Annotated in this window: 45 protein-coding genes and 1 tRNA gene; 21 read left to right on the top strand and 25 right to left on the bottom strand. The window is 63.3% G+C overall.

Annotation, left to right across the window (positions count from 1 at the left end; translation table 11 throughout):
• Positions 1-114 precede the first annotated feature (114 nt).
• Positions 115-891, bottom strand: a complete 777-nt coding sequence (locus CHB88_RS22440) for an enoyl-CoA hydratase (protein WP_089401587.1) — start codon at positions 889-891, stop codon at positions 115-117.
• Positions 892-1,132: 241 nt separating this feature from the next.
• Here CHB88_RS22440 and CHB88_RS22435 point away from each other — a divergent pair, with 241 nt between their 5' ends.
• On the top strand, positions 1,133-1,681 hold the full coding sequence (locus CHB88_RS22435; protein ID WP_089401586.1) for a hemerythrin domain-containing protein: 549 nt from the start codon (positions 1,133-1,135) through the stop codon (positions 1,679-1,681).
• 6 nt (positions 1,682-1,687) lie between these two features.
• Here CHB88_RS22435 and mltA read toward each other — a convergent pair whose 3' ends face one another.
• Positions 1,688-2,887: a murein transglycosylase A gene (mltA, locus tag CHB88_RS22430; protein WP_089401585.1), complete on the bottom strand. Its 1,200-nt coding sequence runs from the start codon at positions 2,885-2,887 to the stop codon at positions 1,688-1,690.
• 9 nt (positions 2,888-2,896) lie between these two features.
• Between mltA and CHB88_RS25300 the strand changes: the two genes are divergently transcribed.
• Positions 2,897-3,073 (top strand): hypothetical protein, encoded by a 177-nt coding sequence (locus CHB88_RS25300; protein WP_176442606.1) that lies wholly within the window; start codon positions 2,897-2,899, stop codon positions 3,071-3,073.
• A 13-nt stretch (positions 3,074-3,086) separates the two neighbouring features.
• Here CHB88_RS25300 and apaG read toward each other — a convergent pair whose 3' ends face one another.
• The gene (apaG, locus tag CHB88_RS22425) at positions 3,087-3,461 is read right to left on the bottom strand and encodes a Co2+/Mg2+ efflux protein ApaG (protein WP_089401584.1); all 375 of its coding nucleotides are present in this window, start codon (positions 3,459-3,461) and stop codon (positions 3,087-3,089) included.
• Positions 3,462-3,599: 138 nt separating this feature from the next.
• Between apaG and rpe the strand changes: the two genes are divergently transcribed.
• From rpe to trpC, 6 genes are all read left to right on the top strand, one after another.
• Positions 3,600-4,265 (top strand): ribulose-phosphate 3-epimerase, encoded by a 666-nt coding sequence (gene rpe, locus CHB88_RS22420; protein ID WP_089401583.1) that lies wholly within the window; start codon positions 3,600-3,602, stop codon positions 4,263-4,265.
• Entirely contained in the window at positions 4,262-4,942 is a 681-nt protein-coding gene (locus CHB88_RS22415; protein WP_089401582.1) for a phosphoglycolate phosphatase, read from the top strand. Before rpe ends, CHB88_RS22415 begins: the two co-directional genes overlap by 4 nt.
• A 201-nt stretch (positions 4,943-5,143) precedes the next feature.
• Complete coding sequence (trpE, locus tag CHB88_RS22410) at positions 5,144-6,640, top strand: anthranilate synthase component I (RefSeq protein ID WP_089401581.1); 1,497 nt, start codon at positions 5,144-5,146, stop codon at positions 6,638-6,640.
• Position 6,641: 1 nt separating this feature from the next.
• Positions 6,642-7,211, top strand: coding sequence for an aminodeoxychorismate/anthranilate synthase component II (locus tag CHB88_RS22405; protein ID WP_089401580.1), 570 nt, complete (start codon positions 6,642-6,644; stop codon positions 7,209-7,211).
• Positions 7,212-7,357: 146 nt separating this feature from the next.
• Complete coding sequence (gene trpD / locus CHB88_RS22400; protein WP_089401593.1) at positions 7,358-8,392, top strand: anthranilate phosphoribosyltransferase; 1,035 nt, start codon at positions 7,358-7,360, stop codon at positions 8,390-8,392.
• Position 8,393: 1 nt separating this feature from the next.
• Positions 8,394-9,194, top strand: a complete 801-nt coding sequence (gene trpC, locus CHB88_RS22395) for an indole-3-glycerol phosphate synthase TrpC (protein WP_089401579.1) — start codon at positions 8,394-8,396, stop codon at positions 9,192-9,194.
• 12 nt (positions 9,195-9,206) lie between these two features.
• On the opposite strand, the gene CHB88_RS22390 is transcribed toward trpC, so the two are convergent.
• From CHB88_RS22390 to CHB88_RS22345, 10 genes are all read right to left on the bottom strand, one after another.
• Complete coding sequence (locus CHB88_RS22390) at positions 9,207-9,686, bottom strand: hypothetical protein (protein ID WP_089401578.1); 480 nt, start codon at positions 9,684-9,686, stop codon at positions 9,207-9,209.
• Between the two features lie 46 nt (positions 9,687-9,732).
• Positions 9,733-9,945, bottom strand: a complete 213-nt coding sequence (locus tag CHB88_RS22385; RefSeq protein WP_089401577.1) for a hypervirulence associated TUDOR domain-containing protein — start codon at positions 9,943-9,945, stop codon at positions 9,733-9,735.
• 206 nt (positions 9,946-10,151) lie between these two features.
• A complete protein-coding gene (locus CHB88_RS22380; RefSeq protein ID WP_089401576.1) occupies positions 10,152-11,942 on the bottom strand; it encodes a M61 family metallopeptidase in 1,791 nt (596 codons plus the stop codon).
• A gap of 1 nt (position 11,943) precedes the next feature.
• Positions 11,944-12,402: a DUF3429 domain-containing protein gene (locus tag CHB88_RS22375; protein ID WP_089401592.1), complete on the bottom strand. Its 459-nt coding sequence runs from the start codon at positions 12,400-12,402 to the stop codon at positions 11,944-11,946.
• 67 nt (positions 12,403-12,469) lie between these two features.
• A complete protein-coding gene (locus CHB88_RS22370) occupies positions 12,470-13,063 on the bottom strand; it encodes a nucleotidyltransferase family protein (RefSeq protein WP_089401575.1) in 594 nt (197 codons plus the stop codon).
• 8 nt (positions 13,064-13,071) lie between these two features.
• Positions 13,072-15,273: a xanthine dehydrogenase family protein molybdopterin-binding subunit gene (locus CHB88_RS22365; RefSeq protein ID WP_089401574.1), complete on the bottom strand. Its 2,202-nt coding sequence runs from the start codon at positions 15,271-15,273 to the stop codon at positions 13,072-13,074.
• 10 nt (positions 15,274-15,283) lie between these two features.
• Positions 15,284-15,742, bottom strand: a complete 459-nt coding sequence (locus CHB88_RS22360) for a (2Fe-2S)-binding protein (protein WP_089401573.1) — start codon at positions 15,740-15,742, stop codon at positions 15,284-15,286.
• A gap of 74 nt (positions 15,743-15,816) precedes the next feature.
• Positions 15,817-16,809, bottom strand: coding sequence for an acrylyl-CoA reductase (NADPH) (gene acuI / locus CHB88_RS22355; protein WP_089401591.1), 993 nt, complete (start codon positions 16,807-16,809; stop codon positions 15,817-15,819).
• A gap of 86 nt (positions 16,810-16,895) precedes the next feature.
• Positions 16,896-17,630: a DsbC family protein gene (locus CHB88_RS22350; protein WP_089401572.1), complete on the bottom strand. Its 735-nt coding sequence runs from the start codon at positions 17,628-17,630 to the stop codon at positions 16,896-16,898.
• Between the two features lie 40 nt (positions 17,631-17,670).
• Positions 17,671-18,912 (bottom strand): UbiH/UbiF family hydroxylase, encoded by a 1,242-nt coding sequence (locus CHB88_RS22345; protein ID WP_245845185.1) that lies wholly within the window; start codon positions 18,910-18,912, stop codon positions 17,671-17,673.
• An 89-nt stretch (positions 18,913-19,001) separates the two neighbouring features.
• Between CHB88_RS22345 and CHB88_RS22340 the strand changes: the two genes are divergently transcribed.
• A tRNA-Phe gene (locus tag CHB88_RS22340) sits at positions 19,002-19,077 on the top strand.
• 350 nt (positions 19,078-19,427) lie between these two features.
• Here the strand turns inward: CHB88_RS22340 and CHB88_RS22335 are convergent.
• Positions 19,428-20,252 (bottom strand): 3-oxoadipate:acetyl-CoA acetyltransferase, encoded by an 825-nt coding sequence (locus CHB88_RS22335; RefSeq protein ID WP_089401570.1) that lies wholly within the window; start codon positions 20,250-20,252, stop codon positions 19,428-19,430.
• A 251-nt stretch (positions 20,253-20,503) separates the two neighbouring features.
• Here CHB88_RS22335 and CHB88_RS22330 point away from each other — a divergent pair, with 251 nt between their 5' ends.
• Both CHB88_RS22330 and CHB88_RS22325 read left to right on the top strand, forming a co-directional pair.
• Positions 20,504-21,280, top strand: a complete 777-nt coding sequence (locus CHB88_RS22330) for a ParA family protein (protein WP_245845183.1) — start codon at positions 20,504-20,506, stop codon at positions 21,278-21,280.
• Positions 21,281-21,614: 334 nt separating this feature from the next.
• On the top strand, positions 21,615-22,328 hold the full coding sequence (locus CHB88_RS22325; RefSeq protein WP_217900217.1) for an SGNH/GDSL hydrolase family protein: 714 nt from the start codon (positions 21,615-21,617) through the stop codon (positions 22,326-22,328).
• On the opposite strand, the gene CHB88_RS22320 is transcribed toward CHB88_RS22325, so the two are convergent.
• Positions 22,322-24,313, bottom strand: coding sequence for an MHYT domain-containing protein (locus CHB88_RS22320; protein ID WP_176442608.1), 1,992 nt, complete (start codon positions 24,311-24,313; stop codon positions 22,322-22,324). The two genes, CHB88_RS22325 and CHB88_RS22320, sit on opposite strands and share 7 nt — an antisense overlap.
• Before the next feature lie 460 nt (positions 24,314-24,773).
• On the opposite strand from CHB88_RS22320, the gene CHB88_RS22315 reads away from it, so the two are divergent.
• On the top strand, positions 24,774-25,907 hold the full coding sequence (locus tag CHB88_RS22315) for a PA0069 family radical SAM protein (RefSeq protein WP_089401567.1): 1,134 nt from the start codon (positions 24,774-24,776) through the stop codon (positions 25,905-25,907).
• A 9-nt stretch (positions 25,908-25,916) separates the two neighbouring features.
• Here CHB88_RS22315 and CHB88_RS22310 read toward each other — a convergent pair whose 3' ends face one another.
• The 4 genes from CHB88_RS22310 to CHB88_RS22295 form a co-directional block, all read right to left on the bottom strand.
• Positions 25,917-26,300: a response regulator gene (locus tag CHB88_RS22310; RefSeq protein WP_089401566.1), complete on the bottom strand. Its 384-nt coding sequence runs from the start codon at positions 26,298-26,300 to the stop codon at positions 25,917-25,919.
• 91 nt (positions 26,301-26,391) lie between these two features.
• Positions 26,392-27,261 (bottom strand): ion transporter, encoded by an 870-nt coding sequence (locus CHB88_RS22305; protein WP_089401565.1) that lies wholly within the window; start codon positions 27,259-27,261, stop codon positions 26,392-26,394.
• A gap of 105 nt (positions 27,262-27,366) precedes the next feature.
• Entirely contained in the window at positions 27,367-27,804 is a 438-nt protein-coding gene (gene mscL, locus CHB88_RS22300; protein ID WP_089401564.1) for a large conductance mechanosensitive channel protein MscL, read from the bottom strand.
• A 96-nt stretch (positions 27,805-27,900) separates the two neighbouring features.
• Positions 27,901-29,382, bottom strand: coding sequence for an iron-containing redox enzyme family protein (locus CHB88_RS22295; protein ID WP_089401563.1), 1,482 nt, complete (start codon positions 29,380-29,382; stop codon positions 27,901-27,903).
• Positions 29,383-29,638: 256 nt separating this feature from the next.
• Between CHB88_RS22295 and CHB88_RS22290 the strand changes: the two genes are divergently transcribed.
• The 5 genes from CHB88_RS22290 (at position 29,639) to CHB88_RS22270 (ending at position 35,746) form a co-directional block, all read left to right on the top strand.
• Positions 29,639-30,367 carry a GntR family transcriptional regulator gene (locus tag CHB88_RS22290; protein WP_245845181.1) on the top strand — a complete coding sequence of 243 codons (729 nt, stop codon included), beginning with the start codon at positions 29,639-29,641 and terminating at the stop codon, positions 30,365-30,367.
• Positions 30,345-31,322, top strand: a complete 978-nt coding sequence (locus CHB88_RS22285) for a Bug family tripartite tricarboxylate transporter substrate binding protein (protein WP_089401561.1) — start codon at positions 30,345-30,347, stop codon at positions 31,320-31,322. The genes CHB88_RS22290 and CHB88_RS22285 overlap by 23 nt, the downstream gene beginning before the upstream one ends.
• Positions 31,323-31,422: 100 nt before the next feature.
• Positions 31,423-32,796 carry an MmgE/PrpD family protein gene (locus tag CHB88_RS22280; protein WP_089401560.1) on the top strand — a complete coding sequence of 458 codons (1,374 nt, stop codon included), beginning with the start codon at positions 31,423-31,425 and terminating at the stop codon, positions 32,794-32,796.
• Between the two features lie 540 nt (positions 32,797-33,336).
• Positions 33,337-34,737 (top strand): two-partner secretion domain-containing protein, encoded by a 1,401-nt coding sequence (locus tag CHB88_RS22275; RefSeq protein ID WP_176442607.1) that lies wholly within the window; start codon positions 33,337-33,339, stop codon positions 34,735-34,737.
• 211 nt (positions 34,738-34,948) lie between these two features.
• Positions 34,949-35,746: an FkbM family methyltransferase gene (locus tag CHB88_RS22270; protein WP_089401558.1), complete on the top strand. Its 798-nt coding sequence runs from the start codon at positions 34,949-34,951 to the stop codon at positions 35,744-35,746.
• A 4-nt stretch (positions 35,747-35,750) separates the two neighbouring features.
• Here CHB88_RS22270 and CHB88_RS22265 read toward each other — a convergent pair whose 3' ends face one another.
• On the bottom strand, positions 35,751-36,017 hold the full coding sequence (locus tag CHB88_RS22265) for a hypothetical protein (RefSeq protein ID WP_089401557.1): 267 nt from the start codon (positions 36,015-36,017) through the stop codon (positions 35,751-35,753).
• 417 nt (positions 36,018-36,434) lie between these two features.
• Between CHB88_RS22265 and CHB88_RS22260 the strand changes: the two genes are divergently transcribed.
• From CHB88_RS22260 to otnI, 3 genes are all read left to right on the top strand, one after another.
• A complete protein-coding gene (locus CHB88_RS22260) occupies positions 36,435-37,616 on the top strand; it encodes a glycosyltransferase (protein WP_089401556.1) in 1,182 nt (393 codons plus the stop codon).
• Positions 37,617-37,775: 159 nt separating this feature from the next.
• The gene (locus CHB88_RS22255; RefSeq protein WP_245845179.1) at positions 37,776-40,007 is read left to right on the top strand and encodes a family 1 glycosylhydrolase; all 2,232 of its coding nucleotides are present in this window, start codon (positions 37,776-37,778) and stop codon (positions 40,005-40,007) included.
• Between the two features lie 100 nt (positions 40,008-40,107).
• Complete coding sequence (gene otnI, locus CHB88_RS22250) at positions 40,108-40,893, top strand: 2-oxo-tetronate isomerase (RefSeq protein ID WP_089401555.1); 786 nt, start codon at positions 40,108-40,110, stop codon at positions 40,891-40,893.
• A gap of 300 nt (positions 40,894-41,193) precedes the next feature.
• On the opposite strand, the gene CHB88_RS22245 is transcribed toward otnI, so the two are convergent.
• Positions 41,194-41,955 (bottom strand): ABC transporter substrate-binding protein, encoded by a 762-nt coding sequence (locus CHB88_RS22245; RefSeq protein ID WP_245845187.1) that lies wholly within the window; start codon positions 41,953-41,955, stop codon positions 41,194-41,196.
• A gap of 185 nt (positions 41,956-42,140) precedes the next feature.
• Between CHB88_RS22245 and CHB88_RS22240 the strand changes: the two genes are divergently transcribed.
• The gene (locus tag CHB88_RS22240) at positions 42,141-43,235 is read left to right on the top strand and encodes a substrate-binding domain-containing protein (RefSeq protein ID WP_089401554.1); all 1,095 of its coding nucleotides are present in this window, start codon (positions 42,141-42,143) and stop codon (positions 43,233-43,235) included.
• Positions 43,236-43,492: 257 nt separating this feature from the next.
• On the opposite strand, the gene CHB88_RS24910 is transcribed toward CHB88_RS22240, so the two are convergent.
• The 4 genes from CHB88_RS24910 to CHB88_RS22230 form a co-directional block, all read right to left on the bottom strand.
• Complete coding sequence (locus tag CHB88_RS24910) at positions 43,493-43,972, bottom strand: hypothetical protein (RefSeq protein WP_143131434.1); 480 nt, start codon at positions 43,970-43,972, stop codon at positions 43,493-43,495.
• A 306-nt stretch (positions 43,973-44,278) separates the two neighbouring features.
• Positions 44,279-45,145 carry a hypothetical protein gene (locus CHB88_RS24905; protein WP_143131433.1) on the bottom strand — a complete coding sequence of 289 codons (867 nt, stop codon included), beginning with the start codon at positions 45,143-45,145 and terminating at the stop codon, positions 44,279-44,281.
• A gap of 2 nt (positions 45,146-45,147) precedes the next feature.
• Positions 45,148-46,860: a lysozyme family protein gene (locus tag CHB88_RS22235; protein ID WP_089401553.1), complete on the bottom strand. Its 1,713-nt coding sequence runs from the start codon at positions 46,858-46,860 to the stop codon at positions 45,148-45,150.
• A partial coding sequence (locus CHB88_RS22230) for a DUF2345 domain-containing protein (RefSeq protein ID WP_143131432.1) occupies positions 46,860-47,993 on the bottom strand: 1,134 nt, incomplete at its 5' end. The genes CHB88_RS22230 and CHB88_RS22235, both read right to left, overlap by 1 nt.

The following is a 47,993-nucleotide window of genomic DNA, read 5'->3' as shown; positions in this document are numbered from 1 at the left end:
GCTTGCCGGCGCTGCGAAGCGTTGTGTTCGTCAGCAGCAGAGAAGCGAGATTATGCGGGGTTTGCTCCTCCCTGTCAACACCTTCGCTGCTTGATCAGCGGTGGCAGGCGGCATTCATTGGTGGTTGAACTTCGGCGGCCGCTTCTCAAGGAAAGCTTTCATGCCTTCTTTTTGATCTTGGGTGCCGAAGGTGCCATGGAACATCCGCCTTTCAAACTGGACGCCATCGCTCAAAGTCGATTCATAGGCACGGTTGATCGATTCCTTGACCATCATGGCGATAGGCAGCGACATCTCGGAAATCGTCTTTGCTGCAGCCATGGCTTCTTCGAGAAGACGCTCCGCTGGCACGATGCGCGAGACTAGCCCCGCCCGTTCGGCTTCGGCGGCATCCATCATCCGGCCGGTGAGGCACATATCCATGGCTTTCGCCTTGGAAACGGCTCGCGGCAAGCGCTGAGTTCCTCCCGCCCCTGGCATGGTGCCTATCTTGATTTCCGGCTGGCCGAATTTCGCAGTATCTGCAGCGATGATGAAGTCGCACATCATCGCGACTTCACAGCCGCCGCCCAGCGCATAGCCTGCGACCGCGGCGATGACCGGCTTGCGCACCTTTCGCAATTGCTCCCAGTTGCGCGTGATGTATTCGCCCTTATAGACATCCATGAAGGTATAGGAGGCCATGGCGCCGATGTCGGCTCCCGCAGCGAAAGCCTTTTCATTGCCGGTCAAGACGATGCACCCGATGCCATCGTCGGTGTCGAGGGTCGCAAGCGCCTGTCCGAGTTCATCCATCAATTGGTCGTTAAGCGCATTCAAGGCTTTCGGCCGGTTAAGACGCACGAGACCGACACGTTCATGAGTTTCGACAATGATGTTCTGATAATCCATGCTGCTCCTCCTGAAAGTTTGGCAATGCGGGCATGGGCGGTGCCGGATTATGCTCGAGCAAGCCTCATGGCTCGACTTGAGCTACCTCAAACAAGCTTTCCCGGAAACGCCTAATCTGAGACTCGATGATGGTACTCGTTTTGGGTACAGCCCGCCGGCTAGTGGGTTCCCATTGGCATGGGGCGCGGGCAATAACAAGAATGAAGTGGGACCACCATCTTCTTCATAGGGAGGCGACATCATGGAACCGGCCAGCGAGCGGAATTTGCATTGGCTGCGCGATCTTCTCACCCAGGCAAGCTTGCAGGCGGAACAGGCAAGCGCAAATACGTGGACCCACATGGCTTTCAACGGCAACGGCAGCGAGGCTGCTTTTCTGACCGATATCTCTTCCGGCACGCCGGCCATGGACCAGTTGCATCATGACGTCTTTCAAGCACTGGATCAGCTGTCGACTGTCCCCGATCAGGAGTTTGCCGCCCGTTTCGGCGCTTTTGTTCACCAGCTTGAGCAAGCTTTCCTGCGCGAGGAGGAGTGGATGGAAGAAGTCGAGCTGCCAAGCCATCGGCCTCACCAGGAGCAGCATGCGCGCGTGCTCGGCGCCCTGCACAATGTCCACATGCGCGTCATGGAGGGCAATCTGGGACTGGGTCGGGAAGTGACTGACCAATTGCTGCCGCTCTGGTTCGCGTTTCACATGTCCACGATGGACACGACGCTGGCCCATGCAATGCAGAGCCGGGCCGCGATCAACAAGGCGCGCTCCAGGCGCGCCCCGACCTTGTCCTGAAGGCGCTTACCGCGCCGCCGTGCTGGATGGCTGCGCCTGTCGGGGCAGCAGCAGCCACATCATGCCGCGCTGCTTCATCCGCCCTGCCTGGTCGCCCGCTTCCTTGCCGAATCCCCAGAAAAAGTCGGCCCGCACGGCGTTGCGGATGGCGCCGCCGGTGTCCTGCGCCAGCACCAGGCGCTGCATCGGGGTGTCCTTGCCAGGATGAGTCGTGGACAAAAATACCGGCACGCCGAGCGGCACGAATTGCGGATCGATGGCGATCGAGCGCTCCGGCGTCAGCGGCACGCCGAGTGCGCCTTTCGGGCCCTTGCGCGGATCCACGATCTTCTCTTCCTTGAAAAACACGTAGCTGGGATTGGCATTCAGCAGTTCCTGCTGCCGCGCCGGATTGGCGAGATACCAGGTGCGGATGGCTTGGGCCGAAGCTTGATCGAGCGTCATCTCGCCCCTGTCCACGAGGTAGCGGCCGATGGACTTGTAAGGATGGCCATTTTGGTCGGCATAGGCGACGCGCACCACTTCCTTGCTGTCGAGCTGCACGCGTCCGGAGCCTTGCACCTGCAGGAAAAATGCTTCGATCGGATCATCCACCCACAGCAGTTCCTTGCCGCCGAGCAGATTGTTCTGGACGATTTCGCCGCGCGTCGCATACGGCACCACCTTGTTGCCGACGACCCGGCCGCGCAGGCGCAGGTTCTTCAGTTCCGGGTAGAGCGATGTCAGATCGACCGTCAGGAGATCCTCGGGCACTCGATAGAGCGGCGTCTGATAGGGGCCGCCGCGCTTGCGCGAGCCGCGCAGCAGCGGCTCGTAGTAGCCGGTCACCAGGCCGGTTTCCGTTCCGTCCGGATTGATGACCTGGAACGGCTGAAGGAAGGTTTCGAAGAACAGGCGCACCGCCTTGGCATTGCCGGCATCGACCGTCGCGGCGATGGCGCAGGGTTCCTTCCACTCGGGCTTCTTCACCAGCACCTCGCATGAAGTGCTGAACGCCGGCCAAGCCTGGCGCAGGTCGTCCCGGCTCCAGCCTGGCAGATCGGAGAAACTTGCCGGCCGCAGCGTTTCCTTCGGCTTTTCAGCCGGTTGCGCCGGCTGAGGCGGCTTTTCGGGCTGAGGCGGCGGCACTGGGGTGGTGGTACAGGCGGCAAGCAGGGATGCGGCGATGAAGGCGGATGCGAGTAGACTGCGGGATGTCGAAAACATGAAGACTGAATGACTATGTGGATATTGTTTCTTGAAGCAGGCGTGGCGTTGTTCCTGCTGGTGTTTATTGTATGGTGGACGATGTTCGCCGGCAAAAAGCCGACTACGCCGCCCGGCAAATCCGCCACACCGCCGGCGCGAAAGGCGGATCAGACGGGCAGCGACGCAGGCGAAACACGGGAATGATGCGCGATGAGACTCAATGCAAGGTGCGCAGCTGGGTGAGAAGGAACTCCGGAATCCTGGCCTGGAACTGCTCCCCGTCTTCGGCGACGCAGAAATAGGTGCCCTGCATCGATCCCTGGGGCGTGGCCAGCGAAGCGCCGCTGGTGTACTCGAACTGCTCGCCCGGGCGCAGCAACGGTTGGTGGCCGACCACGCCCAAGCCCTTCACCTCTTCCACATGATTATTACCGTCGGTGATGATCCAGTGACGAGAGATCAGCTGCGCCGCCACTTGACCGGTGTTCCGGATGGTGACGGCATAGGAAAAGACATAGCGGGACCGCTCCGGCTCGGACTGTTCAGACAGATACTGGGGCTTCACCGACACCGTGAATTCATATGCGGCCATGGGCTTCCTTGTTGTTTGGGCATGACGATCGGTCAGGCGCCCATTGCACACGAAATCCCTTGCGCTGGCAAGGACCGGATTTTTGCGCCGGGGTAGAATAGCGCTTCTTTTTCGCACCGATCCCGCATCACTGTTCCCATGCCTACCTATCGCATCGCTCCCAGCATTCTCTCCGCCGATTTCGCCCGCCTGGGCGAGGAAGTGCGCAACGTCGTGGCCGCCGGCGCCGACATCATCCACTTCGACGTGATGGACAACCATTACGTGCCCAACCTCACCATCGGCCCGCTGGTCTGCGAAGCGATCCGGCCTCATGTGCAGGTGCCGATCGACGTGCATCTGATGGTCAAGCCGGTGGACCGCATCATTCCGGATTTCGCCAAGGCTGGCGCCAACATCATCACCTTTCATCCGGAAGCGTCGGAGCACATCGACCGCAGTTTGCAGCTGATCCGGGACAACGGCTGCAAGGCCGGTCTGGTGTTCAACCCGGCCACGCCGCTGCACTACCTCGACCATGTGATGGACAAGCTGGACATCGTGCTGATCATGTCGGTGAATCCGGGATTCGGCGGACAGAGCTTTATTCCGCAGGCGCTGAAGAAGATCGCCGATGTGCGCCGGCGCATCGACGAGTCCGGCCGCGACATCATGCTGGAGGTGGATGGCGGCATCAAGATCGAGAACATCGCCGAAGCCGCCCGCGCCGGCGCCGACACCTTCGTCGCCGGCTCCGCCATCTTCGGCAAGCCGGATTACAAGGCGGTGATCGACGGCATGCGCCGCGAACTGGCGGCCGCATGAGCGCCTCGCTTTCCGGCATTCGCGCCGCCATCATCGACCTCGACGGCACCCTGCTGCACACAGCGCCCGACTTCCACATTGCCATCAACCGCATGCGTAACGAGCTCGACCTAGCGCCGGTAGGCATCGAGACGATCGAGCGCTTCGTCGGCAAGGGCACCGAGCACCTGGTACGCCAGATCATCGGGCTGGACTACGATCAGCCGACGGTTCAGGAGCGCCTGACCCCGGCGCTGGACTCTTATCACCGTCACTACCACGCCATCAACGGCGACCATGTCACTCTCTATCCGCAAGTGAAGGAAGGCCTGGAAGCGCTGCGCGCCAAGGGCCTGCGCCTGGCCTGCGTCACCAACAAGCCGGTTGGCTTCGCCGTGCCGCTGCTGGAGAAGACCGGCCTTGCCTTCTGGTTCGAGCTGGTTTATGGCGGCGATTCCTTCGCCCGCAAGAAGCCGGACCCGTATCCGCTGCTGCAGGTGTGCAAGGCGTTCGGCCTGGAGCCGCATCAGGTGGTGGCCATCGGCGATTCGACCAACGATGCCGAGGCTGCCCGCGCCGCCGGCTGCCGCAGCCTGACCGTGCCCTACGGCTACAATCACGGGCAGCCTGTACAGGAAATCGATTCCGATGGTATAGTTTCCACGCTGCTTGACGCGGCCCATATCATCTCCGGATAAACATCACTTCTATGTTTCTGACCGAAAAACGTGACGTAACACTGTCGGGCGCCCATGAGGCCTGGCTGTGGCGACGCTGGCAATCCTGGACCAACTGATCCTGATCGCCGCCAATCATCATTGATGATCTGGCAACGTTTTTTGCATATCACCTCCGCCGTTGACTGACTCTGGCTCTACAATGGCGGCCCGGAGAGGAACATGACCGAACTCGAATTCAAATCGCTTGCCACGCAAGGCTACAACCGCATTCCACTGATCGCCGAAGCTTTCGCCGACCTCGAAACTCCGCTGTCGCTCTACCTCAAGCTGGCCCAGTCCCAGAACACCGGCAAGAACACCTTCCTGCTCGAGTCGGTGGTGGGTGGAGAGCGTTTCGGCCGCTACTCCTTCATCGGCCTGCCCGCCTCCACCCTGATGCGCAGCTACGGCCGCCGCATCGAAGTGGTCAAGCATGGCGAAGTGGTCGAATCGCACGAGGGCGATCCGCTCGATTTCATCGCCGAATTCCAGTCCCGCTTCCGGGTAGCGATGCGCCCCGGCATGCCGCGCTTCTGCGGCGGCCTGGCCGGCTACTTCGGCTACGACGCGGTGCGCCACATCGAGAAGCGCCTGGCCGATTCGGCGCCCAAGGATGAACTCGGACTGCCCGACATCCAGCTGCTGGTGACCGAGGAACTGGCCGTCATCGACAACCTGTCCGGCAAGCTGTACCTGATCGTCTACGCCGACCCGACCCAGCCGGAAGCCTATTCCCGAAGCCGCCAGCGATTGAAGGACTTGCGCGCCATGCTGCGCCGCGTGGTCGACGTGCCGGTGACTTCCGCTTCGGTGCGCACCGAATCCTTCCGCGGCTTCGACAAGGCCGATTACCTGAAGGCGGTGGCGAAGGCCAAGGAGTACATCATGGCCGGCGATCTGATGCAGGTACAGGTCGGCCAGCGCATCACCAAGCCCTACGTCGATTCGCCGCTGTCGCTGTACCGCGCGCTGCGATCGCTGAATCCGTCGCCCTATATGTATTTCTATAATTTCGGCGACATGCAGATCGTCGGCGCCTCGCCGGAAATCCTGGTGCGCAACGAGACGCTCGCCGATGGCGACAAGAAGGTCACGATCCGTCCGCTCGCCGGCACCCGGCCGCGCGGCTCCACGCCGGAGCGCGATGCGGAACTGGCCACCGAGCTGCTGTCGGATCCGAAGGAAATCGCCGAGCATGTGATGCTGATCGACCTGGCCCGCAACGACATCGGCCGCATCGCCCAGACCGGCAGCGTCAAGGTCACCGACAAGATGGTGATCGAGAAATACTCTCACGTGCAGCACATCGTCTCCAACGTCGAAGGCCTGCTCAAGCCGGGCATGTCGAACATCGACGTGTTCAAGGCCACCTTCCCCGCCGGCACCCTGTCCGGCGCGCCCAAGGTGCGGGCGATGGAGCTGATCGACGAGCTGGAGCCGACCAAGCGCGGCATCTACGGCGGCGCCTGCGGCTATCTCTCCTTCGGCGGCGAGATGGACCTGGCGATCGCCATCCGCACCGGCGTCATCAAGGACGGCATGCTGCATGTGCAGGCGGCCGCCGGCGTGGTCGCCGATTCCATCCCCGAGATGGAGTGGCTGGAAACCGAGAACAAGGCGCGCGCCGTGCTGCGCGCCGCCGAGCAAGTGCAAGACGGACTGGATGGGGAGCTGTGACATGCTGCTGATGATCGACAACTACGACTCCTTTACCTACAACCTGGTGCAGTATTTCGGTGAACTCGGCGAAGAGGTGCGCACCTTCCGCAACGATGAAATCACGCTGGAGCAGATCAGGGAACTGAACCCGGACCGCATCTGCATTTCACCCGGCCCCTGCTCGCCGCATGAGGCTGGCATCTCGGTGCCGGTGCTGCAGGAATTCGGCGGCAAGCTGCCGATTCTCGGCGTCTGCCTCGGCCACCAGAGCATCGGCGCCGCCTTCGGCGGCAAGGTGGTGCGGGCCAAGCAGGTCATGCACGGCAAGACCTCGACGATCGAGCACACCGGCGAAGGCGTGTTCGAGGGCTTGCCCAGCCCCTACACCATCATCCGCTACCACTCGCTGGCGATCGAGCGTGAATCGCTGCCCGCCTGCCTGGAAGTGACCGCCTGGACCGAGGATGGCGAGATCATGGGCGTGCGCCACAAGACATATGACATCGAAGGCGTGCAGTTTCATCCGGAATCCATCCTGTCGGAACATGGGCATGCGTTGTTGAAGAACTTTTTGGAGCGGGGCAAGTAGGCTCTGCGGTTACACCTCCTTCTTTATCGATTTACCGAAACCCATCCCCGCCCTAACCCTCCCCTTGAAGGGGAGGGAATGTTAGCGGTTGCTTGAAGCGGGCAGCTGTGATGGGACTCACCAATTCTCTCTTCGGGACGAAGAACATGCCCATCACGCCGCAACAAGCCCTCCTGCGCTGCATCGAGCACCGCGAAATCTTTCATGATGAAATGCTGTCCCTGTTCCGCAGGATCATGGGCGGCGAAATGTCGCCGGTGATGATTGCGGCCCTGACCATGGGCCTGCGGGTGAAGAAGGAAACCATTGGCGAGATCGCCGCCGCGGCGCAGGTGATGCGCGAATTCGCGACCAAGGTGCCACTGGCGTCCAGCGACAACCTGCTCGACATCGTCGGCACCGGCGGCGACGGCGCCCATACCTTCAACATTTCCACCGCCTCCATGTTCGTGGCCGCGGCTGCCGGCATCCGCGTGGCCAAGCATGGCGGCCGCAGCGTCTCGTCCTCGTCGGGCAGCGCCGACGTGCTGGAAGCCCTCGGCGCCAACATCATGCTGTCGCCGGAGCAGGTGGCGCAGTCGGTCGAGGAAACCGGCATCGGCTTCATGTTCGCGCCCAACCACCATGCCGCGATGAAGCATGCGGCCCCGGTGCGGCGCGAACTCGGCGTGCGCACCATTTTCAACATCCTTGGCCCGCTGACCAACCCGGCCGGCGCGCCCAACATCCTGATGGGCGTGTTCCATCCCGACCTGGTTGGCATCCAGGTGCGGGTGCTGCAGCGCCTCGGGGCGCAGCATGCGCTGGTGGTCTGGGGGCGCGACAACATGGACGAGGTTTCGCTCGGCGCCGGCACCATGGTGGGCGAACTGGTGAACGGCGAGATCCGCGAATATGAAATCCATCCGGAGGACTTCGGCCTGCAGATGGTCGCCTCGCGCAATCTGAAGGTGGCCGACGCCGAGGAATCCAAGCAGAAAATCTTCGAAGCGCTCGATGACACGCCCGGACCGGTGCGCGACATCGTGGTGCTCAATGCCGGCGCGGCGCTGTATGCCGGCGGCGCCGTCGCATCCATTGCCGACGGCTTGATCAAGGCGGCGGAAACCATCGGCTCCGGCGCGGCGCGGGCCAAGCTGGAGCAGTTCGTGCGCGTCACCCAGCAACTCAGCAAGGCTTGATATGTCCGACATTCTTGAAAAAATCCTGGCGGTGAAGGCCGACGAAGTCGCCGCCGCGAAAAAATACCGCGACCTCAACAGCCTGCGCCGGGAGGTGGAAACCGATGCCGAGCTGCGCCGCTCGCTGCGCGGCTTCGAAGCCAGCCTGCGCGGGAAGATCGCCGCGGGCAAGGCGGGCGTGATCGCCGAAGTGAAGAAAGCATCGCCGTCCAAAGGCCTGCTGCGGGAGAACTTCCAGCCGGCGCAGATCGCCGAAAGCTATGCCGAGCATGGCGCCGCCTGCCTGTCGGTGCTGACCGACGAGAAATTCTTCCAGGGCGCGCCCGACTATCTGAAGCAGGCGCGCGCTGCCTGCCCGCTGCCGGTGCTGCGCAAGGATTTCATGGTGGATTTGTATCAGGTCTACGAAGCGCGTTCCTGGGGCGCCGATTGCATCCTGCTGATCGTGGCGGCACTGGACCATGGGGTGATGGCCGAACTTGAAGCTTGCGCTCTCGAACTCGGCATGAGCGTGCTGGTGGAGGTGCATGACCAGCAAGAGCTGGAAGCGGCGCTCAAGCTGAAGACCGCCCTGCTCGGCATCAACAACCGCAATCTGCGCACCTTCGATACCAGTCTGGACACCACCCTCGGCCTGCTGCCACGCATCGCGCCGGACAAGCTGGTGGTGACCGAATCCGGCATCCGCAACGCCGACGACGTCAAGCGCATGCGTGACGCCGACGTGCATGCCTTCCTGGTGGGGGAAGCCTTCATGCGCGCGCCGGAACCCGGCGTGGAGCTGGCGCGGCTGTTCGGCTGATTTCCTTCTTCGTCAATCGCGGTCGGTCAGCAAGGTGCTGGCCACCAGCCCCAAGGCCAGCGCGCCGTAGATCAGCGCCATCGACTTGCCGGACAGATGGTATTCATAGCCGGGCGTGAAGCGCTTAGGCACGAGATGGTAGTCCGTGACATAGGCGCCGGCGCTCACCAGCGCCGCGCCGAGGGCCGGCGTCATGGCGGACCCGCCCTTCAGCACGCCGCCACGCCGGCCGGCAAACCACTTCTCGTAGATCGCGGCCCACATGATGGCGGCCGCATGATTGAGCAGAAAACCGGAAGCCGTATATTTCATCGAGACATCGTCATGCCGCGCGGCTTCGTCGCCCCACAGGATGTGGCTGGTGGCATTCAGCGGCGCCGCATAGGAGCCGGCTTCGCGCTTGCCGTTCATGGCCGTGGCGAGGGCGGTGGCCATGCCAGCCAGGGTGCCCGTTACCAGCGAGCGCGCCGTCACAGTCTTTCCGAGTTGCATGCTGCTTCCTTTCCTGACGGGCCCGTCGGCCCGCCGTGTCAATCAATCAGTGAAACTTGCGCAGGGCTTCCGGCTTGTGCGCCGCCTGTGCGCCGGTTTCATCGCTTTGCACCAAGTATTGCGGATCATCCTTCGAAGCCACCACATGATGGCCGCGGATCTGCGTCGGCGAGGTCAGCTTTCGCTTCACCGTGCCGGAAATGGTTCCCTGGGACGATTCCCACTGCACCTTGTCACCTCGCTTGAATATCTGCGTCATCGCATTTCCTTTGCGAACATGGGCGGTGTAAAAAGCGGCAGGCTTTTGTAGCAGGTACACTCGGCCCGCTTTTCAACCGCGGAGTTATGGGGAAGAGCGGGAGAATCCGCAAGCTTCATGCCATCGGCTGCAACGTGGCACCGGACCTTGTCGGAAATAAAAAAGCGCGGCCATACCGCGCTTTTGTCCAGGAACCGGACGAGAAATCAGGATAGCCAAAGCGCCCGCTGCCGCGCCGCCGCCACCGGTTTTTCCTCGGCGGTCAGGCTTACCTTGGGTACGTCGCCAGTGCCGAGCTGAGCCTCGAACGCCAGCAGTTCATCGCGGCGGAACACATGCAGCATCACCGCATCGCCCGGCCGGTAGCGCGACAGCAGCGTGTCGAGATTGCTGGTCGTCACCCGCAAGCCATCCACCGCCACCAGAAGATCGCCGCCCGATACGCCGGCACGGTGAGCCGCCCCGCCTTCGTAGACATTGGCCACCTTGCAGTCGCTGCCCTCGCGGCTGGTGCGGATGCCGAGGCTGGGCTTGCCATCCTTGCGGTCGTCTGCATAGTCGATGCCGAGCGGCGCCAGCAGCTTTTGCAGCGGCAGGTCGTCGGTGCCGCGCACATAGCGGTCGAAGAAGCGCTTCAGCTTCACGCCGGCGATCTCGTCGAACAGGGCGTAGACCTCCGCCTCGGTCACGCCGCGGCCTTCGCCCGCGCCTTCGTGGAATTCGCGGCCGTACCGCTGCCACAGGGCGCGCATGATGTCGTCCAACGTACGCTTGCCGCGCGTCTCCTGGCGGATGGTGAGGTCCAGGGCCAGGCCGACCAGCGAACCCTTGGCGTAGTAGCTGACGATGGCATTCGGCGCGTTCTCGTCCTGACGATAGTACTTGGTCCAGGCATCGAAGCTGGACTCGGCCACCGACTGCTTGGTGCGGCCGCTGCCGCGCAGCACGCCGTTAATAGCCTTGGACAGCAGCTTGAGATAGTCCTGTTCGCCGATGAGGCCGCTGCGCACCAGCATCAGGTCATCGTAGTAGCTGGTGAAGCCCTCGAACAGCCACAGCAGCGGCGTGTAGACCTCGTTCTGCAAGTCGTAGGGCGCGAAGGCCGCCGGCTTGATGCGCTTGACGTTCCAGGTATGAAAATACTCGTGGCTGCACAGGCCGAGATAGGTGCGGTACCCCTCGCTCATCTCCTTCACGCCCTGCACCGGCAGATCGGCGCGGGAGCAGATCAGCGCGGTGGAAGCGCGGTGCTCCAATCCGCCGTAGCCGTCGCCCACCGCCAGCGTCATGAACACGTAGCGCTTTATCGGCGCCTTCTTCGTGCGCGGCTCGAACAGGGCGATCTGCGCCTCGCATACCTGCTTCAGGTCTGCGGCGAGGCGCGCCATGTCGAGGTTCGGCACCTGGCCGGTAATGACGATGTCGTGCGGCACGCCGTGGGCGCGGAAAGTGGCCAGCTCGAAATTGCCCATTTCCACCGGATGGTCGATCAGTTCATCGTAATCGTCGGCGACATAGGTGCCGAAACCGTAGCGCTTGGCCTTGAGCTCGCGCAGCGCGGTGGCCACGCGCCAGGAACGGAAGTACTCGCCCTCGGCATTGCGGATGTCGACCACATGCGGCAGCCGCTCCTGCCCTTCCACCCGCAGGAACACGCTGGTGCCGTTGAAGAAGCCATGGGTCTGGTCGAGATGGGCGGCGCGCACCGACAGGTCCCAGGCATAAACTTCGTAATGCAGCTGCAGTGGGCCGTCGCATGGCTCGGCCTGCCAGCTGTGCTTGTCGAGCTTGGTCAAAGCCAGCGGCTTGCCGTCGCCCATGGCCTGGATGCGCACGATGTTGCGGGCGAATTCGCGGATCATGTAGCTGCCTGGAATCCAGGCCGGCAGCAGGAAGCGCTGGCCGGCGGGATCGGGGGATTCGACCGTCAGCGTGATACCGAACAGGTGGGCGGCGGGATCGACCGGCGTGATGGTGTAGTGGATGGCGTTCTTCATCTTATCCTCGGGTGTTGGCGCCGATGACCGACAGCAGCAGGCTGGCGACGACGATGATGGTCAGGCGCAGCCGCAGCGTCAGCATCCAGCCGGGCATGCCGTACAGCGGGAACAGCCGCCTGTCGGCCTGATAGGCGGCGATGAAGCCAGCCATCAGCACGGCGAAGCCGAAGCCGCCGGCCATGGTGGAGAACCAGGCAAGCAGAGACGGTATCACGCTCCAGACCAGCGCCTTGCGGCTTTGTTCCGCCGAAAGATTGTTCGAGGTCAGCGCCAGGCTCCAGTGCAGGCCGCCGAGGAAGGAGAGAATCGCGATGCCATAGGCGAGCTGGCCCTGGATGAAATCGCCGATCCAGCTCTTCTCCACCACCCAGCAGCCGATGGCCAGCAGCACGAAGGGAATGAGTCCGGCATAGCCGAGCTGATGGGCGAGACGCTCGCGGGAGGCGGGGTTCTGCATGGTCGATGTCGCCGGCGCCGCCGGCATGCGCAATGGAAAGACCGCTAGTGTAGCGACATTGCCATGCCTATGGTTGGATCGGCAAGTCGCCCGGCTGGTCGATGTCGCGATGGATGCCGGGGTCATCCACCGCCACTTCCGTCACCGGATGGGCGCGCAGCAGGCGGCGCGCGCCTTCGTCGCCGCCGAGAGAGAGCAGTTCCGGCAAATGCCTGCGGCTGAAGGCCACCGGATTCCCGCGCCTGCCCTCCCGCACGGGCACGGCAATATCCGCACCGGCAACGAGCGCGGCTTGCAGCGCCTGCAGGGTGGAAGACTGAATGAAGGGCATGTCGGCCAGCGCGATGATCCAGCCGTCGGCCGCCTCCCGCCGGCGCAGCGCATGCACCAGCGAGGCCCCCATGCCCTGGCCGGACTCCGCGCAGAGGCTCACCTCGCAGTCTGCCTCGCGCAGGGCGGCGGCCAGCCGCGGCGCATCCGGCCGCACCACCGCCAGCACATTCGGCAGCACGGCGCACAAGGCGTGTGCCGAGGCCACCGCTACCGGCATGCCGCCGGGCAGCGACTGCATCAGCTTGTCCTGCACGCCGGCCGGATCGAAGCGGGTGCCGCGGCCGGCGGCGAGCAAAATGCCTGCGATGCCGCGCTTGCCTTGAGCCATGACTGCGCTCAAGCCGCCGGAAGGTTGAACGGCAGCTCGCGCAGGCGCTTGCCGGTGAGGCGCGCCAGCGCGTTGGCGAAGGCCGGCGCCAGCGGCGGCAGGCCGGGTTCGCCCATGCCGGTCGGCGGCTCGGTGGAGGGCACGATGTGCACCGCGATGCGCGGCATGTCCGGCATGCGGGCGACGACGTAATCGCCGAAGTTCTGCTGCTGCACCACGCCATCCTTCAGCGTGATGGCGGCGCCCGGCAGCGTGGTGCCCAGGCCCATCAGCGCCGCGCCCTGGACCTGCGCTTCCACCGACAAGGGATTGACGGCGAGATTGCAGTGCACGGCAGCGGTGACCGCATGCAGCTTGGGCACCCCCTTGTCGAAGGACGCTTCCACCACATAGGCCACCACCGAATCGAAGGACTCGTGCAGTGCCACGCCGAAGGCCTGGCCGGCCGGCAGCCTGCGCTTGCCATAGCCGGACTTGGCCACCGCCAGGTCCAGCGCGGCCAGATGGCGCGGATGCTTGTCGCCGATCAGCTGGCGGCGGTAGGCGACCGGGTCGGTGTTGGCCAGCTGCGCGAGTTCGTCGATCAGGGTTTCCATGACGAAGGCGGTATGGGTGGAGCCGACGGAGCGCCACCACAGCACCGGCACGTTGGCCTTGGCATTGTGCACCGACAGCTTCAGCGGCAGCGCATAGGGCTCGCCCATGCCTTCGACCATGGTGGCATCGACGCCATTCTTCACCATGACCGGCTCGAACGGCGTGCCGGTGAGGATGGATTGGCCGACGATGGTGTGGTTCCAGGCCAGCACCTTGCCCTGCGCATCCAGGCCGATTTCGGCGCGGTGCACATGGGCCGGGCGGTAGTAGCCGCCGCGGATGTCATCCTCCCGGCTCCATACCAGCTTGATCGGCGCATTGCCGCCGGACGCTTTCCAGGCTTTCGCCACGTTGACCGCTTCCACCAGATAGTCCGAGGTCGGCACCGCGCGCCGGCCGAAACCGCCGCCGGCCATCATGGTGTTGAGCGTGACTTGCTCGGGCTTCAAGCCGGCGGTGGCGGCGATGGCCATCTGGTCCACCGTCTGGAACTGGGTGCCGGCCCAGACCTGGCAGGCATCCGCCTTCAGATCCACCACGCAGTTCAGCGGCTCCATCGGCGCATGCGCCAGATACGGAAAGCTGTACTCCGCCACCAGCTTCTTCGGCGCATCGGCCAGCTTCGACACGTCGGCCTCGCGGGCGACGATGCCGGGCTGCTGCGCCAGTTCGCGGTACCGTGCCATCTGGGCGGCGCTGTCCACCTTTTCCACCTGGCTCGCATCCCAGTCGATGGCAAGCGCATCGCGGCCGAGCTTGGCCGGCCAGTAACCCTCGGCGATGACCGCCACCCCGCTGCCGCCGCGGTCGGTCGGCACTTCCAGCACCGCCAGCACGCCTTTCACCGCACGGGCCTTGCTGGCGTCGAACTTTGCCACGCGGGCGCCGAACACCGGCGGGCGGGCCACCAGCGCCGTCTTCATGCCGGGCAGGCTGACGTCCATGCCGAACTGCTGGCGGCCGCTCGACTTGGCGCGCGCATCCAGGCGCCGCTGCGGCTTGCCGATGTAGCGGAACTGCTTCGCATCCTTCAGGCTGACCTGCTCCGGCAGCGGCTGCTTCATCGCCGCATCGGCCAGCTGGCCATAGGCGGCGCGCTTGCCGTTGGGGCCGATCACCACGCCGCGCTCGGTGCGGCATTGCGCCGGGCTGACCTGCCACTGCTCGGCGGCGGCGGCGATCAGCATGGCGCGGGCCCGTGCGCCGATCTCGCGGTACTGCATGAAGGAGTGCTTGAGCGCGGTGGAGCCGCCGGTCATCTGCATGCCGAACATCGGGTCCTTGTACATCTCGCCCGCCGGCGCCAGCACGCTCTTCATCTGCGACCAGTCGGCATCCAGCTCCTCGGCGATCAGCATGGTCAGGCCGGTGTTGACGCCCTGGCCGAACTCCAGCCGGTTGATGGCGACGGTGATGCTGTTGTCCGGCGCGATGCGCAGGAAGGCATTCGGCGCGTAATTCGTCTTGGCTGCCTGGGCGCGGGCGAGCCGGCCCATGCCGGGCACGAAGAAGCCCAGCACCAGGCCGCCGCCGGCAACGCCGGCCGCCTTCAGGAAGCCCCGGCGCGACAGGCCGGCCATGTTTTCATCCCGCTTCATCGATTCGATTCGCATGCCGTTCTCCTCAAGCCAAGGTCTTGGCCGCATCCTTGATGGCGGCGCGCATGCGCTGGTAAGTGCCGCAGCGGCAGATGTTGCCGGCCATGGCGGCGTCGATGTCGGCGTCGCTCGGATTGCGCTTGACCTTCAGCAGCGCGGTGGCGCTCATCACCTGGCCGCTCTGGCAGTAGCCGCACTGAGGAACGTCGTGCTTGACCCAGGCATCCTGCACCGCCTTGCCGACGCGGTCGTCTTCCATGGCTTCGATGGTGGTGATCTTCTGGCCGACGGCAGCGGAAATCGGCGTGCTGCAGGAGCGGATCGGCTGGCCGTTCAGATGCACGGTGCAGGCGCCGCACAGCGCCGCGCCGCAGCCGAACTTGGTGCCGGTGAGGTTGAGGTTGTCGCGCAGCGCCCAGAGGATGGGCGTTGCGGGATCGGCATCGACCTGCATGTCGCGGCCGTTGACGTTGAGGACGGTCATGGTATTGCTCCCTGAAATAATGAAGGCGCCGTCCGTGAGAACGGCGCCTGCTTGTCGCATGGTTGGCGATGGGCTCAGCGGTTGACGTCGACCACCAGGCGGCCGCGCACCTTGCCGGCCAGGATATCCTGGGCCTTGTGCAGCGCCGCCGCAAGGTCGATTTCACCCGTCATTTTTTCCAGCTTGCCGGTATCCAATTCAGCTGCCAGACGCTGCCAGGCGGCGATGCGGCGCGGTCTGGGCGCCATGACGCTGTCGATGCCGATCAGCTTCACGCCGCGCAGAATGAAGGGCGCCACCGACGTCGGCAGGTCCATGCCCTGGGCCAGGCCGCAGGCAGCCACCGTGCCGAGATAGCGGGTCTGGGCCAGCGCATTGGCCAGGGTATGGGAGCCGACCGAATCCACCACGCCGGCCCAGCGCTCCTTCTGCAAGGGCTTGCCCGGCGCCGACAGCTCGGCCCGGTCGATCACTTCGGCAGCGCCAAGCGACTTGAGGTAATCGGCCTCGTCCAGCTTGCCGGTGGAGGCGATCACGCGATAGCCCAGGCCGGACAGAATCGCCACTGCCACGCTGCCGACGCCGCCGGAAGCGCCGGTGACCAGCACCTCGCCCGCCTCCTTCGCCACGCCCTGCTCCTGGAGCGCCATCACGCACAGCATGGCGGTATAGCCGGCGGTGCCGATGGCCATTGCCGAGCGCGCGCTCATGCCGGCCGGCAGCGGCACCAGCCAATCGCCTTTCAGCTTCGCCTGTTGCGCCAGGCACCCCATGTGGGTCTCGCCCACGCCCCATCCATTGAGGATGAAGGCATCGCCCGGCTTCCACGCCGGGTGGCTGGACGCGATCACCGTGCCGGCGCCGTCGATGCCCGGCACCATCGGCCACTTGCGCACGACCGGCGAACGGCCGGTGATGGCGAGGCCATCCTTGAAATTGACGGTGGAGTAGTCGATGCGAACGGTGACGTCGCCGTCGGCAGGAAGATCGGTTTCGGACAGCTGGGCCAGTTTCGCGTTGGTGCTGCCGTCGTCGTTCTTGTTGAGCAGGATTGCGTTGAACATGATCGTCTCCCGGTATGGAGAGACGATTATAGTTCGGCAATGAAAGCGGCGTTGGGCGCGCCGGCGTGCTGCCGGCGCAGCGAGGGAGCCTACTTGACCGAGCCCAGCTTGGACTCGAGGCCGTTGCGGTCGATGGCGCCGGGTATGCGGGTGCCGTCGGTGAAGAAGATGGTGGGCGTGCCGGTGATCTTGTACTTGCGGCCCAGCTCCAGCACTTTTTCGTTCGGCGTATTGCAGCTGGCGGGCGCGGCCGGCGCGGCCTTGGCGCGCAGCATCCACTCATCCCAGGCCTTGGCCTTGTCGGGCGAACACCAAATGTTCTTCGATTTTTCCGCCGAGTCTTCCGACAGGATGTTGTAGAGGAAGGTGTAGACGGTGATGTTGTCCATCTCGGCCAGGGTCTGGCGGAAGCGCTTGCAGTAGCCGCAGTTCGGGTCCTCGAACACCGCAATCACGCGCTTGCCGTTGCCCTTCACCATCTTGATGGCGGAGTCCAGCGGCAGGTCGGCGAACTTGATCTTGTTGATCTCGTCGATGCGGGCGCGGGTGTAATCCTGCTGGGTCTTGGCGTCGAGGATGCGGCCGACGAAGATGTAGTCGGCCTTGGCGTCGGTATAGACGATGTCGTTGCCGACCCTGACTTCATACAGGCCGCCATACGGCGTCTTGCGGATCGACTCGACCTTCACGCCTTCGCCGAGGCGCTGCTCGACCAGCTTCTTCAGCGCCGCTTCCTGGCTGGCATCGGCATTGGCGGGCGTGGTCGCCTGAGCGGCGCCGGAGAGGAAGAGGGCCGCGAGCGCGGCGCTTAGCAAAGTTTTCATGGGGCGGTCCGGTTGCGGAAAATGAAACTGGGAAGGCGCTTCAGGTCAGCATTCTTCCCAGTGCATGCGAAATCAATTGTCGCTTCACGAAAGGCAGCTTGTCCACCAGATTCAGGCCGACGTTGCGGGCGATGCGCAAGGGTTCGAACGGCGCCGCGAACAGCCGCTCCAGGCCGTCGGTCGCCACCTGCATCAGCAGCACATCCTCGCTGCGGGCGCGGGCATAGCGGCCGAGCACCCGCTCGTCGCCGACGTCGCGATGCGGCTCGCGGCCGGTAATCGCCTGCGTCAGCGCCGCCACGTCGCCGAAGCCGAGATTCATGCCATGGCCGGCGAGCGGATGCACCACGTGGGCCGCGTCGCCAATGAGGGCCACGCGCTGCGCCGTGATCGAACGCGGCCGGATCAGCGCCAGCGGGAACGCCTGCCTCGCTTCGGGCTGCAATGGATGCACGCTGCCGATGTGCGGCGAGCTGAAGGCCGAGACACGCGCCGCCAGCTGCTCCAGCGGCTGAGACATCAATGCCTGGGCCAGCGGTTCCGGCGCCGACCACACCAGCGATACCCGGTCGCCGGGCAACGGCAGCAGCGCGACGATGCCTTCGCCGGAAGTGAACCACTGGAACGCAGCGCCATGATGCGGCCGCTCGCAGCTGAAGTTGGTGACGACGGCGCGCTGGCCGTAGGGACGGTAGTCGAGATCGATGTCGCACTGGCCGCGCACCCAGGAGTGGGCGCCGTCGGCGCCGACCAGCAGCCTTGCGGACAGCAGGTCGCCATTCGCCAGCCGGGCCTCGACGCGGTCCGGATGGAAATCGAGGCGCTCGGCGCGGCCGCTGATGACCTGCAGATTCGGACTGAAGCGCAGCGCGGCGTCGAGCGCCTGATTGAGATTGCGGTCTTCGATGATCCAGGTGAGCGCATCGGCCCGCGCGCCATAGGCGTCGAAGGACAGCTTGCCGGCAGCCTCGCCATCGCCGAACACGCGCATCGCATCCACCGGCGCGATGCGCGACGCATCCAGCGCATCCCATACCTTGAGCGCGGACAGCAGACGCCGCGCGGTCTGGTTCAATGCATAGACGCGCACGTCCCAGGACGGCGCGACCTCCGACGCCGCAATGCCGGCAACGGCCGGCGCGGCCAGCAGCGTGACCCGGATCCCTGCGTTGGACAAGGCCAGCGCCGCCGTCTTGCCGATGGCGCCGCCGCCGATGATGCAGACATCGCTCTCGAGATGCATTTGCCGAATCGCGCCATGCATGGCGCTATGAGTAGTCATGATGCGAACGATTATACCGGCAGGCTCGAAATAAGGCCGGCCGAGGGACTTGCATAATTCCGAGACCCTGCTATACTCTCACGTCTCTTGGCCTGGTAGCTCAGTTGGTAGAGCAGAGGATTGAAAATCCTTGTGTCGGTGGTTCGATTCCGCCCCGGGCCACCAAGAAAAAACGAGGGCTTGCAACAGCGATGTTGCGAGCCCTTTCTACTTTTATAGTCCCGTGTACAGATTGTCCTAGCACGGTCCGGCTCTCATCATTGAGCAGCCATTCTCTGCACTCTTTGATTCTTATTGCTGGCCTGCTTTGCCGACACAAGGCAGATGTGCACCACGCCATCGCTAAGCAATATGGCGACTGCTGGCTCGCCACGGCGATCGATCCGCCATCAGTTCATCAGTCCATTTCAGCGAACACGCCCCTTTCGGCACCCGCCCAACTCATCTGAGCAAGCGACGAGATACCAGCGCGTCGGTTCGGCTTGACGAAGGCCCGATCTTCAAGACCCGCGAGATCAAACCAATCCCAATATCTGCCTTGCCTCTGTAGTCGTCGCCGGCCGGGCATCGTATTTCCCGCAGAGGTCGGCCGCAATCCTGACCAACTCCGCATTGCTTGCTGCCAGCCGCTCGCGGTCGATGCGCACATTGTCTTCCAGTCCGGTGCGTACCGCGTCGCCCTGGCGCTTCAGCACCCATTCGATCACCTCGCTCTGGGTCCGTCCGATGCCCGCGGCGGTCCAGGTGGCATTCGGTGCGACGCGCTTCAGGACCGACAGCATCACATCCAGCAGGTATTCTTCGGCTGGCAGCGCATTCTTGATGCCCATCACGAACTGCACGTGCGGCCTGTCATTGATCAGCCCGACATCCATCAGGCGGCGCATGCCGTACAGATGCGACAGGTCGAAGATCTCGATCTCGGGCAGGATATGATGCTGCTTCATGCTTGCCGCCAGCTGGTCCACCAGCGCCGGCGCATTCTCATAGATGATGGTGGGAAAATTTACCGTGCCCGTGGCAAGCGACGCCATGTCGGGCTGGTGATGCAGCGCTGCGCCGCGCGCAGCCTGATCGCGGCCGCGCCCGCCGGTGGAGAACTGCACGATCATGCCGGGGCAATGCTTCCTGATGCCTTCCAAGACGCCGGCAAACAAGGCCGGGTCCGAGGACGAACTCTCATCCGGATTTCTCACATGCAAATGAACCAGGGTAGCGCCAGCCTCGAAGGCTTCATGGGTGGATTCGATCTGCTCGGCTACCGTTATGGGCACTGCCGGATTATCTTTTTTGCGGGGCACCGAACCGGTGATGGCGACAGCGATAACAACGGGCTTCATGTCATTCTCCAGAAATGTTGTGCAGGATACGGCGCCCCTGATGAAGGCGTCTCCCGGTTAAGGTTAGGACAGAAAAAATCGTCCGATGATCTTCGTTTTCTTTCCAACGCGCGCTTATCACATGCCGCCCCATTGCCGGTAATGCCGTCAAGCGTTGAAACGCCTTCAGAACCGTCCCTGATTCCGAGGCGCCGGCACCTTTCCAACCTGAAAGCGCTGCTACAATGTCGCTTACCTCATGGAGAAGCTACGTGGCCCGCATACGCCTGACCTATACGCCCAAAGGCGGCGTAGGCAAATCGAGTATCACCGTAAATCTCGCCGCCTGTGCCGCTGCCAGCGGCAAGCGAACACTCGTGGTTGACCTCGATGCGCAGGCGAACACCACGCATTACCTGCTTGGCGACGCTGCCAGCGGCGACGGCCCTTCGATTTACAAGTTTTTCGAGCAGCAGGCCAACTACGGCCTGCGCAATCATCAGCCCGGCGATTTCATGCGCGAAACGCCCTTCCCCAGCTTGTGGATCATGGCGGCGCACCCGGAGCTGAACTTCCTGCAAGCCAAGCTGGAGGCGCGGGCGAAAACCGGCAAGCTGCGCGACATGCTGTCGCAGCTGCGCTCCGAGTTCGATGAGATTTATATCGATACCGGTCCTGCATACAATTTCTATTCGATCTCGGGCTTGGTCGCAGCCGACACTTGCCTGATCCCATTCGACTGCGATTCGTTTTCGCTGGATGCGATGCGTTCGCTCATGCTGAACATCGGCGAAATCGCGGAAGACCATAATCCAGCACTGAAGGTGGAGGGCATCGTGATCAACCAGTGGCAGCCGCGCGCCAAGCTGCCGCAACGGATGGTCGATGCATTGAAGGCCGACGGACTACCGGTGCTGGAGGCGAAATTGTCTTCCTCGATTGCGATGCGTGAATCCCACAGTCGGCATATGCCGCTGATTCACATGGATCGTTCCCACAAGCTGAGCCAGGAGTTCCTGGCGTTGTACCAGGAAATTACGCCTGTCTGAGCCCAAGTCAAGCTGGACTACAGCATCAAAGATGACGGAACAATCTCTGACAGCCAGACCCTGAACGGGACCGCCTTCAACGCCTATCGCCAACAAGCGCTACGCAGCGCATGACAAAGGCGCGATTTTTACCTTGAGCGGTAACGTCGCGCATGCCCGGCGTTTTCGCATTCTGGCTTCATGCATGGAAAACCTGAATGGCAGGCGGAGCGCCTGCCCGGAACTTAGCTTCGGGATAGAACCATCAGTCATGGAAATCTGTCAATGCAGTGCTGCCTGATGTGGCGCCCACCGGGGTTGGCTGCAGGCAGAAGCAGGCTGCTGTGATTTTTCCATGGATGCTTACCGCCGACACTTCCTCGCTCAGGCAATGGCCATGCTGGCCATGCCGCGGGCCTTCGCCGCCATGCCCCATCTCATCCTTCTCGGTGATTCGATCTTCGACAACGGCAGCTATACCGGCGGCAAGCCGGATGTGATCGCACAGGTGCGCGAGCGCCTGCCCGGCAGCTGGAAGGCCAGCCTGCTGGCGGTGGATGGCGCCACGACGCGCGGCATTCCGTCGCAGCTGGCGCGCTTGCCGGCCGATGCCAGCCACCTGGTGCTGAGCATCGGCGGCAACGATGCGCTCGGCTCGCAGCAGGTGCTGCGCGCGCCGGCGAAAACGGTGGCGGAGGCGATGATCTTGCTGGGCGACGCGGCGGGCGAGTTCGAGGCGAACTACCGCAAGGCGATCGGCGCCTGCCTGGCGCGCGGCCTGCCGCTCGTCACCTGCACCATCTACAACGGCAACTTCCCCGATCGCCAATACCAGCGCCAGACCGCCGCCGCGCTGGCGGCATTCAACGATGCCATCATCCGGGTGGGCGTGGAGCACGGGCTGACCATGCTCGACCTGCGCCAGATCTGCAGCCGGCCGGAGGACTACGCCAATCCGATCGAGCCGTCCAGCATCGGCGGCGCGAAGATCGCCCAGGCCATCGTGCGGACGGTGACGGAACCGGCGGATGGCCGCCGCGGCGCGCGTCTGCTCGGCGCGGCTCACTGAACCGGATTGGCGGCGCGCGCTTGCGTCGTCAGGCCGGCGACGCAGTCGACCAGATCGGCCGGCTCGAAGGGTTTGGAGAGATAGTGATTGAAGCCCGCCTGGAGCGCCCGCTTCTGATCTTCGGCGCGGCTGAAGGCGGTGAGCGCGACCGCCGGCACGTCGCCGCCGCGGGCCGCGCCGAACGCGCGCACCCGGCGCATGAATTCGAAGCCATCCATGCCGGGCATGCCGATGTCGCTGACGATCACGTCGGGCGGGGCCTGCTCGACAAGGCTCAGCGCCTGGCCGGCGCTGGACGCGCCGATCGTGACGGCGCCGCAATTCTGGAGGATGCGCTCCACCAGATCGCGGGCGTCGTCCTGGTCGTCCACCACCAGCACCCGAATGCCGCTCAGGTTGCCCAGGTCGCGCGCCGCAGGCAGATCCCTGCTTGCCTGGCCCGGATCGGTCTTCTCGGCGCGGACGGCCGCGTCGCTGCCTGCCACCGGCAAGCGCAAGGTGAATGTGGCGCCCTGCCCCGCGCCGCTGCTGCTGGCGCTTACCGCGCCGCCATGCAATTCCGCCAGATGCCGCACGATCGACAAGCCGAGGCCCAGCCCGCCATGCTGGCGCGTGGTGGAGGCGTCGGCCTGGCGGAATCGGTCGAACACATGCGGCAGGAAATCCGGCGCGATGCCGATGCCGCTGTCCGTTACCGTAACCACCGCATCATCACCTTCCACTGTGAGACTGATAGCCACCATGCCGCCTTCCGGCGTGAACTTGACCGCGTTCGACAGCAGATTCCACAGCACCTGCTGCAGGCGGTTCGGGTCGCCGCTCACCGTGCCGGCATTTGGCGCCAGTTCAGCCTGCAGGCGGATGGACTTCGCCATGGCCGCCGGCCGCACTGTTTCCAGCGCCGCGGCGACGCACGCAGCCAGATCCACCCGCTGCATCTCGATGCGGATCTTGCCGGAGAGGATGCGGCTCATGTCGAGCAGATCGTCGATCAGCTGCGCCTGGGCGCGCGCATTGCGCTCGATGGTTTCCAGTCCGCGCGCCAGCGTCGCTTCGTCGCCGCGTTTCATGCGCAGCAGCTGGGTCCAGCCGAGCACCGCGTTGAGCGGCGTGCGCAGCTCGTGCGAGAGCGTCGCCAGGAACTCATCCTTCATGTCGCTCAGGCGCTCCGCCTCGGCGCGGGCTTCGCGCTCGCGCAGCAGCAGTTGCTGGCGTTCTTCGGCGGTGGCGACCGACATCGCCAGGATGCGCGAACGCGCCTCCAGCTTGGCATCGTAGATGGACGCCATCATGGTGACGCCGAGCACGCCGAAGGTGGCGAGGATGACCATGATGGCGAGCCCGTCCAGGCTGAAGCCGGCGCCGGCGGCAAGGCATACGCTGCCGAGCGGAAAGCTGGCGGCGGCCATGCCGGTGTAATGCATGCCGGCGATGGCGATCCCCATGAGGATGGCGGCGCCGGCCCGCGGCTGCCAGACATTGGGCAGATTGCCGCGCAGCCGGAAGGCGATCCACAGAGCGGCGCCGGAAGCCAGCACCGCGATCACCACCGAGGCGGCGAAAAGGCGGCTGTCGTAATGAATGCCAGGATCCATGCGCATGGCGGCCATGCCGGTGTAATGCATGGCGTTGATGCCGAGACCCATCAGCAGGGCGCCGGCGACGAGGCGCTTGCGCGGCAGCTGGGGCTGACTGACCTGCCACAGCGCCATGCCGGACACCAGGATGGGCAGCAGCAGCGAGAGCAGGGTGATGGTGAAGTCGAAGCCGATGGCTATCGGCAGGCGGAAGGCCAGCATGCCGATGAAGTGCATGGCCCAGATGCCGGTGCCCATGGCCAGCGCGCCGCCGGCGATCCAGAGCCGCGCCGCGCGGCCGGCCGAGCGCGTCACCCGCTCCGCCAGGCTGAGGGCGGTGTAGGACGCGAAGATGGCCACCAGGATGGATATCAGGACCAGGGGCATTTCATACCGGCTTGCAAGCATGGGATGGGACTCGGCGATACAGGAACGGCAGATAGACAATGCGGCCGGAGCGTAAATCCGGGGAAATGCCTCCGGACTGAGAAGGCTCATCATTCTCGCCGACCGGGAAGGCCGCGTCGACCGGCATTTTCGACTCTGCGAACGACTGCACCAGGATTTCTCATCACACGGCTTTGCCGATCGCCGGAATTCCGGAGCCACAACCCGGTCATACTGCTTTGCTTCCCGGCCTCTTGCCGATGGAGGGAAACATGATGAAAGAAATGATTCGCGACAAGCTATCCACGCCGGCCGGCTGCCTGCAGTTTTTTTCGGGCGTTGCGATTGCCTTGGGCGGAATCGCGGCCATTGCCCATAGCTTACTGTAGGAGCCAGGCGCCGCGACGGAGCAGATATCCGATAGCGCAGTAAAGAAGAAGCGGCATTCCGATATACTGTGTTTTTGAACAGTATATTCGCCATGCCGCCTGCCCCGCCCCCTGCATACCGTCCCGCTGCGCCGATCAAGGGCCGGGGCGCGCTTTCGAACGAGCGCAGCCGCTTCGAGCAGTGGCGGCGCGAGGCAGAGGTGGAGCAGGCTGTGGAGGACGAAGCCGACCCGCCGTCGCGGCCGGAGACCGTCGTCCGGCTGCATGACGCGCGCAGCATCATCAGCCGCAACCAGTCGCCCGACATCCCCTTCGACGCCTCCCTCAATCCCTACCAAGGCTGCGAGCACGGCTGCATCTATTGCTATGCCCGGCCGAGCCATGCCTATCTCGGCCTGTCGGCCGGGCTGGATTTCGAGACCCGGCTGTTCGCCAAGGAAAACGCGGCGGCGCTGCTGGAGAAGGAATTGTCGCGCAAGGGCTATGTGCCGCAAGTAATCGTGGTGGGCGGCAATACCGACCCCTATCAGCCGATCGAGCGCGACCTGGGCATCACCCGCTCGGTGCTGCAAGTCATGGAGCGCTTCAGCCATCCCCTGTCGATCACCACCAAATCCGGTTTGGTGACGCGCGACATCGACATTCTGGCGCGCATGGCGAAGAAGAGCCTGGTGCGGGTCTTCGTTTCCGTCACCAGCCTGAAGAATGAAATTTCCCGCACCCTGGAACCCCGCGCCAGCGCCCCGGCGCGTCGCCTTGCCGCCATGCGGCGCCTGAGCGAGGCCGGCATCCCGGTGGGCGTGCTGGTGGCGCCGGTGGTTCCGGCCGTCACCGACATGGAGCTGGAAGCCATCCTCGGGAGCGCCGCCGAGGCCGGCGCCGAATCGGCGGCCTACATCCTGCTGCGCCTGCCGCGGGAAGTCGCAGGCTTGTTCCAGGAATGGCTGCAGGCGCACTACCCGCTGCGCGCCGCCCATGTGCAGTCGCTGCTGGCGCAGATGCGCGGCGGGAAGCTTTACGATGCCAGCTTCGGCAGCCGCATGAGCGGCACCGGCGTCTTCGCCGACCTGCTGCGCCAGCGATTCCAGCTCGCCTGCAAGCGGCTCAAGCTGAACAATGAAAGGCTGGGATTGCGGACCGACCTGTTCGCGGTTCCGCCAGAAATCCAGGCCGACACGCGGCGCCGCCGGCCCGGGCCTGGGACGCCGCAGCTGGACCTGTTCTGATCTGCGGGGTCAGGTCCGCGCCTGCTTCACCACCTTGAGCACCGCCGCCCGCAGGGCGGTCAATACCTTGTCGGCGCTGTAGGGCTTGACGATGAAGCCGGCCACGCCGCTGGCCAGCGCCGTCTTCACCATGGCTTCGTCCATGCCGCCGGACAGCACCAGGATCACCGCTTTCGGCTGCTGCGCATGCAGCTCGGCGAGCAGGCCGGCATCGCTGCGGTCGGAGAAGGTGGGATCGACGCAGATGATCTGCGGGTTGAGCGCCGCCGCCAGTGACAGGCAATGGGCGGCGGTATTGGCTTCGCCGACCACCTCGCAGGAAGCGTTCTCCAGCACGGAGGCCAGGGTTTTGCGGGCGGTCAGGCTGCTGTCGGCAATGAGGATTCGAAGCATCGGAAAGGCGGGCGCGGCATCGACGCAGGAAACAGGGAAAACCGCAGGCTAACACGAGTGCGACCGGAAGTAACGCCGGGAAAGCCGCGTTTCACGAACTCAGCGGCGCGCCGCAATCCTTGCAGAAGCGGGCATGGGAATCATGGCCTTCGCTGCGGCAATTGGGACAGGCACGGGCGGGCGCCGCGCGTCCGCGGCGACTCGTCATCTCGGCGGTGACGATGCCGGTGGGCACCGCCAGCGTGCCCCAACCGAGCAGCATCATCAGGGAAGCGATCATGCGGCCGATGTCGGTCTTGGGCGTCATGTCGCCATAGCCGACGGTGGTGAGGGTGACGATGGCCCAGTAGATGGAGCGGGGGATGCTGTCGAAGCCGTTCTCCGGCCCTTCGACTACGTACATCACGGTGCCCATCAGCAGCACCACCATCAGCACGAAGAAGATGAAGACCAGGATCTTGCGCTTGCTGGCATTCAGCGCTTCGCCCAGCATCTGGTACTCCGCCACATACATGGTGAGCTTGAGGATGCGGAAGATGCGAAGCAGGCGCAGCACCCGCACTTCCATCAGGAAATGGGCCTCCGGCATGAACAGCGCGAGATAGGTCGGCAGGATGGAGAGAAAATCGATGATGCCGTAGAAGCTGGTGGCGTAGCGCAGCGGGTGGCGCACGCAATAGATCCGCAGCAGGTATTCGATGGTGAAGAGCGCGGTGAAGCCCCACTCCAGGAAATTGATCGCCGTGCCGTAGCGCGCGCTGTAACTGGGCACCGTGTCCATCATCACGACGAAGATGCTGGCCAGGATGGCGCCGACCAGGACCAGGTCGAACAGGCGCCCGGCCGGCGTGTTGGCCTCGAAGATGATGGCGTAGAGCCTGCGCCGCAGGCCGCCTTCGGGGCGGCCGTAGTCCGGCGGCGGGTTGGGCGCCGGTAGCGGATCGGACGTGGATTTCTTCATGGCGAGATGAGATGAACCGCCATTGTAGTGCCGGTGCCGAGGGGACGGCATGCGCCGGGCCAAGCCGCTGCATCAGGCCGGTCCGCTGTCACGGACAATGCGTGCTCAGCCCGGCTGCCGCTGTTTCAGGGAATCCCGGATCTCGCGCAGCAGCACCACGTCTTCCGGCGTGACCGGTTCGACGATCTCCACCGGCGTCGGCTTTTCCGTGCCGCGCAGGCGGTTGAACAGCCGCACCATCTGGAAGATGACGAAGGCCAGGATCAGGAAATTGAGTGAGACGGTAATGAAGCTGCCGTAGGCCAGCACCGCGCCCGCCTTTTTCGCTTCCGCCAGCGGCAGTGTCGTGCCCTGGCCGTTGAGCGGCAGGTAGTAGCTGCTGAAGTCCAGTCCGCCGATGATGCTGCCGGCAAGGGGCATGATGACGTCCTGCACCAGCGAGTCGACGATCTTGCCGAAAGCCGCGCCGATGATGACGCCGACCGCGAGGTCGATCACATTGCCCTTGACGGCGAACGCCTTGAATTCCTGCAGCATGCCCATGCCTGTTTTCTCCGGATGAATTGACGGTGGTGGAAGCGTCGATTATCGGAGAAAAACGCATGCTGCGTGGAAATTTGCGATCCCGGATCGCGGCGTTCAGGCTTGGTCGAGCAGCCGGGCGTAGATGCGGGTGGCCATCATGCCCGCCGCGGAGTGATGGAGTGACGGCGCCAGCAGCGGACTCAGCATGTCCATCATGGCGTCGCGTCCCGGCAGGCTGGCCAGCCGGTCTTCCAGCTCGCGCAGTTCGCGGCTGAAATCATCGGCCCCCTGCGGCGTTTGTCCCGGCGGGGAAGGATGACGGCGCAGCACCCCGCGCGGCGCGCCCGCATGGGCTTCCGCACGCGGCTCGGGTTCCGGCGCATCGAGCAGCCGGCGCTTTGCCTTGTAGCTGAGCGGCCGGTTGCGGGCGCCATGCAGGCTGTCGCCGGCGATCCAGTCGTGGATCACCTGGCGCTCATACGCGTTGAACACGCCGAACATCTCGGCATGCTCGCCCTGGATGAGTTTCCAGAAGCGGCTCTGCTCCGGATGGGCGTGGCGCCGTATCCAGCCGGCCTGCTGCATGGCGTCGAGAAAGCCGGGCAACTGCGCGGGATCGGCCAGCCACTGGTTGACCGACTTGCCGCCGATGCGGCAGTAGTTGGAATGCATGTAGCTGCCCACGGCGCATTTCGATGCCAGCACATGCAGCAGTTCGCGCTCCAGGTCGAAGTCGGCGATGACGGAGGTGGTGCCGGCGCCGAGCATGTTCAGGCGGTAGCCATCCCTCACGCGTCGGTAGAACTCGGCGCCGTCCGCCGCGCGCGGCAGCGCGTCGAGCAGGCCCTGCATCGCCATGCGGGCATGGCCGGAGGCGGCATTGTCGACGGTGACATGCAGCGTGAAGTAATACGGATCGATGCCGAGTTCGTTCAGCTCGTAGGACGTGATCAGCAGATGCAGCGGCAGCTGTTCGTAGCCAAGATTGAAGCCGATCACTTCCGGCAGGAAGTCGGCGGCATGGTGCGCCAGCGCCAGCTGGATCGCGCCCTGGACGAAGCGGCTGTCGTCGAGGTCCTGCCATCGGGTGCAGCCATGGGTGTCGAGCAGGCGGCGGTAGATTGCCACATGATTCTTGTCCGGCACCCCCTCTCCCAGTTCTTCGAGGTAGATGCGAATCAGCGGCGCGAATCGGGCTTCGCGCCAGCGCGCGACCAGGCCGTAGAGCCAGGAGCCGTCCACCAGCTTGGTCGGCGCGACCGACTGGAGGAAATAGAGGGCGTGGGCCTTGCTGCCGAAATAGCGCCGCGGCGCGCCGGCCTTGCGTGCTTCCAGGTAGGCGGCGTACTGCTGGCCGACCTGGCGGGTATTGGCCTCGATCCATGCCTGTATGCCTGCCGGCTCGGCCGGCAGGTCGCATTCCAGGTCGCGCGCCTGGGCCAGCTGCCGGCGCAGGTAATCGGCGCCCTCGGCCAGCGCCGCGTCGTCGGGGCTGCCGTCAAGCTGGAAATAGAGCGTCTTCGAATCGATTTGCCGGTCGGTAACGGTTTCCGGCTGACTGTAGTGGACAACTTCCTTCACTGCGATCTGCGTCATTGTTTTTCTCTGAAACGTTTCTGCCATGCTCGTGACGATGAAACCGCTGGCATGACTGCCTGGGTGTCTACGACACAAGCCCTTGCCGTTTCGACTGCGCCCGCTTCGTATGATTCATTTTTATTAACGCGTTGAAACGGCTTTTCGTCCGGCTTGGCGAATGACGGGAAAGCGGCTTGCCGGCAAGGGCGAGAGGCTTGACAGAACGCCTGCCTGCCCAGAGAATGGATACCGTATACGATATACACGATGCGTCATGACCTTGAAAATGCCTTGGGCGAAAGCCGCCACGGAAGACAGCCTGCTGGATCAGATCCGCCACGTCTCCCTGCCCCATGTGGTGCGGGACGAGGTGCTGGCGCTGATCCTGCGCGGCGAACTGGCGCCGGGCGACCGCATCACGGAACCAATGGTGGCGGCCCGTCTGGGCGTTTCCCGGGTGCCGGTGCGCGAGGCGCTGCGCGACCTGGAAAGCACCGGGCTGGTGGAATCGCGCAAGCATGCGGGCGTGTTCGTGCGCCAGCTGTCGGCCAGGGAAACCGCCGACCTGTACGAACTGCGCTCGGTGCTGGACGCCTTCGCCGGCCGCGTGGCGGCGACCATGCCGGACGCGGCGCTCATCGCGAAGCTGGACCGGCACCTGGCATCGATGAACGCCGCCGCCGAGACCAAGGATGTCATGGCGTATTACGAAGCCAACCTGCACTTCCACTGGGACATCATCCATGCCAGCGGCAACCGGCAGATCTGCGACGTCTACCAGGGCGCCGTGCAGAAGCTGCACCTGGCGCGGCTGAAGAATTTATCGACCGACGTCGGCATGCTGAACTCCCTGCGCGAGCATCACGCCATCGTCGATGCCATCCGCCAGGGCCAACCCGAACGCTGCGAAGCCCTGATGGCCTCGCATGTGAAAACCGCCGGAGAGCGGTTGCGCAAACTTATCTTTGAAGGAGACAACAATGAAGCGGAGACTCATCCTTAGCACCCTCCTCGGCGCAAGCGCCGGCGCCCTGCTGCCGGCCTGGACTCTGGCCCAGGACGCTTGGCCGAACAAGCCGGTGAAGATCGTCGCGCCGGTGGCGCCCGGCGGCGGCGTCGACCTGGTGGCCCGCACCATGGGCGACCGGCTCGCCAAGGCCCTCGGCCAGCCCTTCATCGTCGAGAACCAGAGCGGCGGCGGCGGCGCCATCGCCGGCCAGACGGTGACCCGCGCCGCGCCCGACGGCTATACCCTGATGCTCGGCTATGTCGGCACCCACGGCACCAACCCGGCGGTGCGCAAGCTGCCGTACGACGCCGTCAACGGCTTCACGCCGATCGGCATGGTGGGCGGCACGCCGAACGTGCTGGTGGTGACGCCAACGTTGCCGGTGAACTCGGTCAAGGACTTCGTTGCCTATGCCAAGGCCAACCCCGGCAAGCTCAGCTACGGCACCGCCGGCCCCGGCACCCTGACCCACCTGGTCATGGAGCAGTTCAAGGAAGACACCAAGACCTTCATCGTGCACGTGCCGTATCGCGGCATCGGCCCGGCCATCATGGATACCCTCGGCGGCCAGACGCAATCCATGTTCCCCGGCCTGGCGGCGGCGCTGCCCCATATCAAGGCCGGCAAGCTCAAGCCGCTGGCGGTGACGGGCATCAAGCGCCATCCGCTGCTGCCCAACGTGCCGACGCTGGACGAGCTCGGCTACAAGGGCTTCGACGGCGTGCAGTGGTATGGCATCGTCGGGCCGGCCAACCTGCCCAAGCCCATCGTCACCCGCCTGAACGATGAGATCAACAAGGCCATCAACTCGCCCGACCTGAAGGAAAAGCTGTCGAGCGAGGCGCTTGAAACCATGCCGATGACGCCGGAGCAGTTCGGCGACTACATGAAGAAGGACATCGCCAAATGGAGCGCGCTGGTCAAAGCCCGCAAGCTCGAGATGGACTGATCACGCAACCGCACCCATGACGCGGCCGCCAGCGCGGCTGCGCTTGGCCGAAATTTCGACTTCCGATTCAACTACCATTCATTTCCTGTAAGGCAGAAACATGGCACGCAATACCACCGTCAAGGCAGACCACAACGCTCCCGGCATCACCGAGATGCTGGCCAAGTTCATCGTCGAGCATCCTTCCCGCGGCTGGGACGACCAGGTCGAGCGCGAAGCGCACCGCACCTTCGCCAACTGGCTGGGCTGCGCCATCGGCCCGTCCCAGCATGAGACCGTGCAGGCGGCAGTCGCCGCCATCGCCGAATTCGAGCCGGCGCCGCAAGCTTCCCTCATCGGCCGCAAGGAAAAGGTGGACATGGCCAATGCCGCGCTGATCAACGGCATCAGCTCGCACACCTTCGACTTCGACGACACCCACCTGAAGACCATCATCCATCCGGCCGGCCCGGTTGCCTCCGCCATCCTGGCGCTGGCCGAGCGCATCGGCAGCAGCGGCCGCGAGATGCTCGACGCGCTGGTGATCGGCATCGAAGTCTCCTGCCGCGTCGGCAACGCGGTGTACCCGAACCACTACGACCGCGGCTGGCACATCACCGGCTCCACCGGCATGCTCGGCAGCGCCGCCGCCTGCGCCCGCCTGCTCAAGCTCGACGCCGCCCGCACCCAGATGGCGCTCGGCATCGCCGCCTCGCAGCCGGTCGGCCTGCGCGAGCAGTTCGGCACCATGACCAAGCCCTTCCATCCCGGCGCCGCCGCCAAGGCCGGCATGACCGCCGCGCTGATGGCCAAGCATGGCTTCACCGCTTCCAAGCGCGCGCTGGAAGCGCCGCGCGGCCTGCTGCAGGTGTTCTCCGACAAGACCGACTGGTCGGAAGTCACCGAGAACCTCGGCAAGACCTGGGAGATCGCCCTCAACACCTACAAGCCCTTCGCCTGCGGCATCGTGATCCACCCCAGCATCGACGGCTGCGTGCAGCTGCGCGACAAGTACGACCTGAAGCCGGCCGACATCGCGAAGGTGACGATCAAGGTGCATTCGCTGGTGCTGGAACTGACCGGCAAGAAGACGCCCGCCGACGGCCTGCAGGGCAAGTTCAGCGTTTACCACTCCTGCGCCGCCGGCATCATCTTCGGCCGCGCCGGCGAGCATGAATACGCCGACGAGATCGTCACCCGCGACGACGTGGTGGCGCTGCGCTCCAGGGTCGAAGCCGTCGTCGACGACAGCATCGACGAGGCTTCCGCCGACGTCACCATCGACACCGTCGACGGCCGCAAGCTGCACGTCTTCGTCGAGCATGCGATCGGCAGCGTCGAGCATCCGATGAGCGACGAGCAGCTCAAGGCCAAGTTCGTCGACCAGAGCACGCCCATCATCGGCGCAGCGAAGTCGGAGCAGGCGTGGTCGCTGGCGATGCGCCTGGCATCGCTGCCGAACGCGACCGAACTGGTGGCGGCGGCCACGGCTTGACGGCTTCAAGGCAGGCGGCCACGCCTGCCTGAACCACCGAAGCCCTGATGCCCATGAGCGCTTCATTTCGACGAAGGGCGGTCCAAGCGACCGCCCTTCTTCTTTTTCGGCACCGGTTTTCTGCTATCGATCAGACACGCGTCGATCCGTCCGCTCATCGCAGCCAAGGCATCGCCTATCCCTGTGCATCATGTGCCGGCAAGCCAACGCATTGTCGGAAACACCTTGCGCAACAGCGTGAGCGCGGCACGACAGGCGCTGGCTTCGTGACCTTTGTCATATGGCGGTAGCCGTCCGCCTTTTCTATGCTGAAGTTGAATTTTTATCAATTGTCTTCGACACAAACCCGAGGCCAGCATGGAAAATCCGCAGCATTCAAACGACCTTCATTCGCCCACCCAACAACCCGCGCTCCGCGCTGCGGCCGGGGCCATCGGCCACGGCCGGTCAAAGGCAGGGCATGCAGACAGCGGGCATGGGTCGCCGTGGCGCCTTGCGCTGGTCAATGCCTGCGCCGCCCTGCTGGCTTCAATGGGCGCCATGCATTCGGCCATGGCCGAGGTGGCGCCGAAGACGCTGCCCTCCGGCGGCCGTGTCGTTTCCGGCGCGGTCAGTGTGGCGCAAAGCGGCGCCTCCATGACGGTGAACCAGTCCACACTCAAAGCCATCATCGAATGGAAGCGCTTCGACATCGGCCGCGATGCCGCCGTGCGCTTCAATCAGCCAGACAGCAGCGCCATCGCGCTCAACCGCGTCACCGGCACGGCGCCCAGCGAGATCTACGGACGGCTCCAAGCCAACGGCCAGGTCTTCCTCGTCAATCCGCAAGGCATCCTGTTCGGCCCGACCGCCCAGGTCAACGTGGGAAGCCTCGCGGCTTCCACCATGAGCATCGCCGACCCTGACTTCAAGGCTGGCCGCTATCTCTTCGCGCGCAAGACAGGCGCCGCGCAGGTCGTCAACCAGGGAACGATCATGGCAGGCGAAGGCGGCTACGTCAGCCTGCTGGCGCCGAGCGTGCGCAACGAAGGCGTGATCACCGCCAGGCTGGGTTCGGTAGCGATGGCTGCCGGCGACAAGGTGGCGCTGAACCTGAGCGGCAATGGCCTGGTGGACATCAAGGTTGACGGCGCCACCGTCAAGAGCCTGGTGGAGAACCGGCACATGATCATCGCCGAGGGCGGCACCGTGTACATGGACGCCCGGGCGGCCGGGAAGCTGGCCGGCGCGGTCGTCAGCAATAGCGGTACGGTGCAGGCAGCCTCGCTGCACATCAGGGATGGCGTGGTGCGACTTGCTCCGGAGGTGAAGGCGGCGCAACCGCAAGGCCGCGAGCTTGCCTTCAGCGGCAGCGCCATGAGCCTGAGCGGCGGCAACGTGGCTCCTGCTCCGGCCCCTGCTCCGGCCCCGATTCCTGCTCCTGCTCCGAAGGCAATCGCTTTGCAGGCAACGCCGTCAGGCATGTTACTGCTTCCCATCACTGTTCCGGTCGCCGGCAAGACCTACGATAACAGCGGTGCTGCGATGAGCGGCGGCGTCTTGGTTGGCGGCAGTCTCGTCGCAAGCGGCTCGATCACCACGGGTGGCACTGCCATCAAGAGCGGCAATCTGACGGTCGGCGGCAACCTTTCCACTTCGGGCTCCGGCTACGCCACCACGGGCGGTAGCCTGACGCTGAACGGCGGGCCGATCACCGTGAGCAGCGGCTATCCTGCCGGCGGCAGCGTCACCCTGGGCGGCAGCCTGACCAACACGGGCGTCACCCTCGTCGGCACCAGCAGCCTGACCACAGGCGGCAGCCTGACCCTCTTCAATGGCGCGCCGACCATGACAGGGGCGGACCTGAGCGCATCGAGCGGCAGCCTCGTTGCCCGGAGCGGCGGTATCGTCGCCCCAACCGGCAGCCTGACGACAAACGGCGCACTCATCACCCGCAATTAAGCGGTCAAGCCGTGAAAGGCCGGTCGAGGCAAGAACCGCCGGACCGGCCTTCCCTTCGATCGCATGAGGCAAGTCTTCTTCACTTCATCCGTGCCCGGGCAAGACACAGCCTCCCATGAATCGGGCATGACATCAGTCAGGTAGCGCCCGCGCAAGCCAGCTCGTACAGTTTCCGGACTAGCCCTCACCCAGCCCATGCCGGAGCCCACCGATGAACCACCTTCCCCGACGTCCCGCCGCCTTCGTCCTCGCTTCCACCAACCATGGCAGCATGCTGGTCAACCGCCATGACTACCGGCTGCTGCCGGAAGGCGGCTATGGCGTCGGCTTCCAATTGCTCAATGCCGGCTGCTTCGATCCGGAGGAAGTGAATTCGGTGATGCAGTTGCTGCTGCTGCGGCGGGAGCATTTCGGCGCCGGGGTGGTGGCGCTGGATTGCGGCGCCAATGTCGGCGTGCACACCCTCGAATGGGCGCGGCTGATGCACGGCTGGGGACAGGTGCTGGCCTTCGAGGCGCAGGAACGGATCTTCTATGCGCTGGCCGGGAACATCGCGCTCAACAATTGCTTCAACGCCCGCGCCTTCTGGGCCGCCATCGGCGGACAGACCGGCGCCATCCGCGCCCCGCAACCCAACTATTTCATTCCGTCGAGCTTCGGCAGCGTGGAGCTGCGCCGGCGGGAGCATAACGAGTTCATCGGCCAGGATCTCGACTATGGCGATGACAGGACGCAGGAAGTGCGGATGCTGGCGCTGGACGACCTGCAGCTGGAACGTCTCGACTTCCTCAAGCTGGACATCGAAGGCATGGAATTCGAAGCGCTGGAAGGCGGACGGGCCACGCTGCAGAAGTGCCGGCCGCAGCTTCTGGTGGAAAAGATCAAGACGAACGAGGCCGACCTGCGCGGCATGCTGCAGGCCTTGGATTACCAGGTCTTCGAGCTGGGCATCAATCTGCTCGCCGTCCATGAAAGCGATCCGGCCGCCGCGCAGATAAAGGTGGCGTAGCGGTTCACGCCCGGCGTTCCTCCGCGTCGCCGCGATGCGCCTCGATCGCGGCGAGCAGCTGATCGTCCGCCATCTGCTCCCGCCAGGCGGCGGGCAAGGACAGGCGCACCGTCTGTTCGCCGCCGCTCGGCGTGCAAACCACCGCCACCTCTTCATCCGCGTTCGTCATCCGCTTCTGCGCTTCGCGCGCAGCCGGCGTTTCCGCGCCGCTGAAGGCTTGTACGCAGGTCCATGTGATGCCCGCGCCGTCCTGCACGTCTCTTTGCTTCATCGATGCCTCTCCTTGGCTGATCCCCACGGGTAGAGCGCGGACGCCGCGCCGAGTTCGCCGGCATGCCTGCCGGGCGTTCGCGCAGGCACCGCCTGCTACCGGTTCCCTCATCAATGGTGATGAAGCGCAACCACCCTTTGCCGCAGACAAGGCAGACTTCGTTTTCAACCAGCCTCTGCCCTTCATGACGCGCCATGTTCTTCTTCTTTTCCAGCAAGCTGGGCTGTTTCGGCTCTCTCGTGGTCTCGATACTGCTCACGTTGTTGCTGCTGTTCTTCTTTGGCGTGTTTTGAAATGACCGGAGGCAACGAATCGTTTGAATGGTCTCAAGAGTGGGAACAAATCCGGCTTTCCGCCTTCTCATCCTTATTAGTTAGTCAATACTTAGTCAACAGCCTGCCAAGATCCGGAGATTGAATGCGCTCGATAATCGTCTTTTCTCACCTGCGCTGGGACTTCGTCTATCAGCGCCCCCAGCATCTTCTGTCCCGACTCGCGGAAAATTATCAGATCATTTTCTTCGAGGAACCCGAATTCCGTGACGGCCCGCCGGAACTGAGCGAATCCCGGCCGCTTCCCAATCTTACGGTCTACCGTCCCCTGACCCCCGTCAGGGAATTCGGCTTCCACGATGCGCAAATGCCTTACCTGCGCCAGATGGTTCAGGAAGTGGCGGATGGACTGGATAATCCCATCGTCTGGTTCTACACGCCTATGGCGCTGCCGCTGCTCGATGAAGTCCGGGCCCAGCATGTCATCTACGATTGCATGGATGAACTCAGCGCCTTCAAGAACCCGCCGCCGCATCTGGTGGAGCGCGAGCGCAAGCTGCTCGACATGGCCGACCTGGTGTTCGCCGGCGGCCCCAGCCTCTATCAGTCGAAGCGGCAGCGCAACCGCAATGCGCACTGCTTCCCGAGCAGCGTCGACGTCAACCACTTCCGCCAGGCGCTGGACCGCAACATCGCCCATCCGACGCACCAGAACCTGCCGCGACCGCGCCTCGGCTTCTATGGCGTGATCGACGAGCGGCTGGATGTCGATCTGGTCGGCGCATTGGCAGATGCCCATCCCGAGTGGCAGCTCGTGCTGGTCGGGCCGGTGGTGAAGATCGATCCCGCCATCCTGCCGCAGCGGCCGAACGTTCACTACATGGGCCAGCAGCCCTATACCGCCCTGCCGCATTTCCTCGCGGCCTGGGATGTCTGCCTGATGCCGTTCGCATTGAACGAGTCCACCAAGTTCATCAGCCCCACCAAGTCGCTGGAATACATGGCGGCCGAACTGCCCATCGTCTCCACGCCGATTAAGGACGTGGTCGACCTGCACAGCGACGTGGTGGAAATCGCCAACGGCACGCAGGACTTCATCGCCGCCTGCGAACGCGTCATCGGCATGTCGAGCGATGAGAAGCGCAAGAAGGTCAGGATGATGCGCGAGAAGCTGTCGCGCACCTCCTGGAACGTCACCGCATCGGAAATGCACAACCTGATCAAGCAGCTCGACGCCTGGGAGGACCAGGACGAAGTCGCCCAGGAAGATGCCTTCCCGCTGCAAGCCGGCTCGTCGAGCGCATCCCGTGCCGCCGCTCGCGACTGACTGAACAACCGCATAGCCAGAGCAAGCACGGATCAAGACCCAGCGGCGGCCGGAAGCGGCCGCCCGTCAATCGAGCCGGACGCCGCATGACGTCCGGCTCGTCGAAGCCTTATCTCCCTCGAATCATTACCTCAAACCATGGATAACGACATTCGACCTATGAATCAGCACATCGAGCTATGGGGCGGACTCGAATGCACCGTCAACCGGGTTCTGGACGATTACTTCAGCCAGATGGAAAGAAACGGCCATGCCGGCCGGCGCGAAGACCTGGAGCGCTTCGCCTCGCTCGGCATCAAGGCCATCCGCTATCCGGTGCTGTGGGAGCGCACCGCGCCCGAAGGACTGGACAGCGCCGACTGGTCATGGCCGGACGAACGCCTGCCGCATTTGCGCCGCCTCGGCGTCACGCCCATCGTCGGCCTGGTGCACCATGGCAGCGGCCCGCGCCACACCAGCCTGATCGATCCGCAGTTTCCTGAGAAGCTGGCGGAGTTCGCCGGCGCGGTGGCGCAGCGCTATCCCTGGGTGGAGTACTACACCCCGGTCAACGAACCGCTCACCACCGCCCGCTTTTCCGGCCTGTACGGCGTGTGGTACCCGCACGGCCATGACGAGCGCACCTTCATCCAGGCGCTGCTGACGCAATGCAAGGCGGTGGTGCTGTCGATGCGCGCCATCCGCGCCGTCAACCCGGAGGCGAAGCTGGTCCAGACCGACGACCTCGGCAAGACCTACAGCACGCCGGAGATGGCGGAGCTGGCCAACTTCTACAACGACCGGCGCTGGCTGTCCTGGGACCTGTTGTGCGGCAAGGTCGGCCCGGAACATCCGATGTGGCGTTACCTGCTCGACACCGGCATTCCGGAACAGGACTTCCTCTGGTTCCGCGACAACGCCTGCCCGCCGGATATCATCGGCGCCAACTACTACATCACCAGCGAGCGCTGGGTGGACCACCGGGTGGAGCGCTATCCGGAGCGCTTCGTCCATACGTATCACGAGTATCACCATGCGGACATCGAGGCGCCGCGGGCGCTGGCCGTGCCGACGCCGGGCATCGGCCCGCTGCTGCAGGAATGCTGGGAGCGCTATCGCCTGCCGATCGCGGTGACCGAGGCGCATATCGACTCCAACCGCGAAGACCAGCTGCGCTGGCTGCTGGAGATCTGGGAAGCCGCGCAGGAAGCGCGCGACAGCGGCGCCGACGTGCGCGCCGTCACGGTATGGGCGCTGCTCGGCTCCTATGACTGGAACTGCCTCGTCACCGCCTGCCACGGCTACTATGAGCCGGGACCGTTCGACGTGCGCAGCGGCCGGCCGCGGCCAACGGCGGTGGCGCGGCTGATGCGGGAGCTGTCGGTGCGGCGCGAGCCGTCGCACCCGGTGCTGCAGGGCCAGGGCTGGTGGCGCCGGCCCGGTCGCTTCTTCTGTCCGCCGGTAGCCAGCCGCGACGCGCTGGCATCCCTCAGCGCCGAGCGCCAGCATGCGCGCGAGCACCTGGTGCAGCCGGTGCTCATCAGCGGCGCCACCGGCACCCTCGGCGCGGCCTTCGCCCGCATCTGCGAAACCCGCAACATCGCCTACCGCCTGATGACGCGGCAGGAGATGGACATCGCCGATCCGGATTCGGTGGAAGCGGCGATCGAGCGACACCGGCCCTGGGCCATCATCAATGCCGGCGGCTACGTGCGCGTGGACGATGCCGAGCACGATGTCGAGCGCTGCATGCGCGAGAACGCCTACGGCCCATCGGTACTGGCGATTGCCTGCATCCGGCACGACGTGCAGCTGCTGACCTTTTCCAGCGACCTGGTGTTCGACGGCGCCAAGGGCACGCCCTATGTGGAAAGCGACCCGGTCAATCCGCTCAACGTCTACGGCCGCAGCAAGGCGGAGGCGGAGCAGCGTGTGCTGGAGAACTGCCCGGATGCGCTGGTGGTGCGCACCAGCGCCTTCTTCGGCCCCTGGGACAAGCACAACTTCGTCACCCTGGCGCTGCAGGCTCTGGCCAAGGGGGAATCCTTCGCCGCCGCGAGCGACATGGTGGTGTCGCCGACCTATGTGCCGGACCTGGTGCATGCCTGCCTGGACCTGCTGATCGACCGCGCCAGCGGCATCTGGCATCTGACCAATGCCCAGCCGCTGAGCTGGGCCGACCTGGCGCTGAAGGCCTGCGAGAAAGCGGGAATCGATGCCGGCCGTCTGGAAGCCCGCCCCGCCGCCAGCTTCGGCTGGACGGCGGCGCGGCCGGCGTGGAGCGCGCTGCACAGCGAGCATGGCCTGCTGCTGCCGAACCTCGATGATGCGCTGACACGCTATCTCGGCCAGCGCCAGACGGCGGCGGAAGAAGACGAGGCCGGCCAGGCGGCGAACTACGGCGGAGGCTGACCGGACGGGTGCCGCAGGCATGCGGCGCCCCGATGCCTGGGCACCGGCTACAATCGACGCATGCCGGTTGCCAGCCGGACAACGCAGCCACGGAGACGCCATGCCCAAATTTGCCGCCAACCTGTCCATGATGTTCAATGAAGTGCCCTTCCTGGAGCGCTTCGCGGCCGCCGCCGAAGCGGGCTTCGAGGCGGTCGAATTTCTTTTTCCCTATGAGTTCCCGGCGCAAGACATCGCCGCCCGGCTGCAGGCCCATGGCCTGAAAAACGTGCTGTTCAACCTGGCGCCCGGTGACTGGAGCCAGGGTGAACGCGGCATGGCCAGCCTCCCCGGCAGGGAGGCGGAGTTTCGCGCCAGCCTCGGCCAGGCGATCGCTTACGCCAAGGCGCTCGGCACGCCGCGGCTGCATGTGATGGCCGGACTGCTGCCGCCGGATGCGCAGCGTGAACCGCGTCGCCGCCTGTATATCGACAACCTGCGCCATGCCGCCGCCGAAACCGCGAGGCACGGGCTGGAGATCATGATCGAGCCGATCAACACCCGCGACATTCCCGGCTACTTCCTCAACACGCAGGCGGAGGCCCATGCCATCCGCGAGGAAGTGGGCGCGCCCAACCTGAAGGTGCAGATGGACTTCTACCATGCGCAGATCGTGGAGGGCGACATCGCGACCAAGGTGAGGCAGTATCTGCCCCATGTGGGCCACGTCCAGATTGCCGGGGTGCCCGGGCGGCATGAGCCGGACACCGGCGAGCTCAACTATCCCTACCTGTTCCGCCTGCTCGACGAGCTCGGCTACGAAGGCTGGATCGGATGCGAATACCGGCCGGCGCGCGGAACGGTGGAGGGCTTGGGGTGGATGCGGGAGTTCGTTGCGAAGCACTGAGCGGCCTGCTGCCGATACGGACGCGATTCGGCTGACGGGCATGCGCTGCATTCCCGCAGGCGGCTTGCCTTCCCGGCCCGGACATGCATTGCGCGAGCAGCGGTTCGCCGCCGCCGGGCGGCCCGGGCACGGCTGCCCTGGCGCTCCGCATGTTCAAGCGATCCGGTATGCAGGGCGCTTCTACTGGCGCAGGACGACGCGGATGCCTGCCGCATCAAACCACTATGGGAGGCCCATTTCCGCCATCACGCGTGCCGCACCGGCAAGCTTCCTGCGATTTCCGTTGGCCGGCACGAGCGCTCATTTCGCCGACGGGAAGAACACCTGCTGGCCGTCCACCTTGAACTCGGCGATCTTCTTCTGCCCTTCCGGCGAAGTCATCCAGTCGATCAGCTGCATCGCGCCCTTGTAGTTGATGTCCTTGTACTTGGCCGGATTGACGGCGATGATGCCGTAGGGATTGAACATCTTCGGGTCGCCCTCGACGGCGACGATCAGCCCGGTCTTGGCCTTGTAGGCGCCATAGGTGGCGCGGTCGGTCAGGGTATAGCCCTGCATCTGCGCCGCCATGTTCAGCACCTCGCCCATGCCGAGGCCGGCGGCGACGTAGCTGCTGCCCTTCGGCTGGGCGCCGAGCTGCTTCCAATATGCCTTCTCCATGATGTCGGTGCCGGAGTTGTCGCCGCGCGAAATGAATCGCGCATTGCTGTCGACGATCTTGCGCAGCGCCTGCATGACGTCGCGGCTGCCCTTGATGCCGGCCGGGTCGGACACCGGGCCGGCGATAAGGAAATCGTTGTACATCACGTCGCGCCGGTTCACGCCATGGCCCTCGGCGACGAACTTTTCCTCCGCCGCACGCGCATGGACCAGGGTGACATCGACATCGCCATTCTTCGCCAGCTCCAGCGCCTTGCCGGTGCCGACGGCGATGACCTGGACCTTGAGATTGCTCCTGGCCTCGAAGATCGGAAGCAGGTATTGCAGCAGGCCGGAATTGTCGGTGCTGGTGGTGGTGGACAGGCGCAGCACCTGCTGCGCCCAGGCGCCGCCCGACCCCATCAACGATGTGGCGAGCAGGCCGGCGGCCAGCCCCCATCTTGCCCATTTTTTCATCATGCACTCCCCATCATCGAGTTGACTCCTCTCGCATGAACCTCGTTCGAAGTTCGCGCTGCCGAGGCGAAATTGACGTTGTGCTATGGTACAGACCGCCTTGCACCACTCCAATATGAACCGGCTTGCATATGCTCCACCTGAAATTCAGCTACAGCTTCACCGAGACGCCCGAAGCGCAGCACCAGCTCGACAATCCCCTGTTCGACCTGCTGGCCGCCATTCACCGCACCGGCTCCATTGCCCAAAGCGCGCGGCATCTCGGGCTGTCCTACCGCCATGTCTGGGGGGCGCTGAAGAAATGGGAAGCAGACCTCGGCCAGGAATTGATTCAATGGGAGCGCGGCAAGCGGGCGCGGCTGACCGGCTTCGGCGAGAAGCTGCTCTTCGCCGAGCAGCGCGCCAAGGCGCGGGCGCTGCCGCACATCGACAACCTGGTAGCGCAGATGGAGCGGGAATTCGCCCTTGCCTTCGACCCGCATGCCCATGTCATCACGCTGCATGCCAGTCATGACCTGGCGCTGCCGCGGCTGAAGGAATTCATGGCGGAGGAAGCCAAGCTGCATCTGGACCTCCAGTTCAGAGGCAGCATGGAATGCGTGGAAGCGCTTTCGCGCGGCGACTGCCTGCTGGCCGGCTTCCATGTGAGCGAGGACCGGGCGCGGGGTTCGCTGACGCAGAAGGCCTTCAAGAAACTGCTCAAGCCCGGCAAGCACAAGCTGATCACCTTCCTCAACCGGCAGCAGGGCCTGATGGCGGCACCCGGCAATCCGCTTGCCATCAAAGGACTGCGTGACCTGGTGCGGGAAGACGTGCGCTTCGTGAACCGCCCGACCGGCTCCGGCACCCGGCTCGAAATCGAACAGCTGCTGGCCGCCGAGAACATCGACTCGTCCCGCATACGCGGCTTCGGCGACGAGGAAGCCACCCACCTCTCGGTCGCAGCCGCCATCGCCTCCCGCCAGGCCGACGCCGGCTTCGGCCTCGCCGCCGCCGCCGCGCAGTTCGGTCTGCATTTCATTCCGCTGTTGCGGGAGCAGTATTACCTGGCCTGCCTCAAGGAGACGCTCGAGGAACCGGCCATCGTGAGCCTGCTAACCCTGCTGCGCAGCCGGCGCTGGCAGGGGGCGATCGCGGGATTGGCGGGGTATGACGCCGACCATGCAGGAAACGTCGCGTCGCTGAAGCAGGTGATGCCTTGGTATTCGTTCAAGACGAGGAAGTAGGCTGCGTGGAAATCTTAAGCTGAACCTGTGACGCCTTTAGGAAGGCTAGCAGACAGGTTTTTTACGTGTCTGAATCCTAGTGATAAGGGAGAACAGGGCAACCTACCGGTCATAAACCCCGTCTCATGCAGATCGATATGCTGCTTGACGCTTTTTGCTCAATAAACGAATGCCGGATCGGTAACGCCCATCCAATGCTTGATTGATCACATACTGCAGCCGCTGGAAACACTAGCGAGTTGGATTAGTTTAAATTCCTACGAGCCCAGGATGTCGTTTTCGCTATCAGCAAGATCGTTTCGCCACACGACATACGTTTTTTTCCATGGTGGCCAGAACGATGTCTCAGAGATCGAACTTACCATGCATGGTAAGTCTTTTTGTTTCTCAAGTACCGTGCGAATTTTTGTCTTCCCTCGATATTCATGTGTTATCTGGTAGGTTCCACTAAGGAAGCCTACCGCTGCAACTTCGTACACTTTCCGCACTTCCTCATCTGCCACCGGAAAGTACACGAATCTGAAGTGATCGATACCTAGCGATAGCATATCGTGATCCAAATATAGGGAAGTTTCAAACTTCAAACTTTTTTGAACCGGGAGGTTAATACAAACATCGAGTTGATCGGTTTCGCCAAGCTCATATTTAAAGAGTGGAAATTGATCAAGGATGCATTTGAATAGAGCTTCGGCTAGCTCTTTGTTTTCGCGGTTATCATATTCTCTATAAATGGGCATGGACCAGCCTTCCGAAGCATCTTGGTAGCTTAAGCGTACCACGCGACAATTTATTATTTATCAATTTCCTTGTTTTGACCTGATTTATTAATAACAAGCCGCATGGCGTAGAGTTTGCGATATTTATTCAAACTGCCTGCAGAAAAATTTTTGGCAGTGCAGTCCAGTGAGCCGGACCCTGAAACCTGAAAGACACTCTATTTTAAAACCATCTCATTCAACATTAACAAAGACAGATCACAACACCGACATCTTATTTATCACGAAGCTCTGCGCAGGAGCACTTCGGCCACGGCCACATCTGAATCATTTAAATTTTGAACTCACGCGTGGATTTTCACTAGTGTTTTGAATAACAGTTAAATGAAGTGAACTTTCAATGAAATTTGTAGGAAGTAGCCAGTGATATACCTTACCCTGGGGCTTTCCTTGACTAGTCTTCCTTAAAAAAAACCGGCACGTTTCCTTTGGCCCAAGCGTTCTGCCTGAACAAGAGGCGTCTGCAATCAGCAAATCTGGTGCCGTTATCGGATCTGTCTGCCACGACATCAAGCTTACTGACTCAGTACCGCTATTTATGACCGATATCTCGATCTGATTAATGCTGCCCTTCGACAAAAAGCGAAGTTCATTTTCCAAAGAATCGGAATTTTCTATCTCGACCCAAGGTAATGAAAGGGAACCGACTATCTTTTCATCGAAAAGCAGTTTGATTTCAACTGCCTCTGGATTGATAAGCCTAGGATCGAAGAACGAAATCATAAGGCTGCTGGCAAAAACGCCCGGTCGAAAATTTCTAGGATTGATACCAGCACTCAGTTCAAATTCGGAGGTACCTTGACACCGAGGTTTTGCAGCTTTCTTGAAAAAGCAGGTGGCATTTGAACATCCCTCACGTATCTCTAGGCGTTTAGGATAAACAATCAACCTATAATTTGAATTCGAAATAAAAAAATTTCCATCGAACGTGCTGGTATGAATAGAGACATTTCCTAAATCTATTTTGCTGACGGCATGGCCGGCTGAATTGAGTAGTACCGCTTTTGGTTTTCCGTTTGCAAAAGAGTTACAGATATTTGGCTTTACAGATTCATTTGCATATACCCTGAACTGAATTAATAAAGCCACTAAAAAGGCGAGACGAATTAAAAATTTTGGCGAATGGATATCCACGATCATTTCATCTGCCCCAAAAACCGGTTGAAATTCGCCAACATTTGCTCCTTTGTATATCTCCCTGACTGGGAACCGCCGGGAAATGATGGCCAATCTCTTTTTGCCAAGATAGTTGCTGCCGCTTCTATTTCGCCAGTTCGTACTAATTTAAGTACGTTTTCGACCTGTTCCATTATTGCGATGGCAAGGCAGTCCTGCATTCTTGGCGAAAAAGTTAAACCGTCGGGTCCTACTTCAACATATGGTAAATAAAGTCTCCAAGTCGATTCGAGTATCCCGTAAGCGCCTGATGCATTCGGTGCTTTCCTGTTGTTGGCAAATGGATGACTCGTAAAGTCATTAAACTTACCCGTTCTTGGTAAAGTGCGGTACGCTTCCTCATAACCGTCATTAGTAAAAATTTGTTCGGCCTCCCTCGAAGCGATTGTCATAAGAAAAGCGCGCATCCTCTTTGCAGGCATAGGGTCATAGCATTTTCTATAGATGCCGATCACCTTAAATCTCTGAACCGGAAAATTTGGCGTCCAAAAATCGCTGATATACCCATCGTAGGTTCGTATATCGATATGCCCGTCCGCTGAAGGTGACCCCTTCTTTTCATACACGATCACATCCCCCGGCGCAGCCCAGCGCGCATCAGGAAGCTCACTCGATATTTCCTTGAACCCCGCATCCAGTAACGCCTTGCCCATCAGGCGGGCCGGACTGACGCCGCTGCCAATCAGCTTCAGATCGTCGCCGACATGGTAGGCATACCACAGCGCGATCTTGACGTACTTGTTGCACATGCCTTTGGAACTTCGCTTGGGTTTGGCCGACGGCTCGACGAAGGTCTTGTTCTGCATCTGCTTGACGTAGGCATCGCTGGTGATGCCGTGGCTGTACTCCCAGCAGGCCTGCTTCTCGGCGAATTCGATCAGGCGCTTCGCCACCTCGATATCGGACGACGTCGCCGTGGCGGGAACCAGATCATCCCTGTTCTGGTTGAGGAAATTGCGCAGGCCATCGAGCACGGTGGCTTTAGGGTAGCCATCTTTATTTCTTCCCGCTTCTAGCTCAGGCTTCTTGTCCGGGTTTCCAGTGATAACGGGTTGAGCGGCCGGTTTTTGGTTGTGGCTGGCTGCAATCTTGTCCTTCTGAGTGTCCGCATTGCCAGGCCCGCCCGTATGCGGTTCGGTGCTGAACTCAAAACGGGTCTTCGGACTTTGCAGGCAGGCGTAATTTTCCTCGCCGTGGATTTTTCCAATTGCAGCGAATTTGTACTTGCCCGAGTCCCGGCGGACGTGGATCTCGAATGTCGTATTGATTTTCAAGCCAGTGATGCTGGGAACCTGGCCTTTGGCATCCGTCTTTCCATCAAACACCACCTTTTTGTTGTTCATCACCCGGATGGCAAGATGAGGGATGGGCTGGCCGTGCCAATCATTGACGCGCAGTTCCAACATTCCCTCGAGAGGCCCGCGCCATTCACGTATGGGAGGCTCCATGGCTTCAAACGGCTGTCCGGAAGCTTCATCTTCGAAGATAGGCGTTTCATGAACGGCTGGCTTGTCTTGCGTCGTTGCGGCATTCGGTGGGCCACTTTCAGGTGGACGGTCTGAAGAGAAATCGTCGTCGGACCGTTCGGATTCTGGGGGCACTGCCGTGATAGGCATCGGTTCCATCGAACGATCCTCATTTGACGGCATGCCTGTTTCTTTCTCTTTCAACATCACGACTCTCCTGCTGCGGTTCGATGCTTCATGTCCATGGACAGCGACCATTCGCCGTCGCCCACGTCGAGGATCAGCTTCTGCTCGCTGTCGGTGTAGATACGCGCCGTGTCGCCGCGCAGGTCGGTGAAGCCGCGCTGGATTACCTTGCCGTCGGGCGTGCGAACCTCGTAGGGCATCTGCCTTATCGCGGTGCGGGTCTCCGGGTCCATGCCGATGAAGTCGCTGAGATCGATCTGCTGGCTGAACCGGGCAGACTCCCGTGCTGTGGCTTGGGGCAGCGAGGGCAAGCTCGCCGACAGGGAAGCCGGCCCGTTGAGATCAAACTTCGCCGCCTTCTGCGACTGCTGCCCCGGACAATGCACCTCGATATCCCGCCCGATACGGATATACCCGCCCCCAGCCGCCAGCAGGATCTCCTGCGGCGCCTGGATCACCACCTTGCCGCCCACGCTGCTGATGGTGAGCTCCTGCTGCGCCGCCAGGCTCATCGGCCCGTCCTGCGCCTGCAGCGTCATGCCGCCCTTGGCCGCGATCAGCTTGAAGGTGTCCTTCACCTTTGCCTTTGCTCCGCCGACGAACAGGGAAATCGATTCGCCGACGTTGTGGATCCAGCGCCGGCCGCTGGTCTGGTTGCTGTCGCGCTGGGCGATCTGGTCGATGTTGGTCTGCGCCGTCAGCGTCATGCTTTGGCCGCTGGCCAGCGCGATGCCGTCCGGGCCGCTGGCGGCAATGAGGCGCTGGCCGCCGTGGTGCTTTTGCTTGGCGGTATTGCTGCCGTTTTCCAGGTCGTGCAGCGCCTGGGCCAGCTGCGCCTGGTGGCCTTGCTCGCTGCGGCCGGCCGGCACGGCGTCATCATCGATGCGCTGATTGCCGTGCCCGGTCTCGGGCTGGTTCGCATGCTGGTGCAGCGCTTGCTCGCCTTGCCGTTCGGCCAGCTGCAGGGCGGCGTCGAGCAGTTGCCGCAAGAGCTGCCGTTCCAGCTGGGCACCGTTGGCATGGGGCTGGGCTTCGGCGGTGAGCAGCAAGCCTTTTGCCGCCCGGATGGCGGCGGCGGCATCGGTGCGCAGTTCGATGCCTTCGCCGCGCGGCGCGGCCTTGCCGTCGGTGCGCGCATGGCCGAGCCAGCCGAG

This window comes from Noviherbaspirillum humi, from assembly GCF_900188095.1.
Classification (GTDB): domain Bacteria; phylum Pseudomonadota; class Gammaproteobacteria; order Burkholderiales; family Burkholderiaceae_D; genus Noviherbaspirillum; species Noviherbaspirillum humi.
Note: the sequence above shows the minus strand (reverse complement) of the source record. Positions and strands in the feature narration are given on the sequence as shown.

Excerpts from the sequence above, each read along its gene's own strand:
- CHB88_RS22385 (WP_089401577.1), bottom strand. The coding sequence starts at position 9,945 with ATGACGCAGATATTCAAGCGAGGTGACAAGGTGCAGTGGGAATCGTCC.
- CHB88_RS22350 (WP_089401572.1), bottom strand. The coding sequence starts at position 17,630 with ATGAAAACTTTGCTAAGCGCCGCGCTCGCGGCCCTCTTCCTCTCCGGC.
- CHB88_RS22380 (WP_089401576.1), bottom strand. The coding sequence starts at position 11,942 with ATGAAGAACGCCATCCACTACACCATCACGCCGGTCGATCCCGCCGCC.
- CHB88_RS22270 (WP_089401558.1), top strand. The coding sequence starts at position 34,949 with ATGAACCACCTTCCCCGACGTCCCGCCGCCTTCGTCCTCGCTTCCACC.
- CHB88_RS22365 (WP_089401574.1), bottom strand. The coding sequence starts at position 15,273 with ATGCGAATCGAATCGATGAAGCGGGATGAAAACATGGCCGGCCTGTCG.
- CHB88_RS22440 (WP_089401587.1), bottom strand. The coding sequence starts at position 891 with ATGGATTATCAGAACATCATTGTCGAAACTCATGAACGTGTCGGTCTC.
- mltA (WP_089401585.1), bottom strand. The coding sequence starts at position 2,887 with ATGTTTTCGACATCCCGCAGTCTACTCGCATCCGCCTTCATCGCCGCA.
- CHB88_RS22315 (WP_089401567.1), top strand. The coding sequence starts at position 24,774 with ATGCCGCCTGCCCCGCCCCCTGCATACCGTCCCGCTGCGCCGATCAAG.
- mscL (WP_089401564.1), bottom strand. The coding sequence starts at position 27,804 with ATGGGCATGCTGCAGGAATTCAAGGCGTTCGCCGTCAAGGGCAATGTG.
- CHB88_RS22310 (WP_089401566.1), bottom strand. The coding sequence starts at position 26,300 with ATGCTTCGAATCCTCATTGCCGACAGCAGCCTGACCGCCCGCAAAACC.
- CHB88_RS22335 (WP_089401570.1), bottom strand. The coding sequence starts at position 20,252 with ATGAAGCCCGTTGTTATCGCTGTCGCCATCACCGGTTCGGTGCCCCGC.
- CHB88_RS25300 (WP_176442606.1), top strand. The coding sequence starts at position 2,897 with ATGACTATGTGGATATTGTTTCTTGAAGCAGGCGTGGCGTTGTTCCTG.
- CHB88_RS22235 (WP_089401553.1), bottom strand. The coding sequence starts at position 46,860 with ATGTTGAAAGAGAAAGAAACAGGCATGCCGTCAAATGAGGATCGTTCG.
- CHB88_RS24910 (WP_143131434.1), bottom strand. The coding sequence starts at position 43,972 with ATGCCCATTTATAGAGAATATGATAACCGCGAAAACAAAGAGCTAGCC.
- CHB88_RS22375 (WP_089401592.1), bottom strand. The coding sequence starts at position 12,402 with ATGCAGAACCCCGCCTCCCGCGAGCGTCTCGCCCATCAGCTCGGCTAT.
- CHB88_RS22405 (WP_089401580.1), top strand. The coding sequence starts at position 6,642 with ATGCTGCTGATGATCGACAACTACGACTCCTTTACCTACAACCTGGTG.
- CHB88_RS22240 (WP_089401554.1), top strand. The coding sequence starts at position 42,141 with ATGCTCCACCTGAAATTCAGCTACAGCTTCACCGAGACGCCCGAAGCG.
- CHB88_RS22370 (WP_089401575.1), bottom strand. The coding sequence starts at position 13,063 with ATGGCTCAAGGCAAGCGCGGCATCGCAGGCATTTTGCTCGCCGCCGGC.
- CHB88_RS22390 (WP_089401578.1), bottom strand. The coding sequence starts at position 9,686 with ATGCAACTCGGAAAGACTGTGACGGCGCGCTCGCTGGTAACGGGCACC.
- trpE (WP_089401581.1), top strand. The coding sequence starts at position 5,144 with ATGACCGAACTCGAATTCAAATCGCTTGCCACGCAAGGCTACAACCGC.
- apaG (WP_089401584.1), bottom strand. The coding sequence starts at position 3,461 with ATGGCCGCATATGAATTCACGGTGTCGGTGAAGCCCCAGTATCTGTCT.
- CHB88_RS22295 (WP_089401563.1), bottom strand. The coding sequence starts at position 29,382 with ATGACGCAGATCGCAGTGAAGGAAGTTGTCCACTACAGTCAGCCGGAA.
- CHB88_RS22255 (WP_245845179.1), top strand. The coding sequence starts at position 37,776 with ATGAATCAGCACATCGAGCTATGGGGCGGACTCGAATGCACCGTCAAC.
- CHB88_RS22320 (WP_176442608.1), bottom strand. The coding sequence starts at position 24,313 with ATGCTTGCAAGCCGGTATGAAATGCCCCTGGTCCTGATATCCATCCTG.
- CHB88_RS22325 (WP_217900217.1), top strand. The coding sequence starts at position 21,615 with ATGGATGCTTACCGCCGACACTTCCTCGCTCAGGCAATGGCCATGCTG.
- CHB88_RS22305 (WP_089401565.1), bottom strand. The coding sequence starts at position 27,261 with ATGAAGAAATCCACGTCCGATCCGCTACCGGCGCCCAACCCGCCGCCG.
- CHB88_RS22285 (WP_089401561.1), top strand. The coding sequence starts at position 30,345 with ATGAAGCGGAGACTCATCCTTAGCACCCTCCTCGGCGCAAGCGCCGGC.
- CHB88_RS22360 (WP_089401573.1), bottom strand. The coding sequence starts at position 15,742 with ATGACCGTCCTCAACGTCAACGGCCGCGACATGCAGGTCGATGCCGAT.
- CHB88_RS22345 (WP_245845185.1), bottom strand. The coding sequence starts at position 18,912 with ATGACTACTCATAGCGCCATGCATGGCGCGATTCGGCAAATGCATCTC.
- CHB88_RS22280 (WP_089401560.1), top strand. The coding sequence starts at position 31,423 with ATGGCACGCAATACCACCGTCAAGGCAGACCACAACGCTCCCGGCATC.
- CHB88_RS22290 (WP_245845181.1), top strand. The coding sequence starts at position 29,639 with ATGACCTTGAAAATGCCTTGGGCGAAAGCCGCCACGGAAGACAGCCTG.
- CHB88_RS22275 (WP_176442607.1), top strand. The coding sequence starts at position 33,337 with ATGCATTCGGCCATGGCCGAGGTGGCGCCGAAGACGCTGCCCTCCGGC.
- CHB88_RS22245 (WP_245845187.1), bottom strand. The coding sequence starts at position 41,955 with ATGGGGTCGGGCGGCGCCTGGGCGCAGCAGGTGCTGCGCCTGTCCACC.
- CHB88_RS22435 (WP_089401586.1), top strand. The coding sequence starts at position 1,133 with ATGGAACCGGCCAGCGAGCGGAATTTGCATTGGCTGCGCGATCTTCTC.
- otnI (WP_089401555.1), top strand. The coding sequence starts at position 40,108 with ATGCCCAAATTTGCCGCCAACCTGTCCATGATGTTCAATGAAGTGCCC.
- trpC (WP_089401579.1), top strand. The coding sequence starts at position 8,394 with ATGTCCGACATTCTTGAAAAAATCCTGGCGGTGAAGGCCGACGAAGTC.
- rpe (WP_089401583.1), top strand. The coding sequence starts at position 3,600 with ATGCCTACCTATCGCATCGCTCCCAGCATTCTCTCCGCCGATTTCGCC.
- CHB88_RS22260 (WP_089401556.1), top strand. The coding sequence starts at position 36,435 with ATGCGCTCGATAATCGTCTTTTCTCACCTGCGCTGGGACTTCGTCTAT.
- trpD (WP_089401593.1), top strand. The coding sequence starts at position 7,358 with ATGCCCATCACGCCGCAACAAGCCCTCCTGCGCTGCATCGAGCACCGC.
- CHB88_RS22415 (WP_089401582.1), top strand. The coding sequence starts at position 4,262 with ATGAGCGCCTCGCTTTCCGGCATTCGCGCCGCCATCATCGACCTCGAC.
- CHB88_RS22265 (WP_089401557.1), bottom strand. The coding sequence starts at position 36,017 with ATGAAGCAAAGAGACGTGCAGGACGGCGCGGGCATCACATGGACCTGC.